Origin of the sequence: Shewanella septentrionalis, from assembly GCF_025370265.1 — a bacterium.
In the GTDB taxonomy this organism is placed as follows: domain Bacteria; phylum Pseudomonadota; class Gammaproteobacteria; order Enterobacterales; family Shewanellaceae; genus Shewanella; species Shewanella hafniensis.
The window spans coordinates 1-57,671 of the sequence record NZ_JAMTCC010000004.1 but is presented as its reverse complement, the minus strand read 5'-3'; the positions used below and the strand labels follow the sequence as shown (position 1 = coordinate 57,671).

At 47.6% G+C, this 57,671-nt stretch carries 53 protein-coding genes and 2 pseudogenes (1 of these 55 running past the window's edge); 17 read left to right on the top strand and 38 right to left on the bottom strand.

From position 1 onward, the window contains the following. The 6 genes and pseudogenes from NE536_RS03240 to NE536_RS03215 form a co-directional block, all read right to left on the bottom strand. On the bottom strand, positions 1-257 hold the 5' portion of the coding sequence (locus tag NE536_RS03240; protein ID WP_261271785.1) for an ArsJ-associated glyceraldehyde-3-phosphate dehydrogenase. Its footprint begins 757 nt before the window's first position; only the first 257 of its 1,014 coding nucleotides appear in the window; it begins with the start codon at positions 255-257; the stop codon falls past the left edge of the window. 189 nt (positions 258-446) lie between these two features. Next, the gene (locus NE536_RS03235; protein WP_055648658.1) at positions 447-683 is read right to left on the bottom strand and encodes a thioredoxin family protein; all 237 of its coding nucleotides are present in this window, start codon (positions 681-683) and stop codon (positions 447-449) included. Between the two features lie 9 nt (positions 684-692). Then, the gene (locus NE536_RS03230) at positions 693-1,688 is read right to left on the bottom strand and encodes a permease (RefSeq protein ID WP_261271784.1); all 996 of its coding nucleotides are present in this window, start codon (positions 1,686-1,688) and stop codon (positions 693-695) included. A 47-nt stretch (positions 1,689-1,735) separates the two neighbouring features. After that, positions 1,736-2,544, bottom strand: a pseudogene (locus tag NE536_RS03225) (arsenic resistance protein). Positions 2,545-2,599: 55 nt separating this feature from the next. Beyond that, positions 2,600-2,944 carry a metalloregulator ArsR/SmtB family transcription factor gene (locus NE536_RS03220; RefSeq protein ID WP_012090298.1) on the bottom strand — a complete coding sequence of 115 codons (345 nt, stop codon included), beginning with the start codon at positions 2,942-2,944 and terminating at the stop codon, positions 2,600-2,602. 484 nt (positions 2,945-3,428) lie between these two features. After that, positions 3,429-4,040, bottom strand: coding sequence for a LysE family translocator (locus NE536_RS03215; protein WP_261271783.1), 612 nt, complete (start codon positions 4,038-4,040; stop codon positions 3,429-3,431). Positions 4,041-4,139: 99 nt separating this feature from the next. On the opposite strand from NE536_RS03215, the gene NE536_RS03210 reads away from it, so the two are divergent. Beyond that, complete coding sequence (locus tag NE536_RS03210) at positions 4,140-5,006, top strand: LysR family transcriptional regulator (protein WP_261271782.1); 867 nt, start codon at positions 4,140-4,142, stop codon at positions 5,004-5,006. Between the two features lie 75 nt (positions 5,007-5,081). Here NE536_RS03210 and NE536_RS03205 read toward each other — a convergent pair whose 3' ends face one another. The 5 genes and pseudogenes from NE536_RS03205 to NE536_RS03185 form a co-directional block, all read right to left on the bottom strand. Further along, positions 5,082-5,969 carry a radical SAM protein gene (locus tag NE536_RS03205; RefSeq protein WP_261271781.1) on the bottom strand — a complete coding sequence of 296 codons (888 nt, stop codon included), beginning with the start codon at positions 5,967-5,969 and terminating at the stop codon, positions 5,082-5,084. A 28-nt stretch (positions 5,970-5,997) separates the two neighbouring features. Continuing rightward, a pseudogene (locus NE536_RS03200) lies at positions 5,998-6,324 on the bottom strand (putative quinol monooxygenase). Positions 6,325-6,423: 99 nt separating this feature from the next. Next, positions 6,424-6,879 carry a GNAT family N-acetyltransferase gene (locus NE536_RS03195; RefSeq protein WP_006084261.1) on the bottom strand — a complete coding sequence of 152 codons (456 nt, stop codon included), beginning with the start codon at positions 6,877-6,879 and terminating at the stop codon, positions 6,424-6,426. A gap of 163 nt (positions 6,880-7,042) precedes the next feature. Next, complete coding sequence (locus NE536_RS03190) at positions 7,043-8,671, bottom strand: DHA2 family efflux MFS transporter permease subunit (RefSeq protein WP_063883653.1); 1,629 nt, start codon at positions 8,669-8,671, stop codon at positions 7,043-7,045. 1 nt (position 8,672) lies between these two features. After that, a complete protein-coding gene (locus NE536_RS03185; protein ID WP_006079965.1) occupies positions 8,673-9,731 on the bottom strand; it encodes an HlyD family secretion protein in 1,059 nt (352 codons plus the stop codon). Positions 9,732-9,825: 94 nt separating this feature from the next. Between NE536_RS03185 and NE536_RS03180 the strand changes: the two genes are divergently transcribed. Both NE536_RS03180 and mscL read left to right on the top strand, forming a co-directional pair. After that, positions 9,826-10,770 (top strand): LysR family transcriptional regulator, encoded by a 945-nt coding sequence (locus NE536_RS03180; protein WP_261271780.1) that lies wholly within the window; start codon positions 9,826-9,828, stop codon positions 10,768-10,770. A gap of 217 nt (positions 10,771-10,987) precedes the next feature. Continuing rightward, positions 10,988-11,398, top strand: coding sequence for a large-conductance mechanosensitive channel protein MscL (gene mscL, locus NE536_RS03175; RefSeq protein WP_006084265.1), 411 nt, complete (start codon positions 10,988-10,990; stop codon positions 11,396-11,398). A 92-nt stretch (positions 11,399-11,490) separates the two neighbouring features. On the opposite strand, the gene NE536_RS03170 is transcribed toward mscL, so the two are convergent. The 7 genes from NE536_RS03170 to NE536_RS03140 form a co-directional block, all read right to left on the bottom strand. After that, on the bottom strand, positions 11,491-11,745 hold the full coding sequence (locus NE536_RS03170) for an antibiotic biosynthesis monooxygenase family protein (RefSeq protein WP_226058288.1): 255 nt from the start codon (positions 11,743-11,745) through the stop codon (positions 11,491-11,493). A gap of 502 nt (positions 11,746-12,247) precedes the next feature. Further along, positions 12,248-15,454 (bottom strand): efflux RND transporter permease subunit, encoded by a 3,207-nt coding sequence (locus NE536_RS03165; RefSeq protein WP_261271779.1) that lies wholly within the window; start codon positions 15,452-15,454, stop codon positions 12,248-12,250. Between the two features lie 30 nt (positions 15,455-15,484). Continuing rightward, complete coding sequence (locus NE536_RS03160; protein WP_261271778.1) at positions 15,485-16,792, bottom strand: efflux RND transporter periplasmic adaptor subunit; 1,308 nt, start codon at positions 16,790-16,792, stop codon at positions 15,485-15,487. Positions 16,793-16,802: 10 nt separating this feature from the next. Continuing rightward, positions 16,803-18,290 carry a TolC family protein gene (locus NE536_RS03155; protein ID WP_261271777.1) on the bottom strand — a complete coding sequence of 496 codons (1,488 nt, stop codon included), beginning with the start codon at positions 18,288-18,290 and terminating at the stop codon, positions 16,803-16,805. A gap of 371 nt (positions 18,291-18,661) precedes the next feature. Then, entirely contained in the window at positions 18,662-19,114 is a 453-nt protein-coding gene (locus tag NE536_RS03150; protein WP_071940016.1) for a hypothetical protein, read from the bottom strand. A gap of 195 nt (positions 19,115-19,309) precedes the next feature. After that, entirely contained in the window at positions 19,310-19,519 is a 210-nt protein-coding gene (locus NE536_RS03145) for a DUF3012 domain-containing protein (protein ID WP_006079957.1), read from the bottom strand. A gap of 36 nt (positions 19,520-19,555) precedes the next feature. Further along, positions 19,556-19,921 (bottom strand): SpoIIAA family protein, encoded by a 366-nt coding sequence (locus tag NE536_RS03140; RefSeq protein ID WP_011845671.1) that lies wholly within the window; start codon positions 19,919-19,921, stop codon positions 19,556-19,558. 136 nt (positions 19,922-20,057) lie between these two features. Here NE536_RS03140 and arfB point away from each other — a divergent pair, with 136 nt between their 5' ends. The 4 genes from arfB to NE536_RS03120 all read left to right on the top strand — a co-directional run bounded on the left by arfB (position 20,058) and on the right by NE536_RS03120 (position 22,420). Further along, on the top strand, positions 20,058-20,489 hold the full coding sequence (arfB, locus tag NE536_RS03135; RefSeq protein ID WP_261271776.1) for an alternative ribosome rescue aminoacyl-tRNA hydrolase ArfB: 432 nt from the start codon (positions 20,058-20,060) through the stop codon (positions 20,487-20,489). A gap of 246 nt (positions 20,490-20,735) precedes the next feature. Continuing rightward, positions 20,736-21,176, top strand: a complete 441-nt coding sequence (gene aroQ / locus NE536_RS03130) for a type II 3-dehydroquinate dehydratase (RefSeq protein ID WP_006084274.1) — start codon at positions 20,736-20,738, stop codon at positions 21,174-21,176. A gap of 35 nt (positions 21,177-21,211) precedes the next feature. Further along, on the top strand, positions 21,212-21,661 hold the full coding sequence (gene accB / locus NE536_RS03125) for an acetyl-CoA carboxylase biotin carboxyl carrier protein (RefSeq protein WP_107949395.1): 450 nt from the start codon (positions 21,212-21,214) through the stop codon (positions 21,659-21,661). Between the two features lie 81 nt (positions 21,662-21,742). Next, a complete protein-coding gene (locus NE536_RS03120; RefSeq protein ID WP_261271775.1) occupies positions 21,743-22,420 on the top strand; it encodes an SDR family NAD(P)-dependent oxidoreductase in 678 nt (225 codons plus the stop codon). Between the two features lie 54 nt (positions 22,421-22,474). Here NE536_RS03120 and NE536_RS03115 read toward each other — a convergent pair whose 3' ends face one another. Both NE536_RS03115 and NE536_RS03110 read right to left on the bottom strand, forming a co-directional pair. Continuing rightward, positions 22,475-23,710, bottom strand: a complete 1,236-nt coding sequence (locus NE536_RS03115) for an MFS transporter (protein ID WP_261271774.1) — start codon at positions 23,708-23,710, stop codon at positions 22,475-22,477. Between the two features lie 119 nt (positions 23,711-23,829). Then, positions 23,830-24,639, bottom strand: a complete 810-nt coding sequence (locus NE536_RS03110) for a hypothetical protein (RefSeq protein ID WP_261271773.1) — start codon at positions 24,637-24,639, stop codon at positions 23,830-23,832. A gap of 159 nt (positions 24,640-24,798) precedes the next feature. Between NE536_RS03110 and ubiD the strand changes: the two genes are divergently transcribed. The 3 genes from ubiD (at position 24,799) to NE536_RS03095 (ending at position 29,563) form a co-directional block, all read left to right on the top strand. Then, positions 24,799-26,280 carry a 4-hydroxy-3-polyprenylbenzoate decarboxylase gene (gene ubiD, locus NE536_RS03105; RefSeq protein WP_173247757.1) on the top strand — a complete coding sequence of 494 codons (1,482 nt, stop codon included), beginning with the start codon at positions 24,799-24,801 and terminating at the stop codon, positions 26,278-26,280. A gap of 114 nt (positions 26,281-26,394) precedes the next feature. Continuing rightward, positions 26,395-27,105: an NAD(P)H-flavin reductase gene (gene fre, locus NE536_RS03100; RefSeq protein WP_261271772.1), complete on the top strand. Its 711-nt coding sequence runs from the start codon at positions 26,395-26,397 to the stop codon at positions 27,103-27,105. Positions 27,106-27,871: 766 nt separating this feature from the next. After that, positions 27,872-29,563: an amidohydrolase gene (locus NE536_RS03095; protein ID WP_261271771.1), complete on the top strand. Its 1,692-nt coding sequence runs from the start codon at positions 27,872-27,874 to the stop codon at positions 29,561-29,563. A gap of 19 nt (positions 29,564-29,582) precedes the next feature. Here NE536_RS03095 and NE536_RS03090 read toward each other — a convergent pair whose 3' ends face one another. Then, positions 29,583-30,464: a LysR family transcriptional regulator gene (locus tag NE536_RS03090; protein WP_006084283.1), complete on the bottom strand. Its 882-nt coding sequence runs from the start codon at positions 30,462-30,464 to the stop codon at positions 29,583-29,585. Positions 30,465-30,693: 229 nt separating this feature from the next. After that, positions 30,694-31,323 carry a flavin reductase family protein gene (locus NE536_RS03085; RefSeq protein ID WP_261271770.1) on the bottom strand — a complete coding sequence of 210 codons (630 nt, stop codon included), beginning with the start codon at positions 31,321-31,323 and terminating at the stop codon, positions 30,694-30,696. 274 nt (positions 31,324-31,597) lie between these two features. On the opposite strand from NE536_RS03085, the gene NE536_RS03080 reads away from it, so the two are divergent. After that, a complete protein-coding gene (locus tag NE536_RS03080) occupies positions 31,598-33,991 on the top strand; it encodes a fatty acid cis/trans isomerase (protein ID WP_261271769.1) in 2,394 nt (797 codons plus the stop codon). A gap of 51 nt (positions 33,992-34,042) precedes the next feature. Here the strand turns inward: NE536_RS03080 and NE536_RS03075 are convergent, their stop codons facing one another. The 12 genes from NE536_RS03075 to sirA form a co-directional block, all read right to left on the bottom strand. Continuing rightward, entirely contained in the window at positions 34,043-36,157 is a 2,115-nt protein-coding gene (locus NE536_RS03075; protein ID WP_261271768.1) for a M13 family metallopeptidase, read from the bottom strand. A 233-nt stretch (positions 36,158-36,390) separates the two neighbouring features. After that, the gene (locus NE536_RS03070; protein WP_115333792.1) at positions 36,391-37,674 is read right to left on the bottom strand and encodes a winged helix-turn-helix domain-containing protein; all 1,284 of its coding nucleotides are present in this window, start codon (positions 37,672-37,674) and stop codon (positions 36,391-36,393) included. Between the two features lie 219 nt (positions 37,675-37,893). Next, on the bottom strand, positions 37,894-38,769 hold the full coding sequence (locus tag NE536_RS03065; RefSeq protein ID WP_261271767.1) for an ABC transporter permease subunit: 876 nt from the start codon (positions 38,767-38,769) through the stop codon (positions 37,894-37,896). Continuing rightward, positions 38,766-39,803, bottom strand: coding sequence for an ABC transporter ATP-binding protein (locus NE536_RS03060; protein WP_063883670.1), 1,038 nt, complete (start codon positions 39,801-39,803; stop codon positions 38,766-38,768). Before NE536_RS03060 ends, NE536_RS03065 begins: the two co-directional genes overlap by 4 nt. Continuing rightward, positions 39,800-41,086, bottom strand: coding sequence for a nitrous oxide reductase family maturation protein NosD (gene nosD, locus NE536_RS03055; protein ID WP_063883671.1), 1,287 nt, complete (start codon positions 41,084-41,086; stop codon positions 39,800-39,802). The genes NE536_RS03060 and nosD overlap by 4 nt, the downstream gene beginning before the upstream one ends. 10 nt (positions 41,087-41,096) lie before the next feature. Beyond that, complete coding sequence (locus NE536_RS03050) at positions 41,097-41,588, bottom strand: nitrous oxide reductase accessory protein NosL (protein WP_063883672.1); 492 nt, start codon at positions 41,586-41,588, stop codon at positions 41,097-41,099. 116 nt (positions 41,589-41,704) lie between these two features. Further along, positions 41,705-42,652: an NrfD/PsrC family molybdoenzyme membrane anchor subunit gene (nrfD, locus tag NE536_RS03045; RefSeq protein ID WP_063883673.1), complete on the bottom strand. Its 948-nt coding sequence runs from the start codon at positions 42,650-42,652 to the stop codon at positions 41,705-41,707. A gap of 2 nt (positions 42,653-42,654) precedes the next feature. After that, the gene (locus tag NE536_RS03040; protein WP_037427340.1) at positions 42,655-43,362 is read right to left on the bottom strand and encodes a 4Fe-4S dicluster domain-containing protein; all 708 of its coding nucleotides are present in this window, start codon (positions 43,360-43,362) and stop codon (positions 42,655-42,657) included. Positions 43,363-43,448: 86 nt separating this feature from the next. Further along, positions 43,449-44,123: a tetratricopeptide repeat protein gene (locus NE536_RS03035; protein WP_261271766.1), complete on the bottom strand. Its 675-nt coding sequence runs from the start codon at positions 44,121-44,123 to the stop codon at positions 43,449-43,451. A gap of 77 nt (positions 44,124-44,200) precedes the next feature. Then, positions 44,201-44,980: an FKBP-type peptidyl-prolyl cis-trans isomerase gene (locus tag NE536_RS03030; RefSeq protein ID WP_261271765.1), complete on the bottom strand. Its 780-nt coding sequence runs from the start codon at positions 44,978-44,980 to the stop codon at positions 44,201-44,203. A 93-nt stretch (positions 44,981-45,073) separates the two neighbouring features. Next, positions 45,074-45,517: a rhodanese-like domain-containing protein gene (locus NE536_RS03025; protein WP_012090330.1), complete on the bottom strand. Its 444-nt coding sequence runs from the start codon at positions 45,515-45,517 to the stop codon at positions 45,074-45,076. Between the two features lie 58 nt (positions 45,518-45,575). Continuing rightward, positions 45,576-47,705: a dissimilatory sulfite reductase SirA gene (gene sirA, locus NE536_RS03020; RefSeq protein ID WP_261271764.1), complete on the bottom strand. Its 2,130-nt coding sequence runs from the start codon at positions 47,703-47,705 to the stop codon at positions 45,576-45,578. 510 nt (positions 47,706-48,215) lie between these two features. Between sirA and NE536_RS03015 the strand changes: the two genes are divergently transcribed. The 4 genes from NE536_RS03015 (at position 48,216) to NE536_RS03000 (ending at position 52,088) form a co-directional block, all read left to right on the top strand. Next, the gene (locus tag NE536_RS03015) at positions 48,216-50,282 is read left to right on the top strand and encodes a heme lyase CcmF/NrfE family subunit (protein ID WP_261271763.1); all 2,067 of its coding nucleotides are present in this window, start codon (positions 48,216-48,218) and stop codon (positions 50,280-50,282) included. Further along, positions 50,282-50,695, top strand: coding sequence for a cytochrome c-type biogenesis protein (locus NE536_RS03010; RefSeq protein WP_261271762.1), 414 nt, complete (start codon positions 50,282-50,284; stop codon positions 50,693-50,695). Before NE536_RS03015 ends, NE536_RS03010 begins: the two co-directional genes overlap by 1 nt. Before the next feature lie 35 nt (positions 50,696-50,730). Beyond that, positions 50,731-51,315, top strand: coding sequence for a TlpA family protein disulfide reductase (locus NE536_RS03005; RefSeq protein WP_261271761.1), 585 nt, complete (start codon positions 50,731-50,733; stop codon positions 51,313-51,315). 194 nt (positions 51,316-51,509) lie between these two features. Further along, positions 51,510-52,088, top strand: coding sequence for a nucleoside triphosphate pyrophosphohydrolase family protein (locus NE536_RS03000; RefSeq protein WP_261271760.1), 579 nt, complete (start codon positions 51,510-51,512; stop codon positions 52,086-52,088). 58 nt (positions 52,089-52,146) lie between these two features. Here the strand turns inward: NE536_RS03000 and NE536_RS02995 are convergent, their stop codons facing one another. Together NE536_RS02995 and NE536_RS02990 are read right to left on the bottom strand one after the other, a co-directional pair. After that, entirely contained in the window at positions 52,147-52,374 is a 228-nt protein-coding gene (locus tag NE536_RS02995) for a helix-turn-helix domain-containing protein (protein ID WP_261271842.1), read from the bottom strand. A gap of 2 nt (positions 52,375-52,376) precedes the next feature. Further along, on the bottom strand, positions 52,377-52,715 hold the full coding sequence (locus NE536_RS02990; protein WP_342455069.1) for a DUF2975 domain-containing protein: 339 nt from the start codon (positions 52,713-52,715) through the stop codon (positions 52,377-52,379). A 337-nt stretch (positions 52,716-53,052) separates the two neighbouring features. On the opposite strand from NE536_RS02990, the gene NE536_RS02985 reads away from it, so the two are divergent. Then, on the top strand, positions 53,053-55,113 hold the full coding sequence (locus tag NE536_RS02985; RefSeq protein ID WP_261271758.1) for a S9 family peptidase: 2,061 nt from the start codon (positions 53,053-53,055) through the stop codon (positions 55,111-55,113). 78 nt (positions 55,114-55,191) lie between these two features. Then, positions 55,192-55,488 (top strand): helix-hairpin-helix domain-containing protein, encoded by a 297-nt coding sequence (locus NE536_RS02980; protein WP_261271757.1) that lies wholly within the window; start codon positions 55,192-55,194, stop codon positions 55,486-55,488. Here NE536_RS02980 and NE536_RS02975 read toward each other — a convergent pair. Then, the gene (locus NE536_RS02975; RefSeq protein WP_261271756.1) at positions 55,485-56,573 is read right to left on the bottom strand and encodes an AI-2E family transporter; all 1,089 of its coding nucleotides are present in this window, start codon (positions 56,571-56,573) and stop codon (positions 55,485-55,487) included. The two genes, NE536_RS02980 and NE536_RS02975, sit on opposite strands and share 4 nt — an antisense overlap. A 151-nt stretch (positions 56,574-56,724) precedes the next feature. Then, positions 56,725-57,671 (bottom strand): hypothetical protein (locus NE536_RS02970; protein ID WP_261271755.1); only part of this gene is annotated, 947 nt, incomplete at its 5' end.

Here is a 57,671-nt window from a genome sequence, read left to right as displayed (position 1 = left end):
CAATCGGTCTCGGCAATGGCTTTATTGCGTGTGGTGCGAATGGCTTTATCTTGGATCTGGATCGCATCGGCATTCGCCGTCACGGGATAACGCCAACGGCCATGGACAGAATCAAACTCGAGTAAATGTGCCAATGTATGGGCATCGCCTGCGGGATCGTTGATCTGCACAAACTCCACCTCATCCCAGTCCCATGCCGCGCGCAGTGCTAAACGCCCCATACGGCCGAAGCCATTAATGCCGATTTTGATTGCCATGATGATATCCCAATATGTTGATTTTAAATTTATATTGTTAATTTTTAATATGTTATGAATAAGACGGACTTTTTACTTAAGTGATAACATCGCCATTGCCAACCCTAGTGGATGACAATGGCGCATCTTGTTAACGACGATTATTGCTAGGCCAAAAGCAAGTCTTGCTCAACGATAATGGCGGCTAATTTACTCCCTTAGCCATCCTTCAATTTCATCTCGGGTCGGTACTGAGCCGCTGTGGATTAACTCACCATCGATCACGACTGCGGGGGTTTTCATTACGTTAAATTTCAACAGGGTTTGCGGATCTGTGTCCTTTTTCACAATCGCATCCACGCCCATTTCTTCTGATATGTCCGCAATCATCTCGGCGGTTTTACTACATTTAGCGCAACCACTACCTAATACTTTGACTTGTTTCATGTTATTTCCTTAAAGATACGGTGCTGCAAAATTAAAAATCCAACCTACTAACGTAAATGCCGTCAATAGCACAACCAACAGCAGCGCCAACAGGCGCCACTGCATCACTTGTTTCAGTAAAATAAACTCGGGGAAACTGGCAGCCACTGTGCTCATACAAAACGCCAGCGTTGTACCAATAGGCAGGCCGTTCGCCAGCAAACTTTCCATCACAGGAATAATGCCAGTCGCATTGGAATACAGGGGAATGCCGACTAATACGGCCGCAGGCACAGACCACCATTGGCCTTGGCCTAAATGGGTTTCAACCCAACCCTCAGGCACAAAACCGTGCAAGGCAGCGCCAAGACCCACGCCGATAATGACCCACTTCCAGACGCGGCCAAAAATCTCAACCGCCTCAGCTTTAGCAAATTCATGACGTTCAGATAAAGATAAGACCCGCTCAGTGGTAGAAACCTCATTCGATGCCGCCATCTGGCGTCCACGAACGAGGGCTTCGGCGGCGAAGGACTGCAACCAACGCTCGGCCTTAATCGCATCTAACAATAGTCCGCCGAGCATACCCACTGTCATGCCCACAGCCACATATAGCAAGGTAAATTTCCAGCCGAGTAAACTGATGAGCAGCAGCACGGCGACCTCGTTGATCAAAGGAGAAGTGATCAAGAAGGCCATAGTGATCCCAAGGGGGATCCCGGCCGAGGTAAAACCTAAAAAGACAGGGATACTCGAGCAAGAACAAAAAGGCGTAATGGCGCCAAAAATCGACCCCAGTAAATAACCTACCCCCTTATTCTTATCCGCTAAATAATCTCGAACTCGCTCAACATCTAAAGAAGCCCGCAGCAAGGCGATGAAATAAATCATCACCACCAGCAATACGAAAATTTTACTGACATCTTCAACAAAAAAATGCACAGCTCCGCCCAAGGCCGAACCCGCCTCTAGGCCAAACACGCCGTACACTAGCCAAGTCGCAAAATCAGTAAATATTTGGAACATATTGATCCTTAATGAAATATCGACTTACATCATGCTATTACTTAAGATTAAAACCAGTGCCGCGTACGATTAGCAAAATACACCAGCGACAACATCACAGGCACTTCAACCAACACCCCAACCACAGTCGCTAAGGCAGCTCCAGAGTGCAGACCAAATAATGAAATGGCTACGGCGACCGCCAGCTCAAAAAAGTTTGAAGAACCTATCATGCTCGCAGGTGCGGCACAGCACTCGCATCATGGCGAGCCTCTAGTCGCTTGCGAGTCGCGACACCCGCAATCAAAGGCAATAACACATAAAGTACAACGGAAAGTAGTAGGGTTTCCCACGGCACTTGGATATCACGCACACCTAACAATAATGCAGAGAGTGGCGCGAATAGAAACACCATAATGATATCGTTTACAGAGACTTGCACTAACGTGTAATTAGGATCACCTTTAGTCAATTGGCTCCACACAAACACCATAGCAGTACAAGGAGCTACTCCAAGCAGTATCATTCCCGCGATATATTCACTGGCAGTTTGAGGGTCAACTAAATCGACAAATACTAACTTGAAAAATAACCAGCCTAACAATGCCATAGTAAAAGGTTTGACTAACCAGTTGATGATGAGTGTTACCACCAGTCCTTTCGGTGCCTTACCGACATTTTTCACTGCGGAAAAATCAATTTGCACCATCATGGGATAAATCATGATCCAGATAAACAGGGCTATCACTAAGTTAACATGAGCAAATTCTAGCGCAGCAACGGCCGCAAATACGCTAGGTGCAACATTCCCTAATACAACTCCAGCAAGAATACTCAGCCCTACCCAAACACTTAAATAACGCTCAAAAATTCCCATAACTGCCTCAAATAACTCTTATCCTAATAGAAAATATCACACACCTATTTTCAACTTAGCAGCAAGCCTTAAGGCGATCGGGTCGACCGCCCATCTGACAAAGATTACGCACGTTCTCCTGCAAAAAGCTGTCGTTATCATCACAGGTTTGGCCAAGCACCTGCTGGCACCAAGGCGCGATCTCAGCATTGATCCGATAAAACACCCATTGACCTTGGCGTCTATCGACCAACAACCCAGCCTTTTTCAACTGAGCCAAGTGGCGCGAGACCTTAGGCTGACTCTCAGACAGCGCAGCCATCAGCTCACACACACATAATTCACCTTCACGCTGGATTAGCAGTAGGCATTTAAGCCGAGTCTCATCGGCAAGTGCCTTAAAAAATGCGACAGGTTGCATCGAGTGCTCCCAAAATGATCAGATTACATATGGAATAAAGCATATATGAAAAAACATATATGTTAAGTGATTTTTTGCAGTATTTAGATGGAGAGGACCGATTGAGCAGATCTTGAAGTGAAACTTTGTAGCCTGATAAAAAATTGGAGATATCACTTATAGTGCTTGGAGCAACAGCACTCTTATCTCAATCCCCCCTCCTTTTTAGCCCCACTGTTTCGCTAGCCCTTATTTTGCCGTCCATTGGTTGGCTAGGTTTTTTCCTTAACCTTTCCATTAACCTTGAGATAGCCAGCACAGTGGCATGAATTGGCTCAACATTCTGAGCAATCCATAATAGACATGTGATGCTGGCTTAAGGGAACCCTAACGAATATATCTTCCTCCACTGAGGCCATTCGAATTAACTGTGAGTTTAAGTCAACTTTAGACCGAGTTAAAAACTGGACTAAAACCTATCACCTCAGGGGGGAAGAAATCAGCTTCAAGCGTTAGTTGATAATATAGCACCAAAGGTTATAAGACCCACACCACAGGCCTGATTAATCCTATGACCAAAACGTTTCAATACTCGAGTGGCTTTGGCTGATGTCACTAAATATGCAACGATGCAGAACCAGATCCCGTGTAACACTGCGATATAAACACCATAGCTGATGACGAATCCTAAGCCGTCACTATGGGATGAAATCAGCTGGCTAAATACACTTAAAAAGAAAATCATCGTTTTAGGATTCAGTACATTACATAAAAATCCTTGCATAATGTACTTTCGATTTTCTACCGGTTTAACAAGCTGAGTCCCATAATCTAAGGTGAGCTTGGCAGTCAATAAACCTGTGATCCCAAGATAGATTAAATACGCTGCTCCCACATATTTCACTAGGCTAAATAATCCGGCATTGTTGGCAATTAACTGACTGATCCCAATGATTGAATAGCTAATATGGACACAAACTCCCGCGCCAATTCCAAGGGCCGTCAACATCCCCGCTTTTCTGCCATACATGGCACTATTTTTAAAGACCAACACAAAATCGGCACCTGGGCTAACCACAATCAGCAGCCCAAATATCACAATACTCAATAACTCCATTTCCGCTCCTAAGGGTTTATTAGCAAGCGGTAATTGTATCGAGTCGCTGGTAAGTTATAATCGAAAAGAAGGCACTAAAACCGTGAGAAAAAGTCACATATGAGACATTTAAAAGCATTCTATGTATTTCACATTACGGCCGAGTCCTCGAGTTACAGCCAGGCCGCAGAGAAATTGCATATCACTCACGGCGCGGTCAGTAAGCAAATAAAACTCTTGGAAAACCACTTATCGCAAATATTGTTTTATAAGCAAGGCCGAGGGATGTGTCTCACTCAAGAAGGAGAATTGCTCAAGCGCTACACAGATATAGCCTTTAACACCTTAGATAGTGGGGTAAAGCAGCTGACTCGGGAGAGCCATCATTATCTTGAGGTCTCCTGTGAACCCACACTCACCATGCGCTGGTTAATGCCGCGGCTAGCTAGTTTTTTCCAACTAACAGGCATAGACGTTCGGTTATCGACGGCTGGCGGGCCAGTCAAACTGGCAGAATCCGGATTATCTTTAGCCATTCGGCGAGACGATTTTCATATCCCCCCTGAATACAGCAAGCACAATTTAGTTAATGAGTGGGTTGGACCGGTGTTTTCGCCTGAATATTGGCGGCAAATTCAGCAAAACTGGGACGATATTGTCCTGCTGCATAGCGACTCTCGGCCCTCTGCATGGTCGGATTGGTCACAGCGTTCGGGGCACAACTTCTCAACCAACAAGTCGAAATCCTTCGAACATTTCTATTTCTGCCTGCAGGCAGCGGTTGATGGACTCGGAGGCGCCATAGGCTCGTATCCCCTGATTGTTGACGACCTAACAAGCGGCAGGCTCATCGCGCCATTTGGCTTTATCCCATCAGGGCATCATTATGTGTTGTTGAGTCATACGGAAAGGCTTGGCAACAATGAATTGGCGTTCTTCAACTGGTTAGAAGAGGCCCTCTCCTTATGCCAACCCGAAACCACCTAAGCCACGAAGCCCGAATAAAATGAGCTTACAATTCCGAGTGGAAGCTTAACGACTCATCACTCACGCATGACACAATCAGAGTCCGCGCTGCCATTCTTGCCTTAAGGGAATGCTTCGCGGCGCATTGATGGCGAGTGCAACCTGTGCCAGCAATTTGGCCTTGTCCTTACCTAATACTCCTTTTAGCACAAGGTAATTAGAGGCATGATCGGATCTAAATATCGTTTGCTCTAATTCCAAATGATCCAATAAGGTGTGCATTTCTTGGAACAAGCCCATTTGATCCGGCAACTGAAATTGCCCGCCAAATACCGCGTCCATTCGCTCCGTGCCTAGCGGTAAAGTGACTACCAATGTGGATAAATAATCGGGCTGGGCGGCATTCATTAACTTGGCCGAATTAACCGCATGTTGATGGGATAGCGCGACACCGCCTAAACCATTAAGGATCATCACAGATGACTTCATCCCCGCCGCGCGGATTTTAAGCAGTGCCGCTAAGGATGATTCGAAGGTTTCGCCCTTTTGGATTTTGGCGAGCACTTCGTCATCACCACTTTCGCAACCCACATAGAGTAAAGACAACCCGAGTTCGCGCAGACGTGCGAGTTGCTCTGGGGTTTTATTATTCAGATTGCGCGGCAAACAATAACTGCTGATGCGAGTCACCTGCGGCAAGTGGCGGCTGATCAGCTCACAAATCGCTTCGAGGCGCGCAAAGGGCAAACTCATGGCATCGCCATCGGCCAAAAATACCCGAGAAACGGGGGCGCCAGACTGCGCAACGGCCAAAATATCCTGCTCAACCTTGTCGAGCTTTTGTGCCCGAAAGGCTTTTTGCGGCTGAGTATACATGTCGCAAAAGCTGCACTGGTTCCAACTGCAACCATTAGTCACTTGCAGTATCAATGACTTCCATTCGGATGGCGGTCTAAATACTGGCTCGATATAGTTAATCAACACTGCAAGCTCCTAATGATTGGTCTCACGGTTAAACAATGATTTGGTGATAGGTTTCCACATGGAACGACTCAACCAATTCGGGCATCACTTGGTGGAAATAATGTTGAATGGCGTCTTTAGCACAGTGCTCATCGAAGGCGGCAATATCGACAAACTTTTCTACAAACGTCACACGGCGTGGTTCATCACGGCTCACATTGAGCTCGTAACGAATACAACCCGCTTCGCGGCGGGTATCAGGAATAAGGCTCGCGAGCGCCGCGATCAACGCTTCGGTTTTGCCCTATTTAGCCAGAAAACTCGCCACGCAGGCAATTTGTTGTTGATTGATTTTATAGTCCGTAGAAGTCGACATCTCGGTTCCTTATTGGCTTAATGTTAAATGCTTATGTGCCTAGCTTTTGTTGATCGCTTATGCTGATAATTGATGTAGATAACTCATATTGATAGCCGCTTATGCTGAATGGTAGCGCATATCTAAATGGGGAATACCATCTTCTAAATACATCTCAGAGCAGGCGACAAAGCCAAGCTTTTGATAAAAGGCTTTAAGGTAATCTTGGGCGCCAATTTGGATCCCCGCATCGGGCCAAGTCGTCAATGCCGATTCGATGGCGTGCTGCATTAAAGGCATAGCTAGCCCTTTGCCTCGACCCGCTGGTGATACCACCACGCGGCCGATACTCGCCTCTGGATAACTCAGCCCCGGCGGTAAAATACGCGCGTAGGCAAGCAGTTCTCCGTCTGGCGATAAGCCAATTAAATGCTGGGTTTCTGGGTGCCTATCCTTATCGTCAAGCTCAGGATAAGCACAGGCCTGCTCGACCACAAACACATCGACTCTTAACTTCAATATGTCGTATAGGGTATTGGCATTTAATTGATTAAATGTAAGATTTTGCCACTGCAAACGATTATCCCTCTGCAAATCATCGAAAAAGAGCTTTGAGTCTACCACAGCATAAAGACCATAAAAAAGCGCCTTAATCCGCGAGGACTAAGGCGCAAAACTGTTGCGCAAACCAATAGTTCTGGGGAAATCTATGGCAACAACAGGATAACGAAAAACGTTATTACTCAACCATGGCATCGTGGGCCACAGGCCCAGTCGGTTTACGGATCAACAGCACGGCAAATACAGCGATGAGTAGCAGAGCACCCATGATGTAAAACACATCGTTATAGGCCTGAATATAGGCTTGCTGACTCATGGTTTTGCCCAGCAAAGCTTTCGCCTGCGCGGCGGCGGTATAGGGATCTGAACCTCCCGCCTGCAACATGCTTGCGCTTTGGGCTAAATAGTCCTGCGCTTGCGTGCTCACTGCGGGTAAGGATTCCTTAATATGAGCCAAATGTCCGCGCGCCAGCGTGTCTGATAGGGTCGCGACCAGCGCAATACCAAAGGCGCCGCCTAAGTTACGCATTACGTTTAATACCGTCGACGCCGAGGCATTTTCATGGGGTTTCAAATGCATGGTCGCAAGCATACCAATAGGCACCAGAATAAACGGCTGACCTAAGGCCCGCACCACTTGCGAGGCGATCATCTGCGGTCCGGCGTAATCTGCGGTCATCTGGCTATTCATGTAATAGCTAATGGCGAACATTAAAAAACCAAAGGCGGCGAGATAACGACTATCGAAGCGCTCCATTAATTTTGGCACTAAGGGCAAGACTAATAGCTGCGGAAATCCCATCCACATAATCACGCCACCAATCTCTAACGGTGTGTAATCATGGACTTGCGATAGATAAAGCGGGATCAAATAAATCGCGCCGAATAGTGCCATCCCCAGTAAAAAGTACGCAACTGTTGAGAGCACAAAATCACGCTTACCGAGCAGGCGCAAATTCACTAACGGTTCTTTACGCCTTAACTGGATCCAAACAAACAACACCAGATTGACTACGGCAATAATGGCCAGATTACGAATGAGTTCCGAGCCAAACCAGTCCTTGCGGTTACCTTCTTCCAGCACCACTTCAAGGCAACCCATACCCAACGCCATAGTGACTATACCCGCCAGATCGACATTCTTCAGCTTATCCCAAACGACCGACTGTTTTTCTAAACCGTAGGCCAACATCGCCATCACCAACAAGCCCGGTGGCACGTTGATATAAAACAGATAATGCCAGCTAAATTGCTCGGTCAACCAACCGCCTAAGGTCGGGCCGATTGAAGGCGCAAAGGTCGCCGTCACGCCAAATAACGCCATGCCGACGGCACGCTTGTTATCGGGTAAAAACTCAAGGATAAGCCTAAAGGCCAGCGGAATCAGCGCACCGCCAAAGAAGCCCTGTAGCGCCCGAAAGGCGATCATGGCCTCTAAGTTCCACGCCATAGAACAAAGTACGGAAGCAAAGATAAAAGCAGCCGTGGTCCATAACAGATAACGCCTGACCGACAATCCAGTGCTAAGCCAACCAGAGAGCGGAATAGCGATCATCTCGGCAACCAGATACGCGGTTGAAATCCAGCTGCCTTCTTCGAGCGTTGCCCCAAGACTGCCTTGAATCTCCTTCATCGATGCATTGGTGATTTGAATATCGAGGATCGCCATAAAGGCGCCGATCAACCCACCAAATACGGCGATCCATGAGCGGCGACTGCCACGCTCATAATCGCTAGGCTTGTTAGGTGCACTGATGCCCTGCGCCTCCATACCAGCAGACGCAGTGATAGAGCCAGTTGCGCTCATACTAACGACCTGTATTTGCAGCGATTGCCGATGTAGCTGGACCCGACGCCGTATCCACTTTCACGACCGCACTTAAGCCCGGTAGCATGTGTGCTTCTTCCTCAGACAAATCTAAGCGAATACGCACGGGAATACGTTGGACGATTTTAGTGAAGTTACCTGTAGCATTTTCCGCCGGCAGTAAACTGAATTTGGCTCCGGACGCCGGTGACAGACTATCGATAACACCTATAAAGGTTTTGTCGGGAAACGCATCGAGACTGACCTGCACCGACTGTCCTGGTTGCATGTGTTGGATCTGGGTCTCTTTAAAGTTCGCCGTGATCCACACTGCCCCATCCGGAACCAAACTGTAGAGTGCTTGGCCGGGTTGCACGTACTGCCCCACCATAGCGCCACGTTTACCAATCACCCCAGAAAAAGGTGCGGTCACACGGGTATCATTTAATTGAATTTTCGCCAATTCTAAGGTCGCATCGGCCTGTTCTACCACAGAACCTGCCTGATCTAATTGGGCATTAAAAACCGCTAACTCGCGTTGCTTTGCCACTAACACGGCTTTGGCTTCATCGAGGCGGGCGGCGGCAGAATCGAATCCCGCTTGCAGTTGATCGACATCATCTTGAGAGCTGTAATTACTGACTTTAAGCTTTTTCGAGCGGCTCAATTGTTGCTGTGCACGTATTTTATCTGACTCAGCCGCCACAACACCGGCACTGGCTTGGGTGATTAACGCCCGTTGTAACTCCACCTTAGCGGCTAAGGTTTGCAAGTCCGCCTTCGAACTTGCCAGTGAGGCTTCGGCTTGACTCACTTTGGCGCTAAATTGGTTATCTTCGAGCTGAGCTAATAACTCTCCCTTTTGCACATGCTGGTTATCGGTCACATCGCTTAACACGACGTAGCCGGGCACTTTAACGCTGATATGGGAAATATCGGCCTCAACATAAGCGTTATCAGTGGTTTCGATAAAACGTACCTGTGTCCACCAGTAATAACCGCCTCCCGCAACCGCAGCGAGTAACAGTGGAACGGCGATAATGAGTTTACTTTTGGACATGAATGACTCCTTGATTAGTGATATCTAGTGTACTACTGTCTCACTAAGTTTATTAGCCAGTAAAAAATCAACCCACTGTTTCACAGGTGTAACAATGATGGATCTCAATCGCGTGCAAATTTTCGCTCAAGTGGTCGAACAAGGCAGCTTTACTGGCGCCGCCAAAGCCCTTGGGATCACTAAGGCAACCGTCAGTCGCAAGATAGCCGAACTCGAAGCCGATACTGGCACACAACTGTTATTTCGCACCACCAGAGCCCTAAAACTCACCGAAGCAGGATCAAGTTATTACAACAGGATCAATAAGATCCTCAGCGATCTGCAGAGCGCCGAAAATCAGCTCAGCGCCCAGCAGCAATTGATCAAAGGCAATCTAAAAATTGTCTGCCCAATTGAATTAGGCCAATTGTTTTTAGGGCCGATTTTCGCTCAGTTTTTAACGCTTTACCCCGATATCACCATAGAGGCTGAACTCACCAATCGTAAGGTCGATGTCATAGAAGAAGGTATCGATCTGTTATTTCAAATTGCCGATTCTGGCGACACTCGCTTGCAAAGCTATGCCTTAGTCAACGCCCATAAATCGTTAATGGCAAGCCCTGCTTATTTGGCCGAGCACGGCACCCCAAAAGTGCCACAGGATTTAGCCAAACATAAAGCGATCCGCTTACAGTCGGCGCATATTGAAGGAGCATGGAAGTTATTCGATGGCAAAACTTGGATTGTCGCCGAGCCCATGACTCAACTGACAGTAAACAATGTCACTTTAGCCCGCGAGGCCGCCATTGCGGGGCTTGGGATCACAGCGGTGCCCTCCATCATTGCCCAAGTAGCATTAGAAAAAGGCTACTTAATCCCGCTGCTTGATGACTATCCTATGGTCCAAACTAAGGTCGTGCTCAGTTATCCACAGCGTGCCTACTTACCCCGAAAATACCGCGTCTTTATCGAGTTCATCTATTCCGCATTATTTAAACGTTGGGGATCGCAAGTATTGGAAGTGCCCGATTTTATCGGCCAAGCCGATCAGGGCGAATAAACAAAATCGAACAAATAAAACGATCAAAACAGTAACAACTATAACTTTGTAAAGCTTAAATCGCAGCCATAGGGATAAATCCGCTATGTCATAATTGCCTTAATCCTTAAGCCTCTATAAGCTTGGCAAGGTAACAGGCAGCAAAAGACCTTAGGTTTTCCTGATACAGTTTGCATAATAAAATTTAACATTTAATCTCAATTTTGGAGGAAACCTAATGAGCTTAATTAAAGAGTTCAAGGCTTTTGCGTCCCGTGGCAATGTGATCGACATGGCCGTTGGTATCATCATAGGTGCCGCATTCGGCAAGATAGTCTCGTCCTTCGTGGCCGATATCATAATGCCACCGATTGGTATCATTTTAGGCGGAGTGAATTTTAGTGATTTGAGCATAGTGCTGCAGGCAGCTCAAGGCGATGCACCTTCTGTCGTCATTGCTTATGGTAAATTCATTCAAACCATTATCGACTTTACGATTATCGCCTTCGCTATTTTTATGGGCGTCAAAGCAATCAATCGCTTAAAGCGCAAAGAAGAAGTCGCGCCTAAAGCCCCCGCTGCACCGACTAAAGATCAAGAACTGCTGTCTGAGATCCGCGATCTACTGAAAGCTCAGCAAGAAAAATAAGCCTAATCTAAAGCGCAGATCATAAAAAACCCATCGAACTCGATGGGTTTTGTTTTTATATCGGCGATGTTTCACATCAAGCAGATAAGCGATTACTCAGCTTCAATGTGCACAGTTTCACTGTAATCTTGCACCACTTCAGCCACTCGAATGCGATAAGAGTTAAACAAACACGGCACTATGCCCGTTTGCTCAGCAATGCTGTGGGCCATCTGATTGCGCCATTGGGTGATAGAAGCTTGGTCTTCCCAAAACGACAGGCTCAGCACTTTGCCATCGTCGGTTAAACTCTGAAAACGTTCGATCGAAATTAATCCCTTACGACCAAGATACCCAAACAACCTCAAGATGCAGGATTCAGCGGGAATTTAACGCACTTTAGGCAAGGCGGCTATTTGCAGACCTAGTGGGCTAAGTTAAAAATAGTCAACACAGCATAAAGTGCGTTAAAACCCGCCGGGACGGAGCACCCAGGGCACTCCACTTCTGTGTTGCATCAATTCAAAAGGTAGCCGACATTCTGTCATTGATGCGCCTTGAATTGGAGCACCCTGGACGCTCTGAAACTCGTATCTAGAGATTATTTGGGTATCAATATTGGCGCATCTCAGCCGCCACGTGCAGATACTCTTCCTTCCCTTCTTGTGTCGGGATGACTTCAAAAATTACAGCGATCATAACGCTCTCCAGAAATTAACGTCCTTAAATGTCGACTTTAAGATTAGCCCAACCAGGGCGCGATAGCTCGCTGATTTTTAGACTTTTAGTCAATCTGATAATTCTGTCTACAATGTGGGCAATAACCCGAAATATAACAAGTTATTGCCCACGATAACGGCTTATCTGAGGTTAATCGAGTTCATCGATGTGCTTGTCGCCGCGATATAACCAGCGATATAAGGTCGGCAACACTAGCAAGGTCAGCGCCGTCGAGCTAAACAAGCCGCCGATAATCACCACTGCCAGCGGCTTTTGGATCTCACTGCCAACCCCCGATGACAATAGGATCGGGATCAAGCCTAAGGCCGAGGTCAATGCCGTCATCAACACGGGGCGCAAACGCCCCACAGTGCCCTCATAAACACAATCATAGAGTGCTTCGCCGCTTTGCCTGCGCTGATTAATCGAATCCACCAGCACCACACCGTTGAGCACAGCCACGCCAAATAAGGTGATAAAACCAATTGAGCTAGGCACTGACAAATAAGTGCCACTGACATACAGGGCCACTATGCCGCCAATCAAGGCTAAGGGCACGTTCGCCATGATGAGTAACACTTGCTTGAATGACCCAAAGGAGAAGTACAACAGCAAAGCAATCAAGGCGATAGAAATTGGCACCACTAGCATCAGCTTTTGCTGCGCTCGCTGCTGATTCTCATACTGGCCGCCAATGATCACTGTATATCCTGCGGGTAAATCAGCCTGTGGCACTAAAGCATAAATGTCTTTCACCACAGAGCCCATATCACGCCCCGCCACGTTGGCCTGCACTACCACTCGGCGCTGCACGTCGTCACGGCGAATATTTGGCGGCGCCATTTCCACTTCGACGCTGGCGACTTCGCCTAAGCGCACAGTGGCGCCATTCGTGCCGCTGAGTAATAAGTCCTTAATGGCATCCGGACTAGTGCGAAACTCGGCCGCGAGACGCACATTGATGTCGTATCTGGCGTTGCCGTCGATCACTTGACCTGCACTCGCGCCGCCAATGCCTTGGCTGACAAGGCTCATCACTTGATCGACACTAATCCCGTAGCGCGCCAATAACTCGCGCTTTGGCCGCACAACCAATTGCGCTTCTCCACTCACTTGCTCTAATGACACATCGACGGCACCGGGGATTTTCGCGACAAGATCGGTGAGCGCTTGGCCTCTCTCCGATAACACGGCTAAATCTGGGCCGAAAATTTTGATCGCTAACTGGGCTTTTACCCCCGAGAGTAATTCATCTACCCGAGTTGCGATCGGCTGCGAGAAAGTCAGCAAGAGTCCGGGGAACACACTGAGTTTTTCCTCCATCAGGCGTTGCAGCGCTAAGCGCGAGCTTGCCGATTGCCATTCAGATATTGGCTTAAGTCCAATATAAACCTCGATATTACTCACAGGCTCAGGATCGCCGCCAAGCTCAGGCGCACCAATGCGGCTCAGGGCATATTCCACCTCGGGAAACTCCAGCAAGATAGCTTCAAGCTTGGGCGCGACCGCCAAAGACGTGCCCAAACTCGCGGTTGGTGCCAGCGTGACCCTGAGGTTAATCGTACCTTCCTCCAGCTCAGGCACAAATTCGGTACCCAGCCTTGGTAGCAATAAGAGGCTCAAAGCAAACATCAATAAGGCACTGAGCATCACTACCTTTGGCCTAGCAAGCGTTGCCGTCAGTAGCTTGCGATAAGCCGCATCCAGCGGCGCTAAGACCACGCTTTGTTTGAGTACCACACCCCGCTTAAACAGATACACAGCAAGGGCTGGCACGGCAATCAAGGCCACCAGCAGCGCCGATATCATTGCCAGAATGATACTGACCGCCATCGGCTGGAACAGCTTGCCTTCAACGCCTTCGAGGGCAAACAAGGGTGCAAATACCACTATGATGATCGCCGTCGCAAAGAAGATTGGGCTACACACCTCTTTGGCCGCGAGCATGATGCGCACAGCCATATTGGCCTGCTGACCACCGTCCTCATCACTATGATATGGGTCTGCCTCACCATCGGCGCGCGTTCTCGCCTCCAGCAAATGTCGACGATCGGGCTGAGTTAAGTGTTTGAAAATATTCTCCACCATCACCACGGAACCATCGACTAACATACCAATCGCCACCGCTAAACCGCCCAGCGACATCAGGTTTGCCGACAATCCATAGTAGGACATCACCATGAGCGCGAGCCCGATAGACACAGGAATAGACAAGAGCACCAGCAAGGTCGCACGGATATTGACGAGGAACAGCGCCAAAATCACTACGATAAACACAAAGGCCATTAACAGCGCATCGCGCACTGTCGTCACGGCCTTATCGACCAGTTCGGCTTGATCGTAAAACACTTCAAAAGACACGCCATCGGGCAAGGCCTGCTCGATAAGACTCACCCGCGCGCCGATATCATCGATAGTCGCTTTGGTGTTGGCGCCCATGCGTTTAAGCACGACCCCCGCCACCACTTCGCCGAGGTTTTGTACTTTGCCAGCCTCATCGCGGCGCGTCATAGTCACAGCGCCAACACGGATTTCACTGCCAAAATTCACCTGAGCGATATCGCCCACCCGCACGGGCGTGCCTTTATCCTCCGTAAGCGGGATCTGTGCGATCGCCGCTAAGCCTTGTTCTCCTGCGGGCAACATGCCGTAGCCGCGTACCACAAGTTGCTCTTGGCCTTGGTCCATAAACCAACCGCCAGCGTTGCGGTTATTGCTCTCTAATGCCTCGGTGACTTGCGCCATCGACAAGCCATAGGCGCGCAATTTATTCGGGTCGACCTGTACCTGGTATTGGCGCACATCACCACCAAAGGACAAGACTTCCGTCACGCCGCCGACGGGCATCATGATGAGTTTTACAAGGTAATCATTCAAACTGCGCAGCTCGGCGGCATCGATACCTGAGCTAGGTTCGGCGCGCAGAATGTACTGATAAATCTGTCCTAATCCCGAAGTATTCGGGCCGATCTCGGGCACACCGACGCCGCTTGGGATCATCTCCCGCGCCGCTTGCAACTGCTCAAACACTTGCTGACGGGCGAAGTAAATATCCGTCCCTTCGGCAAATACCACAGTCACAATCGACAAGCCGGTACGCGACAAGGAACGTACCTCTGTCACCGCCGGCAAGGCGTACATGGCCGATTCCACCGGATAACTAATGAGCTTTTCCACCTCTTCTGCGGCTAACCCTTCGGCCGCAGTATTGATAGTCACTTGCACGTTAGTCACATCGGGAAAGGCATCGAGATTCAATTTAGGCAGCATCACCACGCTTGCCATTATCATGGCGAGCAAGGCCAACACCACTAACAGCCGATTTCTAATCGCGGCTTCGATCACTTTTTGCAACATAGAAAATTCCTCAAGCGTTCAGTGGCGACATTAATGGTTATGGATATCAAAGCCTGCTTTCGCCTGCTCGGACGCCAAGAAGAACGCGCCAGCCACCACGACCTTGAGCTTTGCCTGCTGGGCTTTTTCAAGCTCAGGTCCACGTACTAGACTCAAGCCGCGCTGACGCTGCACCACTTCTACCTCAATGGACTCGAAGCCATCCTCATCTTGAATAAAAATCTGCCAGTCGCCATCGCCGCCACGGGTCAGCGCCGCATCGGGCAGCACGATTCCACCTGCCTTATCAGCAGAGTTGGCGACAGTATTGGCAAAGTAGAGTTCGGCAAATTGCCCCGCATGCAGCACATGATCAGGATTGTACATACTCACCAGCACTTGCTCGGTGCGAGTCACGCTATCGAGTTCATGGGAGCGACCTATGATCTTGCCCGCCAGTGTTTTATCCCCCACTTGCACTAAGGCCGCACTGCCGACAGTGATATGCGCGGTTTGGGTGGGCGTTAACTGCGCCTCAACCCACAGATAGGACTCATCGGTCAGCTGCATTAACGGCGTGCCCGCACTAAATACTTGGCCTAACATGGCGATATCTTGCTGCACTCGTCCGTCAATCGGCGCTAAAAGTTGATAACTGCCGATGGCTTCGGGCGTCGATTCCAGAGCGCGAATTTGCGCGGGCGTCATCTTAATCGCCTCTAAAATTGCCCGTTTAAGTTCGGCATCCACCTGAGCCTGCATCCGCCGACTAACGCTAACCGCACCTTCACTCATGCGCTTAACTCGGCTCCATTCAGCAGCAGCATTGATGTAGTCCGCCTGTGCCTGCGCAACGGCTGAGCCACCCAAGGTAAGTAAAGGCTCACCTTTTTTGACTTCTTGCCCCGGCACCACATGGCGCGCCAACACACGCACATCGAGCTGCGGCGCAAGGGTCGCGGTGCGATCGCGATCCACCACTAAGGTCGCCGTCGCCCTGATATCCAGATTCAAATTGGCGATATTCAAGCTATCGCTCGACAGGGGTAACAAGCTAATGCCCGCCAATGCTTGCTGCACTTGGGTCAATTTCAGGGCCTGTGCACCGTGTTCATCCGCTTGCTCAGTTTGAGTAGCTGAACCGTGATCGTCCCCTGCCCATGAAGGTTGGGCGGTGAAAAGCACAGCAGAGCCGAGCACACATAATGCGAGGGCGAGTGTCGACAGCGTGAACTGCCGCTTTGCAGGTACTGTGATTTCAGGTGCAGTGATTTGAGACGCAATGATGTCAGGCGCAGCAGTTTCTGACATTACAACTGGATAAGACTCGATAGCGTTAAAGTGGTTATGTGAATTCATTTGGGTTACCTCATTGGTTTACTGTGCGCGCGGCGGCATTTGGCATGTGTGAAGGTGCTTGGCTGATCTGTTCAGCCGTACCATTCAAAAAGGGCATAAGCTGACCGCTTTCGCCCATCCACGTTAACCAGCTCTGATAAATGGCCGTTTCTAGATTCAAGCCCACCAAATAACTGGCGGCCAACTGACGGCGACTCTGCAAGTACTCGCTGGTACTCACATCGCCCGCTTGCCATTGTTGGCTTAAGGATTTAGCGGCTTTGGCACCGGACACTTGTACTAACTCGCGCCAGTCTTGGTAACGCTCAAGTAAACGCGGTAACGCGTAGAGGACGTGTTTCTGCTTGGCGGTAAGTACTCGCTCACGGGCAAGATAGCCTTGCTCGGCGATCGCGATACCCTTATCGGCCACTGCTTGTAACTCACTGTAGTTATTGCGAACTTGCAGAGGAATCGATACACCGACCCCGAGCTTATTGTCCGTGCCCTCCTTTTCTGCGCCTAGGCTAATGGTCGGGTCCGCTGACGTATCAGCCTTGACTTGCATGGCATTGACTCGCGCCAACAGCACTTGTTGGTAAGCGCTCGCCAGTGCTGGCAAAGTTGATTTGTAGGTGCTCAACTCGGGCGCTGGCGCTTGCTTAGCCTGAGCCACGAAGACATGGATCTCCTTGATGAACTCACTAAAGGCGAGATTATTATCCCCAAGCAACTCAATCACTTTGCCGTCAGCCACTAAAGCTACCTGCTCGGCTAAGGCATAATCGGCGGTATTGGTTGCTAATTCGAGTTGCATCAATTGCAACTCAACGTTAGACAAATCCCCCGCCGCCAACCGCTGCTTGGCAATGCCGAGCTGCGCCTTAGTAAACCTGAGTTGCTGCTCGACAAAGGTCAGCGCTTTACGACTTTGTGCCTGTTCTGCCAACGCCAGTAAGCGTTCGGCCAACATTTGGTTACGCTCTAAACCTATGTCAGCGAACAGGATTTGGGCTTCAAGCTCGGCACGTTTTGTCGCCACGCCGCGCTTATCTCCCCAATCTAATGTTTGACTCAGGCCTAAGCTGTAGGAATCTGTGTCGGCATTTTGATAGTTAAGCCCAAGCTCAGGGTTATACACGGCGCGATCCGCCGCCTGAATGGCAAGCTCTGCTTGCTGCTGCCGTGTAAGCTGCGCCTGCACTTCAGGTAACTGATTGAACTGTGTGAGTAACGCGGGCAACCATTGGCCAAAGGCGACATATGGCGTGTCGGTTTCTTTGGCGGGTAAGCCCAGGGATTGAGCTTTAAATACCTCGGCTTCAGGGGCTTTGGTTTCAAGCGCATTGGTTTCCAAGGGATTGGTTTCAAGGGCTTTGGTTTCAAGGAAGACTTCAAGAGTGTCATTTTCTGCCGCGAGGGCAAAGGCTAGCAATCCGGCAGCCAATACTAATCCGCAGCTCAGCAAGCCCGATCGAAACAGGCAAGCCAAGGTACGGGCGAGAGTCGTTTTGTTCATCGCAAATCCTAACAATATCGAATGTGGATCGGCTGACTTTTGCGCCCAATGTAAGACAGCTAGATTTGAGCTTCATTTGAAATAGCTCAATACAAAGCAATCCTATCGTTCTGAGCATGGCAAATAAGCGCCGATCGAATCATCCCGCCAAGCAATACATAGCTAACACTATGCGTAACTTAAGCTATGCATAACCAACACATCGCATGGCTAAAAGGCCGATGCCTGGCACAACAACTCACGCTGCTGAGCATCAGTTAAATCGCATTTGCGGGATGAATATAAATGGCTTATCGCACGGCGAAATAGATTGAGATTCAATAGAATGAATCAAGATCCTTAGACCGAGGAATAAGCTGGATATTGGGGGATTAAGCTATTGGAGGACGGTACTTAGGTAAATTATCGGGCTGGAAATAGGATACATTAGCAGCGAGAAAGACGCTTTCTAACGCTTGCACAGGCTGGCTTAGCCCAGGAGATAACAGCGCCACATGGCCGCCATGGCATTGGCAATCGAGGCACAGGTCAAAATCTTGTAATTCAGTGGTTTTCACTAAGTGGGAATGCAATTCACTGGCATGATTTTCACCCGCGTTATTGCCTAGCACATCAATACTTGCACCAATATCGGCAAAGCCAAGGGCTTGCTCGCTTGGGCAAACGCAATCGACACATTGGGCCAAAGTCGTCACTTGGGCGCTAAATTGCAGATGGGGATGATTATCGGCTTCTTCCGCGCCATTGCCCGCATGTAACTGATGCGCACCCAAATTCGCGCCAGCAAATTGCAGCACGATAATGGCTATCAGTAAGGTCACCATTCGAGTAAAAAATGGCTTAGCGGTAGAATTCAAATATCACCTATAGCAAATAACGGATAACGGATAACGGATAACGGAACATCTGACCCGTATGATAAACATAAGTTCACAGCTCGCAAGCAAAGTCTTTCAAGCTGTGATCTCTAAAGGCTAACGCTGACTAAAATACTCAGTGCTTATTTAAACACGCATCACTTATTTAAATACGCAGTGCTTAGCGTAATCGGCGGCTTCATTAGCAGTCCAATCGCCAGACGGCTTATCTTTCATCTGCTTACACCAAGCATCACTACCGACTTCTGGCGCGCAGGCACTCAGACCAGCGGTAAACGCCAGCACCAACGCAATAGCACTGATTTTTGAAACATTTTGCTTAGAAAAAGCGCGCGATTTAAATAAAGACATACTTCATTCCTTGTAAATACGGTCTACATAAGACCATTAGATATTCGAACGCTTAGTGATCCAAGCAATCGCTTTGGTTTTCTGTTCTAGGGGAAACCATGCCACTTCGCCCTGCATAAAAGGCCCGAGTAAGCGCACCGCATTTCCCACCCAATCAGGACCGCCCACAAATACTAAGGCTTCAAAATTAGGTAATTGGACTTCACCACTGCCGGTGAGTGACTCAAATTCCCAGCCCTCGAGTAACACGTCCGCCTCAATATACAGGCAAACTTGGCCCCAATCCTTACGATAACTCTTAATCGCCGGCTGTAAACGGGTCCGATAATCGGTGGAGGATAGTCGGCCACTGGCAAAAAGACTGATAACACCCTTAGCAATATCGGGGATTTGGCATAACATAGAGGCACTCCGAATCGAGAACACTTTTGCAAGCAATGGCCTTGGCCAATGCTGTGGCAAAGAATGCGCCCGATGATAACAAATCTATTGAAAAGCCATAAGTGATTATTGATGGCTTCTCAATCCATGCTGAAAAATGCCTAAGTTTGCCATGATAAAAATCTCAAACCGTGTGGAACTTCAGGAAAATGAAATCGAGTGGCAATTTATCCGTTCGAGTGGCGCAGGCGGTCAGCACTTAAATAAAGTGTCCACCGCTGCGCAGCTAATTTTCGATATTAAAAGCTCATCATTACCCGAATATTACAAAGAACGCTTGCTCAACAAGGCCGATCACCGCATCACTAAAAGCGGCAAAATCATCATCAAATGCCAAGCGAGTCGCAGCCAAGATGCCAACCGCCAAACGGCGTTGGAGCAATTTATCGCCTTAGTCGCCAGTGTCGGTGAAGTGCAGAAAAAACGCATCCCTACCCGCGCCACCAAAGGCAGCCAAACGCGGCGATTAGAGTCCAAGAAACAAAAAGGCGCCACTAAAGCCATGCGTCAGCAAAATACTGACTATTAGCTTTAATAATTAGTCGCGCTACTAGCTTAGATAGAAGTTAGGCCGCAGTTGAAACTGGCCAACAATGGCGCTGGATTTCAATGGTATAGTCGGCTCGCACATGTTCAGCTCACACACAATCGACTAACGGATAATGCAAAATCGATTTGAACAGGTTAAGTTAGTGGCCTATGTAAAAAACTGAAATAAATTTTTCCAACTTTAATCCCAGCATTAATCCCAAGGCATGTCGTAAAGGAAAGCGCAATGAGTCACAAAATTTTGCTCGTCAATGGCCCCAATCTCAACCTCTTAGGTCGCCGCGAGCCCAGCGTTTATGGTCATCAAACCTTGGCCGACATAGTGGCGGAGTTAAATCAGCAGGCAAAGTTAGCGGAAGTTGAGCTTGAGCATATTCAGTCCAACGCCGAGTTTGAGTTGATCAACGCGATTCATGCGACTGATGCGCAGATGATTATTATCAACCCCGCCGCCTTTACCCATACTAGCGTTGCGCTGCGTGATGCCTTGCTTGGCGTCGCAATTCCGTTCTTTGAAGTGCATTTATCCAATGTGCACGCCCGTGAAGCCTTCCGTCACCATTCCTATTTTTCCGATAAGGCGATAGGCGTGATTTGCGGTTTCGGTTCTCAGGGGTATGAGTTTGCACTGGCAGCGGCCATTAAGCGACTCAACCAGCCACAGTAATCCCATTCAATAGCGTGCTTTGCAAGGGCAGATAAATGGCAATGGATCTTCGTAAAATTAAAAAACTCATTGAGTTAGTGCAAGAATCTGACATAGCAGAACTGGCGATCACCGAAGGTGAAGAATCAATTCGCATCACCCGCTACAGCCCTATGCCAGCCAATGTGCAGTCATCGCAAACGCCAGCCACAGCACGCGTCGCACCTTTAAATACACAGGCAAAGCAAACCGCCGTTTCGCCAAGTGCGGAAGGTTTTGTGCAAGTCTCGCCTATGGTCGGCACTTTTTACGCGGCGGCAGAACTCGATGATGTGCCGCTGGTTAAAGTCGGCCAAAAGGTGAGCCAAGGTGAAGTTGTCTGCATTATCGAAGCGATGAGAATGATGAATCCCATCCAAGCCGAGCGCGATGGCGTGATCAGCGCTATTTGGGCCAAAGACGGCGATGAAGTGGCATTCGATCAACCACTATTTACCTTAATCTAACCGCTCGCCTTATCATGAATTGAAGCGCACTTGAGTTTAAGCTGCGGTTTTCAAGCAAAGGCAGCATTAACCGAGGTCACTATGATATTAATTACCGGCGCCAGCAGTGGTTTAGGCGCGGCGCTAGCATCGCTCTACGCCAAAGAAAATGAACCGCTAACACTCACAGGCCGCAATGCCGAGCGTCTACAAACCGTCGCCAATGCATTAACGCCCTTCTCCAACAAGCCTATCGCCGCGATCACCGCCGATCTCGCCAGTGAATCGAGTCTCGAAGCCCTGTTCGATGGCCTGACGCAAGCCCCTAAAACCGTGATCCACTGTGCGGGCAGCGGCTACTTTGGTGCAATTGAAACCCAAGGGGCGAGCGATATCCAAAGCCTGCTCAATAACAATGTCACTTCGACGATTCTGTTAGTGCGGGAATTAGTGAAACGCTATAAAGATCAAGCAGTCACTGTGGTTGTGGTCATGTCCACCGCAGCACTGGCCGCCAAGGCGGGAGAATCCACTTACTGCGCGGCAAAATGGGCGGTGCGGGGATTTATCGAGTCGGTGCGATTAGAGCTTAAACAAAGCCCAATGAAGTTGATTGCCGTGTATCCCGGCGGCATGGACACAGGCTTTTGGCCCAGTAGCGGTAAGGCTTTAGATACCTCAAGCTTTATGTCCGCCGATGAAGCGGCAGGCATGCTCAAACAAGCCTTAGTTGCCACAGAGCATGGTTATATCGCCGATATCACCATACAAAGGGGCTAAATGTGCGGATTCGAGACGCAGAATATGACCACTACGTCTCTTCCTTAGCACTCGCTAGTCGGCGCAGTTCGCTGTGTTTAGAGTAACGACGCGACGGCTTTCTCTGTGGGTCAGCCACCACATCAGCAGTCCTCCCAATGACAACAAAGACGCCGCATAACCTGTCGCGGCAATGCCTTGTCCTGACAGGATCACTAAACTGCCCACCCAAGGGCCAATTGCATTGGCAAGATTAAAGGCGCATTGCACTAAAGCGCCTGTCATGGCCTGTCCATCGGGCGCCACATCCATCAATCTGGCTTGCACAATAGTGGCGAGCCCCAACCCACAACCGACAAAAAATACCACGGGCATCAGCGCCCAGTAATGTCCGGTCAAACTCGGGTAAATAGCCAACACCACAGTGCTTAACACTAACGACCAAAATGCCGCTGCTAAGGCCGACTTATCCGCCGCCCAGCCACACACTAGCGTGCCCAATGTTGCGCCAATACCAAATACCGCCATCATGATTGGGATCTTAAACGGCTCGACTTGTGTCACTTGGATTAAGGTTTCGGCCAGATAGGTATACACGCAGAAGATACCGCCAAAGCCAATGGCCGCGATGCCGAGCGTCAGCCAGACCTCACGATTTTTAAGGGTTTGTAGCTCTTTTTTGGGACTCGCATCAGCAGGCACGGCTTGATTAGGTGCTAAAAAATACACCATTATCGCGGTAATGGTTGCCAGAATCGCCACTATACCAATACCCGAGCGCCAGCCCACAGTTTGCCCCATCCAAGTCGCAAACGGCACACCGATAATCGTCGCCAGCGTAAGACCAATAATTACCCGCGATACGGCGCGGGCCTTCATTTCTGGTGGCACTAAAGAGGCAGCGAGCAACATAGCCACGCCGAAATAAGCGCCGTGGGGCAAGCCGCTGAGAAAACGAAAAAAGATTAGCCAATTCAATGATGGCGCTAACGCACTTAAGCCATTGGCCACCGCCATTAACCCGGCTAAAGCAATCAAGAGTGTTCGCCGTCTGACCCTAACGGCCAGCACCATGATAATTGGCGAACCGACCACAACCCCCAGCGCATAGGCACTAATGGCATAACTCACATGTGCAACCTCTACCCCTAAATCGCTCGCGATATAAGGCACTAAGGTCATGGAAGCAAATTCTGTAGTGCCTAAAGCGAATGTTCCGAGTGCTAAAGCAAGTAACACCCATAATGTACTGGCGCCCTTATGCTGATTTTGGGCAGATGGATTTTGAACCTGATGTTGAACGGTTTTCAAACGTTTTCTCCGCTATGCTATAAAACGACAACTAGCTGATAACTAAATAATAAAAGATGATAAATAAATTGGAGCCCACTAAGGGGCTCCAATTTCTCAGTCATTTACGTAATGTAAATCTATCTGACTAACTGTTCTTGATAGGTTTGACTGTTCCAGTCGTAAGCGTAAAGCGTGCCTTGCCACTCGTAAAGTGTACGACCATCCTGCTGCACAACCCTAGCATTGCTCGGCAAGCGAGACACACTGTGCGGTGCGCGTGGACGCGGAGTCGCAGCTGTTTTGCCTGTGCCGTTACTAGTTTGCGACACCAGTTGCCCAGTCGTTTGTCCGGCCATATTTACAGGCATACTCGACACCATACGGCCTTCACTCGCAGAATACTGCATACTGGTTGTTACCCGTACAGGTGCAGAAATGGCCACAGGTTCATCGTCGTAGCGCATAGGAATCGACAAACCTATGCCCGAATAGGGCGAGTTCCAGTAATTTCGAGCGTAGGCGTCACGCGATGTATTCCAACCCCAATCATTGTTCCAATGGGTGTTCACACCATAACCGACATTCCAACCCGATCCCCACCCCGTAGCGAGCCCTAAACCCAGTCCTAAACCCCAAGGGTAATAAGGTCGATAATAGGGACGATAATGGCGATTATCTTTGCGCACATGGCGGTTGTCGTAATAATTGTCATAACGATTGTTGTAATGACTGTCGCCACGACTGTGGCTATCACGATGACCATGACGTTCGTCTTGATCCGAATAGCCTCTATTTCCGGCCACCGCCACAGTCGGCACACTGAGCGCCCCCAAAAGTGAGATCCCCACGGCAAGCGATAAAACCAAGCACTTTAGCGACCGCTTATGCGCGCCATGTGATTGACTTTGAACACACTTTTCTTGAGCAAACCATACAGGAATATTCATATAAACCTCGAAATAAAGGGCGTAAGCGAGATCTATCGCGACTTACTGGTAGCCATTTTACGCTTCCTAAGCTTGAAGATCACTGAATTGGTTAACCCTAAAACAGAAAAATGCTATAGTGCGCGCCACACGGATTTTCACCGCAGAGGCTATTTCCACATGAGTTTTAAGGATTTACGCAGCTTTATTGATCACTTAGAAGCCAATGGCGAACTCAAACGCATTAGCTACCCAGTTGATCCTCATTTAGAAATGACAGAGATCGCCGATCGCGTATTACGCGCTCAAGGCCCTGCGCTATTATTTGAAAATCCCAAAAATCATCACATGCCCGTGTTGGTAAACCTGTTCGGTACGCCAAAACGTGTGGCCATGGCACTCGGCAAAGACGACCCATTAGCCCTGCGCGAAGTGGGCGAACTGTTAGCCTTTTTAAAAGAACCCGAGCCACCTCGGGGTTTTAAAGACGCGATCGCTAAGATCCCTATGTTCAAGCAAGCCTTGAATATGCCGCCAAAGACAGTGCGTAATCCGCCTTGCCAACAAATCATCAAAACCGGCGATGAGGTCGACTTAACCCAATTGCCTATTCAGCATTGCTGGCCGGGCGATGTCGCACCACTAGTGACCTGGGGCTTAACCATCACCAAAGGCCCGCGCAAGAGTCGTCAGAATTTAGGCATTTATCGCCAACAATTACTGGGTAAAAACAAGCTGATTATGCGCTGGTTGTCCCACCGTGGCGGCGCGTTAGATTTTGCTGATTTTAAACAACAATTCCCCGGTGAGCGTTATCCGGTTGTGGTCGCACTCGGCGCCGACCCTGTGACCATTCTAGGTGCCGTCACCCCAGTCCCCGATTCCATGAGCGAATACGCTTTTGCCGGTTTACTGCGCGGTGAACGTACCGAAGTCTGTAAGGCATTAAGCTGCGACTTAGAAGTGCCCGCCACCAGTGAAATCATCCTCGAAGGCTATATCGATCCTGAGGAACTGGCGGAAGAAGGCCCCTACGGCGATCACACGGGTTACTACAACGAAACCGATAAGTTTCCAGTATTTACCGTTACCCACATCACTCAGCGTAAAGATGCCATCTACCACAGCACTTACACTGGCCGTCCACCGGATGAGCCCGCCATGCTGGGGGTTGCATTAAACGAAGTGTTTGTGCCGATTTTGCGTAAGCAATATCCTGAGATCGTTGATTTTTATCTGCCACCTGAGGGCTGTTCGTACCGCATGGCAGTGATCTCCATTCGCAAACAATATCCGGGACATGCCAAACGAGTGATGATGGGCGCTTGGTCTTTCCTGCGCCAATTTATGTACACTAAGTTTATTGTCATAGTGGATGAAGATGTGAACTGCCGTGACTGGCAGGATGTGATCTGGGCGATCACCACCCGTATGGACCCTAAACGCGATACTGTGATGATCGAAAACACCCCTATCGACTACCTCGATTTTGCTTCACCCGTTGCGGGCTTAGGCTCAAAAATGGGACTCGATGCTACCAATAAGTGGGAAGGTGAAACCAACCGCGAATGGGGCACGCCAATCGTGATGGATCCAAAAGTAAAACAAAAGATCGACTCAATCTGGGATGAGTTAGGCATAGACGACAGCCCAACCCTATAATTCAGCTTAAGCCATTACTCAAGTATCGGCTTAAGCCAAGAGAATAGGCCAATAACAGGCCTCTAAAGCGACACCTAGACACATACTGTTGAAGAAAGGTGCAAAGGAAGTTTGATGAAAACCATACGTTGTAAGATAGAGAAAGTTAACCCATTTAACGATGCCGTATATCAAGTATTGTTAAGGCCTGAAACCGCCTTCGATTTCCAAGCGGGGCAATACTTATGTGTTGTCATGGGTGAAAAAGATAAACGCCCCTTCTCTATCGCATCAGCGCCAAACGCCGAGCTGATCGAATTACACATTGGCGCCGCTGTAAGTGAAAGCTACCCAATGCAAGTGGTCGAGCGCCTGAAAGCCTGCGCCATTGATGGCAGCACTATCGATATCGAAGCACCAGGCGGCGAAGCCCACCTGCGCCACGAAAGCCAACGCCCTCGCCTCTTAATCGCCGGCGGCACTGGTTTCTCTTACATTAAAAGTATCGTCGAGCACCAAATCGCCATTGGCCAACAGGTTAAAACCACCCTGTATTGGGGTTGTCGCACCCAAGATGCCATGTATTTTGAAACCATCGCCCGCGAGTGGCACGACGCTCACCCTTGGTTACACTTCGTCCCCGTCATCGAAGAAGCTCCCGCAAATTGGCAAGGCAAAACCGCCAATCTGTTAGCGCAAATCAAACAAGATTTTGTCAGCCTAAATGGCTACGACATCTATATCGCCGGCCGTTTCGATATGGTAGGTGCCGCACGGGAAATCTTCCGCGAGATTGGTGTAGAGGAAGCGCATCTCTATGGTGATGCGTTCGCGTTTATCAAATAACGCGATAATTTGTATGCTTGGCTGGCTAACCTTTGCCAGCATAGGCTTAAATAATAAACCCCAGTTTTTACTGGGGTTTTGTTTTATACGTCACGCCGTATTTCACTTTTTGTGGATACATCCACTCAGTAAATTTGCTTATCCAAAGATTATTTGCTGCTTAAGCAAAAGATTAAAGTCGTGGGTCTTCAACCCACACCCGACCAAGGAGGACTGCTCGTCCTATCAAAAACGTCCATGTTAAAAATAGCCAGCTCGATATCCCTATCTCGCGCTCAAAGCGGCCGTAGGCCTTCGCCCTTGGATTCTCCAAGACGCCCCTAGCGAAGTTACATGCATTAGTGACTGGCTTCGTGCTTATTCGAAAATAGTTAACGCTTCCGATGGGGCGTCCCTTCCCCCCGAAAGCGACGCAGACGTCCTGTCTGCGTCACGCTATTTTCTTCAACGCCCTTCAGCAACTTCGCAGGGGAAGGTGAACTACTGTAATCTCGGTGTCGACTGTTTATCCCAAAAGAGTTTTTTCCTGTCCTATCTTTTTACTTTCGCAGGGAAATTGGCGTAACCTTTAGCATAAAATGTATGCCTGTCCGCTCTTTCTTTTTCACAAAAAACCATAGTAACCAGTCACAATGTACCAACAAAAATATGGCTTATCAGTCTTTTCCCATGGGTATCTCATTTTCTTGATAGTCACTAACTTTCACTATTGTGGAATTATCCCATAATGAGTCAATAGCTGACGCAACATGGGATTCAAGTACAAATGAAACAGACTAAGACGCCACACAAACTCGTTAAATGCTTAGCCTTAACGGGATTATTCACCCTATCTGCCTGTGCAAACGACGAACTTGCAGATACTTTACTCACCAATACCCACGTCTATGGCCATGATCAAGCGACTAGTTTAGCCATTAAGGATGGCAAAATTGTCTACATTGGGAATAGCATTAACGCCATGGATCACGTGAGCAATCAAACCAAAGTCATCGATTTAAAAGGTCATTACTTATTACCTGGTTTCATTGATAACCATAATCATGTGTTTGAAGCCGCGAGTGAAATAGGTAGCGACTGTTTACTGGATGATGAAACTAATCTCAACGGCTATATCCGCACATTAACCTCCTGTAAAAATCAGTTGGAAACGGGAGAGTGGTTACTCGGCTATGGCCATCAACTCAGTGTAGTAATGCAAGAGAATGGCCCCACTCCTTTGGCAATATTAGACAAAATCTTCCCCGATAATCCTGTCGTTATTATGGAGCAAACATCCCATTCTATGTGGGTCAACTCCCTTGCATTAGCCAAAGCTAAGATAAGCGCTCATACAGCCGATCCGCAAGGCGGCAAGATCCTCAAAGATGAAGAGAGCGGTAAACTTCTCGGTATTTTATTCGATAATGCTGGCGATCTTGTGATGGAACAAGCATGGAAATCACAACCCAATCTACAACAAGCCAATTATCAAGGTTTATTAAATGGTCTGGCAGCTGCTGCCGAGCACGGGATAACGACTATCGGTGATGGACGACTCTATTGGAAACGTGACTGGTTAGAAACATGGCTAGCCGTCGAAAGTCATGATGAATTAACCGCCAGAGTCAGTCTACGCCCTTGGATTTATCCTGCCGATGAACCCCAAGCACAGCTTGATTTCTTTAAAAAAATTCATTCTGATGATAAACAACGTCTGCTGCTCATCAATCAGGTCAAAATCTACAGTGATGGCATCATCATAAACGGTACTGCCAGTACATTAGCCCCCTATGATTGGAGCTACACCCCCGAACTTCCTAGGGGACTCGAGTATGTTCCTGCCAGTAAAATGGCGTGGTGGCTTACTGAACTCAACAAAATTGGATACGGGGCACATATTCATGCCATAGGTGATGCAGGGGTACGCAACACCTTAGATGCTATTGAAACTTTACGATCTCAGGGAGCTACTCGCCCTTATGCCATGACGCATTTAGAAATGGTATCTCCCCAAGATATCAAACGCTTTGCCTCACTAAAAGTCGATGCCGATTTCCAATTGGGTAGCGATTACATTGCTGCGCAAGATCATGAGTGGGCGATCCCTTTTATCGGTAAGCAACGAGCTCATGCTTTATTACCTATTAACCCTATTTTCAAGACTGGCGCGAATGTAACTTTAAGTAGTGACTGGAATGTGAATGATATCAATCCACTCGTTGGTATTGCTAACGCAGTCTATCTGCAAAATGCAGGCATCACCGATATTCACAGTGCTATTGCAGCCTATACAATAAATCCCGCTAACGCCTTGGGCATAAGTGACATTACTGGTTCTATCGTGCTAGGGAAATCTGCCGATTTTGTTGTATTAGAGCGAGACATTACCCAAGCTACAGCAAAACAAATTGCTGACACTCAAATTTTAATGACGTGGTTAGAGGGGGAGCTAGTGTTCGATCTCAATGATCAATAGCAATCCCGTATCAATCTAATTATTTGCTGAGTTGCTCTTTTATTAACGTCAGCAAAGAAGACCCTAAGGTGCTGGCCTCAAACCCATGATGCCAGCGCATTTCGAGCCGCCGCTTCATAGGCGCAAATTCACTACTCAATTGGACAACTTTTAATCTTCCACTGTCGATTTCTGTCTGCGCTAAAGATAACGGCAAAAAACTATATCCATCCCCTTCGGCAAGTAAGGACTTTAACAAAGCAAGATCGGGGATTTGGCAATAATGGCCACTAAATCCGACTTCGAGATCATCACTTTCAGTCTGCCCTCCTGCCCAAATATATTCACGATAGGGCGCTAATTGTGCGGGGTCGATTACCTGCTGTGAAGCTAATGCATGCTGTCCAGATATCAACATTACCTCTTGATATTCGCCAAGGCGGCAGTAACCCGATTGAGATTGATGTAATTCAACCGTTTCATGTAACAGTAAAAGGTCGATATCATTGGATAAAAAAGCGCTGTGTAAAGCATCGAAAGTATCCACTTTTAAGACAAAATCCAGCGTTGGAAACTGCATTAAATAGCGCTGAATCGTCGAACGTAAGACTTCTAAAGGAATATAATTTTCAACCCCCAACACTAACCGACCTTTACCAAGCTCAGCATAATGGGTCGCCGATTGAGTAAATTGTTCCCATTGGGCCAAGGCTAAAATAGCCTTAGGTAGTAAATGCTCACCTCCCGCAGTGAGTGCCACTTGATTTGCACTACGCTCAAATAAATCCACACCGATGTCGACTTCTAGATCGGCAATCCACTGACTCACTTGCGGCTGACGTTTTCCCAGAGCGCGAGCGGCGGCTGAAACTGAGCCTAGTTGAGTCGTCAATACAAATGCTTTAACTCGTTGAATATTCAAATGTGCTCTACTATTTTATAAGCGCGTTGTGCACTTGACTTTAATACCCGTCAGACGGAATCACAATGTTAACTTACCTATGCAAGACACTTTGTTAAAAATCAGATGTGAAGCCCCACGACTTAGATTTAGATTTTGATTTAAAAAGTTAAAAGTTAAAAGTTAAACTAATGCCCAAAACTCAAACGAAGTTTGAACACCCACAGCCCTGCGGCGAATGAGCAACCCCTTACACTTGTGGTCTATGTAGATCGAAACGTAACGCTTCGGTGATCCCATAATAGGCCGATGGGCCGCCGGCACGTAATACGGGTTCGGCGAGGGCGGTTTGATAAATCCCCTCGGCATTGAGTAAATGCTTAGCAATATGCACGGCCACCACTTCACCTAACACCAACCAAGTATCAATCTTGTCGCCATTGGCGGCGGTGAGTTGAATACATTGGGACAACTTACATTCAAAATTCACTGGGCTTTCAGCCACTAAATCGGCCTTAACAATGGTGCCTGCTTTAGCCGTGAGTCCGGCAAAGCTAAACTCATCTTGACCGCGTGGCAGCATGGCGGAGGTTTGATTCATCTGCTCGGCTAAGCCGCGTGTGGTGAGGTTCCACACAAATTCGCCGGTTTCGACAATATTGGCCACACTGTCTTTCCAGCCCGTGCTGGCAAAGCCGATGATGGGCGGTTTGTAGTTGAAACAATTGAAAAAGCTGTAAGGGGCGAGATTGCGTTGCCCCTCGGCATTGCGTGATGAAATCCAGCCGATCGGTCGAGGCCCCACAATTGCATTTAAAGGATCGTGTGCAAGGCCATGGCCTTTGCTCGGTTCGTAAAAATAGCGGTTATCAGCGGTCATACTTGATCCTTTTGTTATTGCCACATTGTGATTGCCAAATGGGTATTACCACAACCATGACTTGAGCGATTAACACTGCTAGCACAGGCACTTTTATGGTCGCTATCTTACCTAAGTTCTGTGGCCGACAGCAAAACTCGGCGGCATAAGTTAGGCACGTCCTAGGATAAAATCAGGCTGCAAATTTCAAATCCAATATACTCTTCTGTTAAAGTGATGCAGATCAGTGGGCTAAATTGCTAACTCTGCTGGGTGGCAAATAAAGGAGTGGTGAATGGACGCGATAAAAAGAGTATGGAAGAGGCTGTTATTGGCCACAGTGCTGTTAGCAACAGGTTGTGCCAGTGTGGCGCAAATCGATTTCAATGCTCTGTTTGGCACTAGCTCACCGCAAAAACGCGTAGAGAATGCACTGCTTAACGACCAATTTGTTCAACAGGCCGAATTTGTGCACAAAGAAGTTGAGCCAATCCTTAATAGCCGCTGTGTGGTGTGCCATGCCTGCTACGATGCTCCCTGCCAGCTCAAAATGACCTCAAGCGAAGGCATAGAACGCGGGGCGAGTAAGGAAAAAGTTTACCAAGGCACACGCTTAGTTGCCGCCACACCTAATCGCTTATTTGTCGATGCCTTTACCCCAGAAACTTGGCGTCAACGTGGGTTTTATCCCATGTTGAACGAGCGCAATCAAACCCCAGAAGCCAATACCCAAGCCTCAGTATTGGCCAGAATGCTCACGCTTAAGCAAATGCATCCCCTGCCCGAAGACAAGATTTTAGATAAGCGTTTTGATTTCAGTCTCGACAGAGTTCAGCAATGCGCTAGCCTAGAGGAAATGGACAAATACGAGCAAAGCCAACCGTTTGCCGGTATGCCCTATGGCTTACCAGCGTTGAATGCGAATGAACATCAAGTGTTGATGCATTGGCTCGAACAAGGTGCGCCATTGCCGTTCGCGCCATCGCTAGCCCCTGAATTTATAACGGAAATCACTCATTGGGAGCAATTCTTAAACGGCGACAGCTTAAAAAGCCAATTAAGCGCACGCTACATCTACGAGCATTTGTTTGCCTTCCACTTATATTTTGAATCTTTAAATCAGCCGAACGCCCAGCCTCTGTTTTTCGAGTTAGTGCGTTCGAGGACGCCGCCGGGGCAAGCACTGGATATTATCGCCTCCCGTCGTCCCTTCGACGATCCTAAGGTGGAACGTGTCTATTACCGTTTTCGACCTTATCGGGCGACCATAGTCGATAAAACTCATATCCCCTACGCCTTGAATACCGGCTTGCTGCACGACTGGCAGCAATGGTTTATCGATGCAGATTACTCAGTGACTCAGCTGCCGAGCTACCAGCCGAGCATTGCGGCCAATCCCTTCGAAGCCTTTATTCAAATTCCTGCCGGTGCGCGCTATCGCTTTATGCTGACCCGCGCCCAAGACACCATTATGGGCTTTATTAAAGGCCCAGTGTGCCGTGGTCAGGTGGCGCTCAATGTGATTAACGACAGATTCTGGGTGTACTTTGTTACCCCAGATTATATGGACGACACGGATTTTAGGACCTTCTACCATTCCCAGATTGAAAACCTACGTATGCCTGCGGAGGAAGAAAGCACTACACTCGCCGTAACTTGGGTGAAATATGCCGCCAAGCAAGGCAAGTACATGCGGGCGCGTAATCAGTTCTTGAATGAGAAGTTTAAAAACGGCCAACACCTCACCATAGACGGGCTCTGGGATGGCGACGACAACAATGATAATGCTAGCCTGACAGTGTTTCGCCACTTTGATAATGCCACTGTAGTCAAAGGTTTAGTTGGCGAGCCGCCCAAAACCGCTTGGATTATCGATTATGCCTTACTGGAGCGTATTCACTATTTGCTAGTCGCAGGTTTCGATGTGTATGGTAACTACGGCCACCAGCTTTTAACTCGCTTATACATGGATTTTTTACGTATGGAAGGGGAATCAAATTTCCTAACTTTGTTACCGCAGGAGGAAAGGCGCAAACAGTTTGGTGATTGGTATCAAGGGGCTGGCACTCAGCTCACGGCGTTTATCGCGGGGGATATCAACACCTTTAATCAGCCAACGGGCGTACTTTACTATAGCGATGACCTCAAGGGCGAACTGTATCAAAAACTTGGGCAGAAGGTCGCTAAGGTTCAGCCGACTCGATATCAAATAGAAAACAGTCACTTGCAAGCTAACAGCAAGGCGCTGTTGCAGGCATTAGGTCGATTAAAAGGCACCCAAGCGACCCTGTTGCCTGAACTAACCATGATCATGTTCGAGCCCGAAAAAGCGGGTAAAGCTGAGGTCTTTACCTTAGTTCGCAATAGTGCCCATCGGAATATTTCGAGCCTGTTTAATGAGGCCAGCAACCGCGAACCCGCAAAGGATGATGTCACCTTAGTGCATGGTTTATTGGGCAGTTACCCAGAGGCCTTCTGGCTGGTGAAAGAACAGGACTTGCCTAAAATCGTGGCGGCGGTAGAGCAAATGCAAACCGAGAAAGACTATGAGGCACTGCTCGATATTGCGGGTGTACGCCGTAGCGATCCCACCTTTTGGGCCTTTAGTGACAAACTCAATCAGATATTTTTCGACAATCACCCGATAGAAAGCGGTTGGCTGGATTACAACCGCCTGCAAAATCGTTAATAAAAAGGGGAACGCTAGCGTTCCCCTTGCTTTCAAATCAACCCAGTAAACTTACCAGATCTTAACGCGATCCTCTGGCGCTAAATACAGCTTGTCGCCGGGTTTAACATCGAACGCTGTGTACCAAGCGTCTAAGTTACGCACTGTCAGCGCGCGGTACATGCCGGGTGCATGGCCATCGGTGGCGACGCGAGCCCGCAGCGCTTCATCACGCATCTTAGTGGCCCAAGTTTGCGCAAAGCCGATAAAGAAGCGTTGATCGCCCGTAAAGCCTTCAATCACAGGGGCTTCTTTACCGTTAAGCGAGGCATGGTACGCATCGAGTGCCGCGGCTAAACCCGCCACGTCGGCAATGTTTTCACCTAAGGTCAGCTTGCCATTCAGGTGTAAATCTGGGAATGGTGCATAGGTATCAAACTGCTGAGCTAAGGCATCGCCTTGCTTAGCAAACTGGGCAAAGTCAGCTGGCGTCCACCAGTTACGCATAGCGCCTGTCGAGTCGAATGCCGCACCATTGTTATCAAAGCTATGGCTGATTTCATGGCCAATCACAGCGCCAATCGCACCATAGTTATAGGCGGCATCGGCCTTAGCATCGAAGAATGGTGGCTGTAAAATACCCGCAGGGAAGTTAAGCGCATTTTGCACGGGCAGGTTCACCGCATTCACCACTTGCGGCGTCATCCACCACTCGCCTTTATCCATTGGTTTGCCAATCTTGGCGAGTTGATGGCTGTACTCTACTTTTTCACCATTGATGGCATTCGCGTAGGCATTAGTCGCCGTTACAGCATAGCTGTCGTAATTGCGCCATTTGTCGGGATAACCCACGCCCACCGCCATAGTCGCCACTTTTGCTAGGGCTTCTTTCTTAGTGGAAGGGTCCATCCAATCGAGTTTTTCCACTCGCTGACCGAAGGCGGCCACTATGTTATCCACCATAGCGCTGACTTCTGCTTTGGCCGAAGCAGGGAAATATTGCTCGGCATAGGCATGGCCTACGGCATCACCTAAATATTGGTCGAGTGCCGCTAAGGCACGTTTATCACGGCTGCGCTGCTCTGGCGTGCCAGAAAGCTTAGTGCCATTAAAAGCAAACGAAGCGTTGTCGATAGCCGATGGCAACACATCAGCATGGCTGTTGATATGGTGAAACACGAGCCAATCTTTCCATGCTTCTAAAGGCTCAGAGGCCACAAGCGCAGAAAGTCCTGTAATTGCCGTCGCATGGTAGGCTGCAAATTTGGGCTGATTGACCAGTTGCGCCGCCGCGAGGAAAGCAGTCCAGTCGATACCCGGTGCTTTAGCATCAAAGTCAGCACGGCTCCACACGCCCGAAGACTTAGCGAAATCTTCGCTATCTTCACGGCTGGCGTGGGCTGCGGCAATCTTGTTTTCAAGGGTAAAAATACGCTCTGCACGGACAGCGACATCGCTCACACCCGCATCTTTGAGCAAGGTTTCAATGTAAGCGCGGTAAGCGGTGCGAATGTCGACCATTTTAGGATCGGCAGACAGGTAATATTCACGCTCAGGTAAGCCTAAACCGCCCTGTAAAAAGTAAGGTAAGACTTCGCCCGGCGTGGCTAAACCTTGGGTGACGAAGATCCCAAATAGGTTTTCGGTATAAAAATCGGTCGCGTTGAGAGGGTCGACATCGGCGCGCAGATTTCCGCCTAACGCCGCAGATAAATCCTGCTTGCTCGCAATGGCCTCATAACGGGCAATATCCGCCTCGGCAGGCTTCATTCCTGCGGCATCAATAGCGGCGGTATCTGTGTAAGCCTTGTAGAAATCGGCGATACGCGATTCGTCGCTCCCCGCCGCATGTTGCGCTTTCACCAGTTCGGCAATCAAACTGGTTTTATGCTTTTCGGTTGCTTCAAAGGCAACGAGGAAAGCGCCAGTGCTAGAGCGATCGGCTGGGATCATCGTCGTTTTCATCCATTCGCCATTGGCGTAGGTATAAAAATCATCCCCTGGTTTTACCGTTGGCGTCATAGCCGCGACATTAATGCCAATCGGCATTTGAGCCGCAACGTCTTGACTTTTTGGCGCGTTTTCACTGGTTTTTACGGTGTTTTCTGTGGTGTTATCACTGCAAGCAGTGAGCCCAGCCAGTACTGAAGTTGACAGTAACAGCACGGGAATAAGACGGTCCGACATGAATGACTCCTCTTTCTTTTATTATTGTATTTATCTTGTGATGATTAAGTTTTGCAGTGTAACTGGCACTGAATGAAGAAGTAAAACAAAGCCACTTTTTATGATAAAAAGTTAATGCACACATTTTGAGCCGCAGCGTCTCAACCAATCACTTAATGCCATCAAAAACTCCCTCATTGCAGACACAAAAAAGCCGACTTTATGTCGGCTTAATCAAGTGTGGTTTAAGGTTACTATAACTTGAGCTGATTGTACTGAGTCCATGCAAGCACTTGTCCCATTTGAGGAATAATCCATACCGCCGTATGCTCATTTTGATAAACACGATAATAGAATAATTCTTCATCGCGGATATCATGCTTACGAATTTCACGATAAAACTGCATGGCAGAATTGCTCACTTCATCCGGTTTTGTCAGCTCTTTTTGTAACACTTTAACGTAGAAAACATCGACTTTAAGATCATTAATCTCAGTTTGGTACTGTTCAAACTCACCGCGGATCGTGTACTTAATCGGTGTCGTTAAGCAATCTTGATCTGTTATACAAGAGGTTGAATAGAAATTTCCCCGATTCTCCCCTTCATACACCAGAGACATGCTGAGATCGTTCCGAACTAAGAGTTCACCCGCGACAGGAAAATAGATATCCGCATGGTAATTATGCTCAACTAACTCCCCCTTACCCTTGTCATCCGCTGGGAGAACAATGCGGTTATAACGAATCCGCTGCTCCATCTTTTGACTCAGCGGAATAAATTCCGTCATATTTAAGCCTGCAGGTTTCGCATCTATTGCGGTGATATTAATCATACCGCGACCATTACAAGCCTCTGCGTCTAGCTCTGGACAAATTGCCATGGAATAGTTTTTACCATCCGTGGCTGCAAAAGCACTGAAATGCTTAATACTGCTGATATGATTTCCCTCTGGCGCCAAATGTTTTTGCCACCAAGAGGGATGTAAATGCTCCTCATCGCCAATATAGAAAGTTTGCGCCGTTCCCAGAGTCCCACCGATATTGAGGCTGATGTATTTATCTGCATGCCACTTAGCCACTTGTTTAACCACCGCATGGTGATCACTCATATACCAGAAGATCGCCAAGATCAGGCCCAAGAAAGCAATACCTGCAAATTTGGTCCAAGCCGATACCCCAACTAAAGCATCACGGATTGCATCTGCATCGTTTATAGCCAACATCTTTACATGGGATTGCTCAGCGATATGCAATTGATAACCGCGGCGCGCCACGGTTTTGAGCTGTACTTCAGTATAAGGCTCGAGTTTTTTTCTTAGGGTGCTGATGCACTGTGTTAGTGAAGTCGGTGCCACGACGCGATCTGGCCAACCCACCTGCAACAAGGCTTCTTTCGTCAATATGGCGTTGGGGGAAGATAACAAGCGTACCAATATAGCCGCTTCAGAAAAAGTCAGGTCTATGGATGTGCCATGCACTTGATCGACTAGTTTTTTAGCCTGTTCATCTAAAAATAAATATGAAGTGATTTTATGCATGTTAAACGCCCGAAAACTCAGCAAAAGCAGATAAGGTATGATTGCGCTAACGGCGGGCAGGCAGATTGGGACCATGTTTTCCCAAAAGCACTGTGACTTGCAGCCACCTATCTAAGATGGTTTATTTTACTTTTTAACAACATAAAATACTGTGACTGCATGCTCAGTTTAGTTATTGTTTAATAAGCACAAAATTAGGCTAATACAGGATTTGCTAAACTAAATTTCTTGACGTTTGAAGACCCAAGAGCACCCCAATAATAGAACAATAATCCAGCCGCCTAACAAACCATACATCATGGGTAATCCCAATCCCGTTTGCGCGATTAAGGAAAGGCTACTTTTAGCTGCTAGTGTATCCGAAGGTGCGGCAAGCAAATTTAAGGCACGGAACAAGTCAGTAGGATTCAGTAAAATGAGTAGATTAAATAGATTGCGATTAAGCATTTCACTCATTCCAACCAAAACACTGAGCAAAATAAGGTCATAAACCAGCACAAGCACAAACCATAAAATAAGTAACGTTCCCAGTGCCTTGGCTTTTTCTCGCACACACAGGCTAACCCAATAGCCCAATAGAACAAACACTAATGACAACAAAATACTGCTTATTATCAAATGGGTAAATCCGATAATTATCGCGAGTTGAGCCTGAGCATCGCCAACGAGTAGCAGTAATAATCCTGTCACACCAAAACCTAAGATACAGGCGATAGTCATTACGCACGCATGGCCCAAAAACTTGCCGCAGACAAGATGCCAACGCTCCAATGGATAGGTCAGTAATAACAATAAGGTGCCAGATTCTTTCTCACCGACAAAGCTGTCATAGCTCAACAAAATCGCGCCTAATGGCAGCATAAATACCGATAAAGTCACAAGACCAGAAAGGATCTGCGCAGGCTCAAATACTACTAAGCTGCCCGATATTACGCTCCCCATAAAACTCACACTAAGGGAGAGCAGCAACAATACACCCGCCATCATCCATAGCCATCGATTGCGCAAATTGTCCTTAAACTCCTTGGCAGCTATGGTACTCACTATATTTAGAGCACTTAAATGACCACACTGCAAAACCTCTGATTGACTCATACGGCGGCCTCCCACTTAACGCCTTGAGCCATATCTGTTACTTGAGTGGTATCTGCAGATACAACCTGGGGCAGAGAATGACAAACGGTTTCCATATAGTGATGAAACACAGACTGCAAACTCGGAGGCTCAACAGAAAAATCCCCTGCCGGCACTTTTTGCAATAGATGATGTAAAACGCCTGACTTTTGCCCCTGCGGTACAGTCAGTTTTAATCCCTGCGGCGAACTCATCTCAACACAGCTGGCTAAAATAGGATCTGCGAGCACCTCTAGCCTTTGAGTGTGAGACAAGGAATGCAAAAAAAACTGGTTTGGCAACCGAGTTGCTGATCTAAGGGCGGTTAAAGTTCCCGAAGCTAACATTCGTCCTCGGCCTAAAATCAAAGCCCGATCCATTTGGTCTTGAACTAATCCTAACTCATGGGTACTGATGATAATTGCGCAGCCTTTCGCCTTAAGTTGGGCTATTTTTTGATACAGAAAAGCCGATGCTAAGGGATCTAGACCGACAGTCGGCTCATCAAGTAACAATATCTGAGGATCAGCCAATATTGCCTGAGCGAGCCCAAGGCGCTGCCGCATTCCCTTGGAAAATGTACTCAGACGTTTATCTTTAGCGGCTTCTAAACCAAATTCGGCAAGTAATTCATGTACTTTTGCAAGAGCGACGCCTTTAAGTTTAGCGAAATAGCCGAGTAATTCGAGAGCGGTCATGTTGTCATAAAAGCTCACATTTTCAGGTAAATAACCTAAAGATAAACTCAACCTGACATTCATAGATCCCACATTGTGCCCTTGAACTTGGATCTGGCCACGTGTAGGAGTTAGCAATCCTAAAATAAGCTTAAGTAACGTAGACTTACCTGCTCCATTATGACCAAGGAGAGCAACAACTTGGCCCTTTAGAACCTCAAAATTCACGTCTTCCAATGCCTTAAAGTTGTTATAAAATTTACTGACATTTATCGCTTTAACGGCAATATCAGCACTGGCCACAGGCTTATTCGTCGAGAATGTGAAAGTCTGATTCATTGCGTACCTCCATCAATAAGTGCGGGCGAGACCGATTGCATTAAGGGAAAACTATCGCTAATTCCCGTCGTCATTCGGGGCTGAAATTGGCGTTCAACCCAACGCAGCAGTAAAACAACTGGACTTTCCATTAACAGTTTTGCCTCAGGATAAAGCCAAAATAGTTTGTCTAAGCTGTCATTGGGCCTATGGGCCAAATCACCTATCCCATCTAGATCCAGATCCCAGCCTTGGTATTCTGACCAATAATTGCCTTGTCCTTGATAACTCCACTCTAACTGTGTGTCGCCGACATATTTCACTTGGTTTTGATTCGCAATGATTCGATTATGCCAAAGACGGTTTTCCTCTCCGCCCATGGCCATACTGATCCCAGTATCGCTATGACTAAACTCGTTATCTTGAATACGGTTATTTTGAGCAGCGTAAATAAAAATGCCTTTGCCTTCGTTACCCAGCTCCACCGAACCTTGGGGATGCTTAACGTCTGTGGCGGTATTGGCCTGAATATGGGACTCGTTGGTGATATTGAGCAGAATACCAAAGTCCCGCGCTTGGCTAACGTGATTATGGTGCAGGTAGATTTGCTTTGAGCTCATCAGGGCATAACCGCCATCGACGTTGATAGCTTGATTGTGCGCGGCTTCATCGCCTCGGGTGTACATGTAATGGATGGCGTATTGCAACTTAGCGAATTGATTATGGTGAATTTGGCTGTCCGTCACCGACTCGAGATACACGCCATCGCGGACAAAAATAAAATGGTTATCTTGCACTTGGGGCGCACTCACATGCTTGAGAAAGACACCGTCACCCCGATCCAACACATAAATGGCGCCATTGCCGCTGATATTGTTTTCAATGATGCGCGGCGCAGCAAGTTGCTCGCCATAAATCCCAAAGCCATCCCCGACAAGACGATTGCCCTTGATAAGCACCTCGTCTGCCCCCGGTAATAGCAGGATCCCCGCATCATGGTAATAAAGATCCCGTCCCCAATGGCGGATATTAAGCCCTTCAACAATCACCTTGGGTGCAGTAATGGTGAGGGCGCTACCTTGGCGCAGGGCATCGAGGGCCGCGCCCGCTTCGCCCTTGATATGAATGGAACGGGTAACATTAAAATTGCCTTCAAACACGGCGGTATCAAGTACGAGCGTGTCACCATCCTGCGCCTGCGCTAATGCTTGGGTTAAAGAGACGGTATCTTTAACCCTTAGCTCCTGCGCTACCCCGATAAAGGATAAGGTGCAGAGCCAACAGATAAGCAATAAACGCAGCATGAGCAATCGCCTACTTATCGCCAGCGAGCAATTCGAGGGTGATATCGTTAAAGGTTAATACGCGTCCACCGTATTCCTTTGCAAAGGCTTCGGCGGCGGCTTTAGTGCTAAAAGGTGCGACTGCTGGCCCCATCACGGCCTTTTTACTGGTGCCGTAAACATAAAATGCGCTGGCGGCATCGATAAAGGCGCCATCATCAGGCTGTTCCCAATCGGTTATCGCGGCGTCATGCACCATCATGTAAGCAATTTGTCTTTTATTTTCAGGCTGTAAGGCAAAGTTAAACATATCGCGGCTAGAGCAAAACTTAGGTACCATCTTCTCGGCCTTAAGATGTACTTGCCCCTTTGGTCCAGGATATTTAGTGATCACCATACCGCACAGATGGCAACGATCGTGCTCGTGGATCATCTCGGCTTTATGTTGGTGATCGGTCGCTTCACTCTTATTGCAGCCTAATAACAAAGGAGCGAGTAGTAACAACCCAAAGAACTTTTTCATGCTGTTAATCCTTTGAAAAATATCAACGCCTCGCCAAGGCACCTTGCAGGGACAGACCTCTTGCGACGAGGGTTGATAAAAAATGGTTCATCAAAGGCCGAGGCCTTAGTACATAGTTAAATCGCGTAGTTTTGACCCGCTAACAGGATGAAGAGTCGTAGACACATCATGCCCACCACCGCAGACATTCCCGACATATAAAACGCTTTGGCCGAATGGCTAAAATGTTTACCCGTCGCAAAGTTCAGTAGCAGTGGCGCACCAAAGCCGATACCCACAACACCAATCCAGAATACGCTCGCCCACACACCTTCATGGAAAGCGGCAAAAGCAAATTGACCACCGGCATTACCCGTTAATAGTGCTGTCGCGATCATGAAAATAAACATGGCTTCGGCGAACATAATCGGCCACTCGGCGCCGTGTAGGATCTTCATTTCGCCGCTGTGCAGGGGTTCTTTAAATAACCACACCGCCAGCATTTTGGCCGAGGCGCCACCCGCGGATAAACCCGAGGCAATAAACAGTGCTGGGAGTACCGAGGTGTTGATCAGTGGGAAGCGGATCAGCGCAGAAATCAAGAAGCCTGTGTAAGCACATACTGATAACGCCAGTATTAAAACGAGCGCTTCCATTGGGCGTCTAAAGCCTTTTAACTTGGCAATAATTGGCGCTAAAAACTTCAATTGTGGGATGACCATCAGCTCTTTTTCGAGGGCTAAAAGCGCTACCACTGCCACTAACGGGATATACACCGACAGCGCAATAACACCAATCGACATCACAGAATTTAAGTTATAGAACACCAAAATTCGCCAAAAGAATAAGGGGTTAGTCAAGTCGAGTACCAGACATAACATCCCTAAGCTAATGGTGACAAAGGACAGCAAGGTCGCGGCTTTTAAGAAGGCGGTGTTTTCAACCTGGCCTAGGTAAAAACGCAGCGCCAGCGCAATGGTTAACGCCCCGCCCGAAATCCCCGCGAAAAATAAATACACTGCAATCGGCCAAGGCCAAGCAACGCCTTGGGATAAGCCGAGGGTAAATTCCATACTGGTATCCATATTTACACTCCCAGTTTGACGATTGGTATGTAACGTAAGCTCGGCTCAGTACCAAACTGCGGCTTAATCCGCACTGAGTCTTTTACCGCCAATAACTTACTCACATAGGACTGAGGATCATTGGCATCACCAAAGATCAGCGCGTCGTACTTACAGCTCTGTACGCAGGCGGGTAGCTCGCCCTTAGACAGCTTGCTATGCAAACAGAAGTCACAGTTATCCGCCACATCCGTCTCTTTGTTGATGTAACGTGCATTGTAAGGACATGCGCCAATACAATATTTGCAGCCCGCGCATTTACTTGCATCCATAGTCACAATGCCGGTTTTGGCGTCGCGGTGCGCGGCGCCCGTTGGGCAAACAGTGACACAGGGGGCGTTTTTACACTGCTGACAGGAAACCCGCACAAACTTACGCTCACAGTCGCAACTCATCTTGCCACAGTGAGGGCAGGCTTGACCTTCAACACGACCACTTTGCTGCTCAAGGATCACCCGAGAAACACCCGCGGGTAAGTTGTTTGCTTGGTTACAGGCGGTTTTACAATCACCACAACCGACACATTTATTTTGGTCAAAGACCATGACGTAATGGGACTTATGGGCGCTGTCAGCATCTTCTTTGACCGAACACCCGGCTAAAGGCGTTAACATCAAAGAGCACATGCCAGCGCTTTTAAGGAACCTCCGTCTCTCTATATTTTCACTCACAACATCCTCCATCTATCGGTTTTATACCGACGTTTTTATTTATATCGTTATCGTTCCTACATGCCTGAAAATGGCTAGCGACTTGATTAATATCCACTTTCATTCAATTTGCTTTGGGCCTTGCCAATGGCGTTTAACAGGGCCTCATGATTAATCTCTGCCGTTGGCTGTGACAGTAATGCCTGCCAATGGTCTATCGCCTCTTGGTAACGCCCATGCAGATACGCATCGGTGGCCTGTAACATTCGGGTCTGTGGCTCAAAGGGCGCAATGACTAAGGTTTGAGCTATCACAGCTTGGGTCTGTGGTGTAATTTGGCGCGCATCGCGGTAATACAGGGCATTGGCCTTAGCGCCGAGCACCTCGGCGTCCTCACCCACTAGCGCAAGCAACTTGTCTAAAGTCTGCACCGCATCGCTATATAAACCACCCGCGCTGTAAGCCTGGGCAAGCGCCTGTAATGCCAACGGGTTTTGCGGTTGTTCATCCACGAGACGCAGGGCTTTGGTGATGTCGGCAGCGACTAAGTAGTCAATATGTTCATTGACTATGCCCTTATCCCAATCCTGATAACGCCCCGTTTGGCTGTAGATGGCTAGCGTTATGACAAGCAATACACCACTGCACAGCACTGGCAACCCATGGGAGGCTAGAGGCAAGCTCGCCACGGTTTGCAGTTGGTTTAAGCGTGCGTGTTGCCAAAAAATCCAAGCAACAAATCCGCTTAATAGGAGTGCGATGGTGAACCCTAAACTTGCCATACCTAACCTCTTTGTTTGCCGCTCCAAGCTTATGACTGAGCGAACAAAACTAAACGCTCAGTCCCCGATGTTTGCTCTTAGTGAGCAGGCATCATGCCCATCATGCGGGCTTCTTTTTTCTCACTTGGCTTTTCGATATTTTTCAGTTCGATTTCAAAGATCAAGGTAGATTGCGGTGGAATTTCACCCACAAATTCATTGCCATAGGCTAAGTTTGCGGGGATGACAAAGCGGTATTTAGAGCCCATAGGCATCAGTTTTAAGCCCTCTTCCCAACCGGGGATCACTGTCATTAAGGCAAAACGCGTAGGGTCTTTGCGGCCAACGGTGTTTTCAAATTCAGTGCCATCGATAAGCTTGCCGACGTATTCAACGGTCACCACATCTTCTGGATTAGGCTTTTTGCCTTCGCCCGTAACCAGCACTTCATATTGCAGACCAGAATCAGTCACTTTGACGCCAGACTTCTTTTTGTTTTCAGCAAGAAAGGCTTCACCCGCTTTGATATTTTTAGCAGCTAATTTTTCAGCATTGGCTTTTCTCACTTGATTTAATTCTTCGGCGCGTTGATTGAGGTATGTCAGTACTTCTTCATCGGTTAATTGCTGTTGTTTTTTCAGCGCGTCCACAAAACCTTGAACAACTAAGTCCACATTCACTTCTGCGCCCAGTTCTACTTGGTTATAAACCTGGCCAGAAATGTAGTTACCAACGGATGCACCGATACTGTAAGACGCTTTTTCTGCATCGGTTTTAAGGCTTGGGGCGGCAAAGCTCGCCATAGATACAAACAGTGCGGCGCAGGTCGCCACTGTGATGGTTTTTGGGATAAAAGACGTTGGCATAGATGTTTTCATTTTATATTCTCTTCTATTTAGCCCTTGGGCTTAGTGCGTTAGCCGAAAACGTATGGGCATTACCCATAACCGATTAAAATATTTATTTGATTACTATGGTTTTTCTGTTGCTCTTCCGGACATACGCCAACCGAAAATACCGTCTGCCATATGGCGAACTCCGGTGTAACCTAGCTTCATGGTCTCCCGAGCGGCCATGTTGCTAGCGGTACAAAGGCGATTAGCGCAATAGAACACCATCACCGCATCTTTATTCTTTGGAAGTAACTCTCTCCAATTTTGAACATTGAAAAAAACCGCTCCGGGGACAAAACCTTCCGCCCAGATTTCCAGCGTGTTTACGTCGAAAAAATAAACCTCTTGCTTGCCGACTAAGGTTTCAGCTTCCCGCATGGAAATAGGATTTAACTGAATTTCGTTATAGGGCGCTTCAGAGATATCAGAACCTCCCCCTGCGATGGCGGGTAGGCTAATGCCCCCTAAGCTCAGAGCCATTAAGCCGCCGATAAGGCTTTGTCGGATCACGTTATTCATCATTTGGCCTCGTATATTCCCCGGCACGGGTGTGCCGGGGACAAGTTAGACTCGAGTCGAACTACATTTTCTGTGCGCTCAGACCTTTACCATCGATAATAGCTTGGGCTTGAGTCACATAGGTTAAGGCAGCATCAAGACGTTTCAGTGAGTAACTTGGGCCGTGCGCACCCCATGAACCGTCAGCCTTAATCAGGCGAACAACATCTTGGGCTTTGTCGGTCAACATCAACACTTGCGTCTTGTCTTCAACCGACAGCTTGGTGACTTCTAACAGCTTGTCGATACGGGCAAGGGCTTGTTCTACTTGGGCAAAAGTTTCTTTAACTGGTTTTTGCCACTTTTGAACTTCGCCATAGATTTCCATCTGGTCTTCAAAGTGCAGACCCACTTCAAGTTCAGATTGGAACTGGCTATGACAACCTTTGTTTTCAGTAACGTCGTGGTCAGAAGCCGAAGTACGGGCACAGGTCCACATCAAGTCGAGGTAGTTGTAGCCGTTTTCGTCCTTCGCCACAGTCCAACCTTTGGTGGTCGCATCGCGAGACTTACCTTCAGGTGGGTTAAGAGTCTTACGCAGAGGATCGACGTCAATCTTCCACATATGTGACTTACGCACGTTGTCGAAGCCCGCCATATCTGGGAATTGGATCGCAGTGAAGTTTTCACAGCTTCCCATGTTTGGCATGTGACAGCTTTGGCAAGTTTGGTTGCTGTGGGTGTTGGTGTTCTTGGCGATCTCGGCTTGAGCCGTATGACAGTCAGTACACTCTTTGATGATTTTTGGCTTGGTAGTACCAGATTTCCAATCACCATCAGTCACTTCGTGTGGATCGTGACAGGTTGAACAACGCATGCCTTTGTCATAGTGTGCAGAGGCAAACATTTGCGAACCTTCAGTACCGCAAGATGGGCAAGAAGATTTCATCTTCACGTTGAAGGCATATTCCAGTTTCTCTTTACCCTGTGGCGTTTCAGCTAGCTCTTCAACAAAATTGAAGCGTTGGTGACAACGTTCACAGTTAGATGGCATACCGCCACCAATACCGCCGTCTAAGTGGCCGCCTGCGCCATGACACTCTTCACAGGTAATCCCTTTAGAAATCGTGTGTTTTTGCAGCTCTTTTGGGTTACCTAAGGCAGCGAAGAATTCATCTTTAGTTTGGAAGTCAAACTTAAAGCTGTGGCACATTTCGCAATAGGAGCTAGCTGGTTGGAATAGGAATTCCTTCTCGTACTTAGCACCGTATGAGCTCATGCCCCATTGGTGTGAACCGCTGGTACCAAAATCTTCCATTTTGACCGGGAAACTTGGGATAGCTTTGTTAATTTTTGCAGCCATTTCAGGGGTTAACCACTCAGCCCAACCGCGGGAGAATTGGTTACCACCGGCGACCATAGTACCAGTGCCATCTTTCAGCAGACCGTCTTTCACGTGGTAAGTACCGCGCACCAGATAGGCGTCGATAAAACCATATTTGGTACGTGGCGTCCCCACAGTTGCATAGATAGCGTCTGGCGTAATACCCGATGGCAGAATCGAGGTATCTTTGGTTGTATACATGGTTTTTTTCAGGTCGTTATCGACTTCTGGATGTTCGCCAGGGAAGCGAATCGTCTTAGAGTGACGTGAACGTCTCCATTTTTCGTATTGCGGACCATGACACTCACCGCATTTTTCGGGGCCAACAAACTTGTTAGGGAAATCTAAAATCGATTTTGCCCCTAAACGATATTGCAGTGCTTTTGGACGTTGACCATCGTTATAGGCACTATAACGTACAGCGGTGCCATCAGTTGAGTTCACTTCTTTACTGTGTTTACTGTAAGCAACACTGTCACCACCGTGTAAATATTCTTCACCGCGGTCACTGACTTTATAAGTGCCCTTTAATCGACCTTCCGCGTCATATTTAAAAACGGGGTGATTTTCAAATAAAAAATCAAATAATTCTTGCTCTTGAACAATATAATCCTGCAGTGTTTTAACACCACGGGATTTCTCCATTAAATTGTCATTTAAATTGGGATTAGCCAAAATATCTTGAGTATAGTGGGATTGCTGTTTATTACCCACTCCAGGGACCACTTTACCATCCGATTTAGCATCGGATGCGATTGTGGTAGCGCTTACGGCAGAACCTAAACAAAACAGCACGCCTAAGGCTGTTTTGATTTTCCATCGCTTCATCATTCACTCCTAATTTATCATTAGTTTTATATTCTCCACTGAACCTAACTGTTCACTGAACGACATAAACAATTGACCAGTGGCTGCATGATGACGGAGTGGAAAAACAAAAAATCTGCGCTAGAGCACATTAAATTCTAATTCAGAAATCAAGAGGAGCCAAAATAATTAAATCATAACAAATCAACATCTTAAACAATTAAAAACAGTAGTTAATTAGATCTAAAAGATGTTTTTTGAACTCTAAAAAAATCTAAAAATGGCTTTGATTTTTCAAAAATAAACAAAGTCATAAATGACCATTTTAATGCCGAGACAGATCACATTCCTTCCACAAAAACTCAGCTACCCTGCGAGTCAATCGTTAAATGGTTAAAGACTCAATATCCAATTTAGCCAGGCAACAATAAAAATAAATAAGTTAGTAGCGATTAACCGCTAAAAAAGTTAACCCATTATTAATTCCAGAATTAATGCAATTCGACAACCAATGCTATGCAGGAAATATCTATGACAAATATGATTCCAGAGCTAGGGCACATATTGCTGATCATGAGTACTGTGTTGGCATTATTGTCGGCTAGTCATCATTTAATCGGTAGCTACCGGAATAACTTTTACCTAATCAGCTTTGGCAATAAATTATTCTACGCTCTCTTTTTTACCTTACTGGCAGCATTATTTAGCTTAATTTTTAGCTTTATTACCGATAACTTTTCAGTCGCCTATGTTGCCAATCATTCTAATAGTCAGCTCGCCCTCGGTTATAAAATCGCGGCGGTGTGGGGCAGCCACGAAGGCTCAATGTTATTTTGGGTGTTCGCCATTGCCCTGTGGGGTGCGGTGATCAATTGGCGTCAAGCGACGCATAACGCCAAGCTCGCCAATTTACAGGCTGATAGGGCTTACTTTGGCAGAGTTCTCGCTATTTTGGCCTTAGTGATCCTCGGCTTTAATTTGTTTTTACTCTTTACCTCCAATCCCTTTGCCCGCTTACTCCCAAACATTCCAGTCGAAGGACGCGACCTTAACCCCATATTGCAGGACATTGGCTTAATACTGCATCCACCAATGCTGTTTTTAGGTTATGTCGGGCTAACGGTTTGCTTTGCCGCAGCACTGGCATCACTCATTGGGGGCAAATTACCTGCTCGCCACCTCGATTACCTTCGCCCTTGGGTGTTACTGGCGTGGATTTTCCTTACAGGTGGCAATGCCTTTGGTTCTTGGTGGGCCTATAACGAACTGGGCTGGGGCGGATGGTGGTTTTGGGACCCTGTAGAAAACGCCTCATTTATCCCTTGGCTTGTCGCTACAGCATTAGTCCATTCCATTGTTCTGACGAAACGCACTAATGGCTTTCAAATCACAACATTGCTGCTGTGCCTATTAGCTTTCTCACTCAGTTTGCTGGGCAGTTTTTTGGTACGTTCCGGCATAGTGCAATCGGTGCATGCCTTTGCCGCTGATCCTACCCGTGGTATGTCAATCCTCTGTTTATTAATACTTTTTGTTAGCGTAGCTCTGCTCACCTTTGCACTTAAAGCCAATAACTTCAGACACTCAGTTCGGCATAGCATTTTCAGTAAAGAAACGCTGTTGCTACTCGGTATTGTAATATTAGTCGTAGCGGCATTTTCCGTTCTACTCGGTACCTTCTATCCCTTGCTCTATGAATTACTTGGTTTAGGTACACTTTCTGTCGGTGCCCCTTATTTTAATGCGATCTTTGTACCTCTGACCTTCTTACTCGTACTCTTGATGGGTGTCGCCCCTTTAGCTGGTAGGCAAAAAGCATCCAAAGCTCAAGTTAAGCCTTTGATCATACCCGGTACACTGATCTTAACTGCAGCTCTGTGGATAAGCTTACAGGCAGCAACTGGCAACAATTTATTTCTATTACTTGGCACTGCAGCAGCGCTTTGGTTACTCGTTTGCTTATTATTAACATTGATAGCAGCATTAGGATTAAAAAATAAAAATCACCAAAATAAACAGCCTGTTAAAGAAAATATAAATACAGCTAAGCCTCTCCCTAAACGACGTCTCATGGCCATGCTGCTCGCTCATTTAGGCGTGGCTGTAACTATAATAGGTGCGACGGCCGTCTCTTTCTTTGAACAAGAAGCCCTGCTAAGAATAGGCCCAGGCCAAGGTAAGCCGTTAGCGGGTTATGTCTTAGTTTATGAAAGTACCGAGAATATCGAGACCAAGAGTTTTACTGCGATTCAAGCCAATATCAGTATCCGTGATGCAGCCCAAGATGAGCTGGTACTAGGCTATATCACCCCACAACGACAAACCTTCAAAAGCAATGCCATGGAAATGTCCCATGCCGGTATTGATCACGGCCTATGGCGGGATATTTATGTCTCGATGGGATTGCAACTTAGTGATAACGAATACCTGATCCGCATCAGCTATAAACCCCTTGCCAGTTGGATCTGGCTTGGGGCACTGCTAATGATGTTAGGTGGAACTGTCGCCGCTTGGCCTACTCGCAGCCTGAGTTATTACCCGAAACCAGCAGCCTTACCTAACTCATCCCATTCATTGCAAAGGGAAATGCTTGCCTAATGAATCCATTATTTCGCTCACCTTACCTCAGTACTTTTATCTGGTTGCTTTTTACCACGCTGTTTCTAGGCGGGACTGCATTCCTCGCTATGGTGCAAGAGCAACCTGTCTCTAACACTGCTCATCAACAACAAGCTATGGATATCAGTAAACTGCTTCGCTGTCCTATGGCAACAAATCTAAGCTTGTTTGAATCACAAGCCCCTATCGCACATGAGCTTAAAGCTCAAATTTTTTCCATGTTGGAACAAGGAGATAGCCAAGATGAAATCATTCTTTTTATGGTACAGCGCTATGGTGAAAAAATTCGTTATCAACCCGAACTGAAAGGCTCTACGGTCGCACTTTGGTTTGGCCCGCTACTCTTGCTATTACTCGGTGTAGGTATTTGCCTTGGACTCATTAAGCGCTGAGCACTGAGTTCCCTATCTCAAATTAAGGATTCACCATGAAACTATGCTCTATGCGACTCATTCTGCTATGCAGTTTTGTCCTGTTAAACAACGCAGTCCAAGCCCATTCATTACAGAATAAGCTTTACGACACTGGCGAAGCGATTCCTAAACCTAGGATAATGAGAGGCTTCGTTGAAATGCAGCACGCACGCGGCGTACCGGATGTGCCTTTCATTGATGAAGCGGGAAAAACTCAAACCCTAAAACAACATCAAGGTAAACTGGTTCTCGTTAATCTTTGGGCAACTTGGTGCGCCCCCTGCCTGCGTGAAATCCCAGAGCTTCAACATCTTAAACAAGAATATCAAGGGAAAAATATCGCCATAGTCCCAATCTCCATTGATGAGGAACCTAAGGATGTGCGACCTTTCCTCACTCAACATAATTTTAGCGACTACCAAACTTGGTTCGATCCAACACAAAACATAGAACAGATCATTCCTGCAAACGTCGTTCCTGCGACGTATTTTTTTGATGCTAAAGGTAATCTTGTTGGTTTCGTACGCGGATATCTCGATTGGGGCGATAAAGACGTCATCCCTTATCTTGATAAATTAATCACAAAATACGGCCAGTAATCATTTTGTACTAAAAAGCCAGTTTACATCTCCGTTCGGTAGCCCACCCTACATTTGCCGAAACCCGCTGCACCCGAATTTGCAGCGGGTATTTTTTACACTTAAGAGCAAATACCTGAACTTTGTATTCTACGGCGCATTTCTTTAAAATTGCCGTCAACTACTTATTGTTTATTGATCCCAAGGCAATCCAAATGAAACTCACCCGCTTAACTCAACCTATTTATGACCACTTATATCGTGATATCAGTGAGTTTCGCAGCACCTTCGACTTGCCCGTTAATGATGTTGATTCCTTAGATGACAAGGCCGACACTTTACATACTTCGCTGATTATTGAAGAGTTAACTGAACTTGCCGAAGCCGATAGCCGTATCGAGCAGGCCGATGCCATTGTCGATTCTGTGTATGTATTAATGGGGCGTTTAGTACATTTAGGCGCGGCCCAAGTGAGTGACCGCCTAGAGATCAGCTACCTTATCGACTTACTGCTGTGTGTGGCTAAAAACCGTGAAATTGACTTTATCGCCTGCTGGGACGAAGTGCATTCGAGTAACATGAGCAAAGTGTGCCGTAATGAGCAGGAACTTGCTGAAACAATTGCTTTTTATGCCGAGCAAGGTGTTGAAATTGTCGGCAGCAAAAAAGGCGACTTCATCATAGCCAAATGCGCCAAAGATGTAGAAATGGCGGGTAAAGTGGTGCGCCAAGGCAAGGTATTAAAGTCGGTTTACTACCGCCCTGCGGATTTAACTCAGCTAGTAAAAGCGTAAAACCGCAAACCTAGGCTGCGCAGCATGTCGAAACAGCATGCAGCCTAGGCATCTTCCTTTAATCCGACGCGTCTTGCTCGGCATTCTTGCGGTATTCCAAAATATCTCCCGGCTGACAAGTTAAGTATTCACAGATACTCGCCAAGGTATCAAAACGCACCCCTTTGACTTTACCCCGTTTTAACAGGGACAAGTTGGCCTCGGTAATGCCCACCGCTTTGGCAAGTTCCTTAGAACTCACCTTCCGTATCGCCATCATGACGTCTAAATTAACGATAATATTCAAAATCACACAAACTCTTGGTTTTCCGCCTCATAATCGCGGGCGGCTTTAAGCAAATACACTATGAGCAACATCAATAAAATCGTGGTGATGTTGCCAAAATCGAGTACTAATTCGATGCGGCCATCCTCAAAAAATGACTGATGATAGTAGCCAATGCCTAAGGTTTGCAGCATCTCGAACACTAAGGCCGCCACTTTTAACCACACTAGCCACAGATAACATTTCATACTCTCATCACTGAAAAACAGGCCGCGCTGATAGCAGGATAAGAGCCGTTGCAGCCAATATACTCCTAATAAAAATGTGATAAATAAAGGGGTTAGAATTGCAAGCAACAACATTCTGTTAGCGCTTGCGAGGTGCCATAACTCGAGTAACTGGGTGTTTCTACTATTGAAGCGGATATCGTCGTAGGCCCAATAGCAATAAATCAGGTAGCCGACAATGGCCACCGCAGAAAAGAGCACCAGCCAGCGACAAAATTCACTGATTTTTATTAATTTTTCAAAATTTTGATTCATCCACTCACCCAGACATCAACCCAAACCGTTCATAGCGAACGAGCGCCAGTATAAACCTTCAACAAAAAATATTACAAAGAAATATAAAATTATTGTTTTACGATAATTAATTTTCGTATTAGCATGTTTATAATTTCAACAGGCCAAGGTTATAACAATGCAAAAATTTCCGTTCGCTAGTCAGTTATGCAGTGCTGCCATTGCCGCCGCACTGCTACTTACGGGTTGCAGCACTGCTGATACCCCAAATGCACAACCTCAAATTGCCGAAACGCAGCAAACCGAAGCGCCGTTAATTCCCATCGAAAACTTCTTTAACGAGCAAAGCATTCGCCATCTGAAAATGTCCGATGATGGCAAATGGCTCGCCTTTGTAAAGGAGTATCAAGGGGCCAGCAATATCTTCCTGATGGCGGATAAGGCCGACCTTGCCAGCGCTACGCCACTCACCACCTCCGCCGAACCTATTCGCGACTTCGAATGGTCAGCCAAGGGCAATGACCTGTTCTTTATGAAGGACAAAGGCGGTAATGAAAACACCCAGATTTATAAGCTGAGTTTTGAGGAAAATGCCGGCAAAATCACCGCCAAAGAGCAGCGCTTAACCCATAAGGACGATGTGCAATACAGCGTGCTCGAGCAGGTAAAAGACAATCCCGATTTGTTGGTTGTTCAAGCCAACCACGACGATTCGAGCCGTATGGATATTTATCTGCTCAACATCCACGATGGCAAGTTAACCCCAATCCTGAAGAATGAGCTGAGCTTTACTCAAGTGAGGTTTAACAAGCTGGGTAAATCTGTGATTGCCAGCAGCAGTAATCTTGATAACACCAATGCCTTGTATGTGCTGATCGACGGCAACTGGCGCAAGATAATTCAAAGCGCCAAGGGCGAGAGCATCGATATTCTTAAAGTAAACGATGCCAAAAAACTCGCCTATATCAGCGCCAATATCGGTGATCGCGATAAGCAGGAATTGCTGAAAGTCGACCTGATGACGGGTAAATATGAAACCCTACACAAGGATCCCGACAACGAGGCCGACGTCTATTCGGTGCAATTTAACGATGCGGGCGAGCCATTAGCTGTGGCTTACTACGGTGGTCGCTTACGGGTTTATCCCTTAGATGCCGAGTTTGCCCGCCATTGGGATATGATTAATCGTCATTTTAATCAAGATGTTGAAATCACGATTGGCGAGATGAACGAGAAAACCCATCTGTGGCAAATCCATGTCGCCAGCGACAGAGCCGCAGGCGCGGACTATCAATACAATGCCGCCACTGGGAATATCCATCTGTTAGCGGACATTCCAGCCAGCATTCCTGCGGATCAACTCTCGCCACGCCAATCGATTGTGTATACCGCGCGGGACGGCGTAAAAATCCAAGCCTATTTAACGCTGCCTAAGGATAAACAGACTAAGCTGCCGACCATTATCTTGCCCCATGGCGGCCCTTGGGCACGGGATTTTTGGACGCTCGACTCGGGCTACTTCCACGCGATTGCCCAGTTCTATGCCAACCGTGGTTATGCGGTGTTGCAACCTAACTTCCGCGCCTCAACGGGGTTCGGTAAGCAATTCTTAAACCTAGGTAACCGTAACTGGGGCATTGGCAGCATGCAGCACGATCTCACCGATGGTGCCAATTACTTAGTCGAACAAGGCATTGCCGATAAACAGCGTTTAGGGATCTTCGGTGCCTCCTACGGTGGTTATGCAGCGCTGTCTGGCGCAACCTTTACACCCGACTTGTACCAAGCAGTGATTTCCTATGTGGGGCCATCGAGCCTAGTAACGCTAATGAATTCCTTCCCCGACTATTGGCGCCCCTACTTAGGCCAATGGTTTGAGTCGGTGGGTGATCCGCAAATTGCCGAGCAGAAACAAGATATGGAAAAACGCTCGCCAATTAACTATGTCGATAACATCAAGGCGCCATTGATGCTGATCCAAGGGGCAAATGACCCACGCGTCACCCAAATTGAATCGGACAATATTGCCAAGAAAATGTACCAAAAATCTTTACCCGTTAAGTACGTATTGGCAAAAGACGAAGGACATGGATTCAGTAAACGCGCCAACAAGCTGGCATCGATTGTCGCCACTGAACAGTTTTTTGCTGAGCATTTAGGCGGGCGTGTCGATACTAATGTGAACCCTGAAATTCTAAAACACTTAGACAGCTTGAACGTCGATATCAGTAAACTCTAAGCTTTTGCCGTCTTCACCAAGGAAGGTAAAGGCGGCAAACTAGCCTAGATTTTATATTTCATTTGCTTAGGGATAAAAATGAATCCTGCGAAAGTAGTGCGTGCCGAGGTGAAGCAATTAACTGATTTGCCGAATATTGGCAAAGCCTGTGCGGCGGATTTACGTTTGCTCGGCATAGATAAACCTGAGCAACTGCTGGGGCAAAATCCCTACGACCTGTATCAAGCGCTCAATCATTTGACCGGAAAAACACACGACCCTTGCATGATCGAAGTGTTTATCTCCATCACCCGTTTTATGGCGGGCGAAGATGCTAAACCTTGGTGGTTTTACACCGATGAGCGCAAAAATGCCTTAGGGCAGACTAAACCTTAACTTTTAGCTCCCGCCTGTTTATCACTTTGTATTATTTCAGGTTCTTCCCTTAACCACTCACGCCAGATAGCAACTAACAGCGCCATCAACACGGGGCCGACAAACAAACCGACAAATCCCATGGTTTTCACGCCGCCGATCAACCCGAAAAAAGTCGGTAAGAAAGGCAATTTAATCGGCCCACCGACAAGATTAGGCCTTAAGGTTTTATCGACAATAAACAGCTCTATGCTGCCCCAAAGGAACAAGCCGACGCCCGCCGTCATATCGCCAGTGCCAACAAGATAGAGTGAAATCAAGGTAAACATGGTTGGCGCGCCGCCGGGAACCAAGGCCATAAAGGCGGTTAACACCCCAAAAGCCACGGCCGATGGCACACCCGCAATCCAATAGGCAATCCCCAGCACTATGCCCTCACCAATCGCGATAAGCGTCATGCCGATCACCGTCGAACTGACCGTAGCTGGCACCACACGGGAGAAGCTATGCCAGCGGGCGGGCAATACTCGCTCGCCGACAATATCTAACTGTTTGGCCACTTGCTCGCCATCTTTATAGAGGAAAAACAACGTGATCAACATAAAAAGTAAGGTCAGTAGCAGGCCTAGTGTGTTCCAGCCCAATTGCAGCACCCAACGGGAAATGCCACTCAGGTTCTGACCACTGATGGCACTGATGATTTTGCCTAGCTCGTGGGGTTCACCGATAAATTGCTGCCATTGCAGGGTTAACCATTCACCCATCCAAGGTAAATCTTTGATCCACAAGGGCACGGGCGAACCATGTTGGTTAGTAAACACCAACCAATCAACCCAAGTTCTAATTTCTTGTAACGCATAGGAAAATACAAACACCAGCGGGATAATCAGCCCGAGCACAATACAACATAGGGCAATGGTTGCCGCCAACGCCGAACGACCACCGCATTTTGCCAATAGTTTTTGATAAAGAGGCCAACTCGAAAAACACACAATCAATGCAGCTAAGGCGGGCACTAAAAAATCGATAAAAAAGAATACGCCAGCACACAAGAGCAAAACCAACAAACTACGACCAATAGCGGCATTACTGAAAATCGGCGTCATAGTGGTACAGCTCCCAAAAACTTAGATAATTAAACAATAGGCTATACGACATTGAGCGCGCAAATACACTCTTATAAACGCTAAGCAGACTAACTCAGATTGGTCGATAAATCATCTAATTAGCATGTGATTTCATGGTTATAAATCTATTCTAAGAAACTTTTTTGTAATTTTGGAGTATGCCCAATGCATCAGCTAACACTTGGGGTTCATCCACTACTAAATTGATCACAGTTAACGGCTCAGGCAATTGTCCCATGCCGCCATAATAAGTTTGGGGCCGCTTAAAAATCAGCTGCACATTCGCGGTATCACCGCGGCCTATCGTCAATATTTCTGTTGCATTGATTGCAGTTGAATCACCTACCGATTTCCCCCCCATTTGCTGTGGTTGTACATGAGTCAAAAATGTTCCCAATTTCAGTTCACTTATCTGGGTTAAATCAATCGCCATAAAACCCCAGATACCATTATTGATAATGAGCTTACCTTCCCTTTGATACAGGGAGTAATAACGACTGATTCGGTAATTGGCTGCGATTAATACCACTGAATATAAGATCAAACCAGAAACGAATACGGCAGCAATTTGACTCACATCATCGAGTAGTATGTAACTCAGTGTGGAGGCCGCGATTAAACACATTATGATGACTAAAGCATGCCAAGGTTGGGCACTCAGTAACTTAAGCGGTGTGATCGATGCTGGGTGGCGACGGGAAAAATAAGGGATAGCGTAATACCAACTCGCGGGTTCGGTAGCGAGTATTAAACCTAAGGTCAGCTTCTCATCGTCAGGCATTTGATTCTTTGGCATATCAGTGTTTGATGCGCCCTCAATATTAAGCGTTCTAAGTTCATTTACCCCATTACCCAGCTCTTGCTCCACAGTGGCAGCATATTGAGCAATGATCGCTAATCTTGGATCGCCTGAAGCCTTCCTCGCCTGCCACAATCCCTTAATAATACTCACCATCAAGTACAATTCGATGAGCAGTAATACCGCGATAATAGGGAAACGCAGCCAAGCGATAAACTCGAAATACTCTGCAATTTGAGGAGGGTAGCTGAGGCGAGCCATGAGGCTACTCAAACTGA

What these genes read in the sequence shown, in the direction of transcription:
- NE536_RS03235 (WP_055648658.1), bottom strand. Translation starts at nt 683, where the DNA reads ATGAAACAAGTCAAAGTATTAGGTAGTGGTTGCGCTAAATGTAGTAAA.
- NE536_RS03230 (WP_261271784.1), bottom strand. Translation starts at nt 1,688, where the DNA reads ATGTTCCAAATATTTACTGATTTTGCGACTTGGCTAGTGTACGGCGTG.
- NE536_RS03220 (WP_012090298.1), bottom strand. Translation starts at nt 2,944, where the DNA reads ATGCAACCTGTCGCATTTTTTAAGGCACTTGCCGATGAGACTCGGCTT.
- NE536_RS03215 (WP_261271783.1), bottom strand. Translation starts at nt 4,040, where the DNA reads ATGGAGTTATTGAGTATTGTGATATTTGGGCTGCTGATTGTGGTTAGC.
- NE536_RS03210 (WP_261271782.1), top strand. Translation starts at nt 4,140, where the DNA reads ATGAGACATTTAAAAGCATTCTATGTATTTCACATTACGGCCGAGTCC.
- NE536_RS03190 (WP_063883653.1), bottom strand. Translation starts at nt 8,671, where the DNA reads ATGAGCGCAACTGGCTCTATCACTGCGTCTGCTGGTATGGAGGCGCAG.
- NE536_RS03185 (WP_006079965.1), bottom strand. Translation starts at nt 9,731, where the DNA reads ATGTCCAAAAGTAAACTCATTATCGCCGTTCCACTGTTACTCGCTGCG.
- NE536_RS03180 (WP_261271780.1), top strand. Translation starts at nt 9,826, where the DNA reads ATGATGGATCTCAATCGCGTGCAAATTTTCGCTCAAGTGGTCGAACAA.
- mscL (WP_006084265.1), top strand. Translation starts at nt 10,988, where the DNA reads ATGAGCTTAATTAAAGAGTTCAAGGCTTTTGCGTCCCGTGGCAATGTG.
- NE536_RS03165 (WP_261271779.1), bottom strand. Translation starts at nt 15,454, where the DNA reads ATGTTGCAAAAAGTGATCGAAGCCGCGATTAGAAATCGGCTGTTAGTG.
- NE536_RS03160 (WP_261271778.1), bottom strand. Translation starts at nt 16,792, where the DNA reads ATGAATTCACATAACCACTTTAACGCTATCGAGTCTTATCCAGTTGTA.
- NE536_RS03155 (WP_261271777.1), bottom strand. Translation starts at nt 18,290, where the DNA reads ATGAACAAAACGACTCTCGCCCGTACCTTGGCTTGCCTGTTTCGATCG.
- NE536_RS03150 (WP_071940016.1), bottom strand. Translation starts at nt 19,114, where the DNA reads ATGGTGACCTTACTGATAGCCATTATCGTGCTGCAATTTGCTGGCGCG.
- NE536_RS03145 (WP_006079957.1), bottom strand. Translation starts at nt 19,519, where the DNA reads ATGTCTTTATTTAAATCGCGCGCTTTTTCTAAGCAAAATGTTTCAAAA.
- NE536_RS03140 (WP_011845671.1), bottom strand. Translation starts at nt 19,921, where the DNA reads ATGTTATGCCAAATCCCCGATATTGCTAAGGGTGTTATCAGTCTTTTT.
- arfB (WP_261271776.1), top strand. Translation starts at nt 20,058, where the DNA reads ATGCCTAAGTTTGCCATGATAAAAATCTCAAACCGTGTGGAACTTCAG.
- aroQ (WP_006084274.1), top strand. Translation starts at nt 20,736, where the DNA reads ATGAGTCACAAAATTTTGCTCGTCAATGGCCCCAATCTCAACCTCTTA.
- accB (WP_107949395.1), top strand. Translation starts at nt 21,212, where the DNA reads ATGGCAATGGATCTTCGTAAAATTAAAAAACTCATTGAGTTAGTGCAA.
- NE536_RS03120 (WP_261271775.1), top strand. Translation starts at nt 21,743, where the DNA reads ATGATATTAATTACCGGCGCCAGCAGTGGTTTAGGCGCGGCGCTAGCA.
- NE536_RS03110 (WP_261271773.1), bottom strand. Translation starts at nt 24,639, where the DNA reads ATGAATATTCCTGTATGGTTTGCTCAAGAAAAGTGTGTTCAAAGTCAA.
- ubiD (WP_173247757.1), top strand. Translation starts at nt 24,799, where the DNA reads ATGAGTTTTAAGGATTTACGCAGCTTTATTGATCACTTAGAAGCCAAT.
- fre (WP_261271772.1), top strand. Translation starts at nt 26,395, where the DNA reads ATGAAAACCATACGTTGTAAGATAGAGAAAGTTAACCCATTTAACGAT.
- NE536_RS03095 (WP_261271771.1), top strand. Translation starts at nt 27,872, where the DNA reads ATGAAACAGACTAAGACGCCACACAAACTCGTTAAATGCTTAGCCTTA.
- NE536_RS03085 (WP_261271770.1), bottom strand. Translation starts at nt 31,323, where the DNA reads ATGACCGCTGATAACCGCTATTTTTACGAACCGAGCAAAGGCCATGGC.
- NE536_RS03080 (WP_261271769.1), top strand. Translation starts at nt 31,598, where the DNA reads ATGGACGCGATAAAAAGAGTATGGAAGAGGCTGTTATTGGCCACAGTG.
- NE536_RS03075 (WP_261271768.1), bottom strand. Translation starts at nt 36,157, where the DNA reads ATGTCGGACCGTCTTATTCCCGTGCTGTTACTGTCAACTTCAGTACTG.
- NE536_RS03070 (WP_115333792.1), bottom strand. Translation starts at nt 37,674, where the DNA reads ATGCATAAAATCACTTCATATTTATTTTTAGATGAACAGGCTAAAAAA.
- NE536_RS03065 (WP_261271767.1), bottom strand. Translation starts at nt 38,769, where the DNA reads ATGAGTCAATCAGAGGTTTTGCAGTGTGGTCATTTAAGTGCTCTAAAT.
- NE536_RS03060 (WP_063883670.1), bottom strand. Translation starts at nt 39,803, where the DNA reads ATGAATCAGACTTTCACATTCTCGACGAATAAGCCTGTGGCCAGTGCT.
- nosD (WP_063883671.1), bottom strand. Translation starts at nt 41,086, where the DNA reads ATGCTGCGTTTATTGCTTATCTGTTGGCTCTGCACCTTATCCTTTATC.
- NE536_RS03050 (WP_063883672.1), bottom strand. Translation starts at nt 41,588, where the DNA reads ATGAAAAAGTTCTTTGGGTTGTTACTACTCGCTCCTTTGTTATTAGGC.
- nrfD (WP_063883673.1), bottom strand. Translation starts at nt 42,652, where the DNA reads ATGGATACCAGTATGGAATTTACCCTCGGCTTATCCCAAGGCGTTGCT.
- NE536_RS03035 (WP_261271766.1), bottom strand. Translation starts at nt 44,123, where the DNA reads ATGGCAAGTTTAGGGTTCACCATCGCACTCCTATTAAGCGGATTTGTT.
- NE536_RS03030 (WP_261271765.1), bottom strand. Translation starts at nt 44,980, where the DNA reads ATGAAAACATCTATGCCAACGTCTTTTATCCCAAAAACCATCACAGTG.
- NE536_RS03025 (WP_012090330.1), bottom strand. Translation starts at nt 45,517, where the DNA reads ATGATGAATAACGTGATCCGACAAAGCCTTATCGGCGGCTTAATGGCT.
- sirA (WP_261271764.1), bottom strand. Translation starts at nt 47,705, where the DNA reads ATGAAGCGATGGAAAATCAAAACAGCCTTAGGCGTGCTGTTTTGTTTA.
- NE536_RS03015 (WP_261271763.1), top strand. Translation starts at nt 48,216, where the DNA reads ATGACAAATATGATTCCAGAGCTAGGGCACATATTGCTGATCATGAGT.
- NE536_RS03010 (WP_261271762.1), top strand. Translation starts at nt 50,282, where the DNA reads ATGAATCCATTATTTCGCTCACCTTACCTCAGTACTTTTATCTGGTTG.
- NE536_RS03005 (WP_261271761.1), top strand. Translation starts at nt 50,731, where the DNA reads ATGAAACTATGCTCTATGCGACTCATTCTGCTATGCAGTTTTGTCCTG.
- NE536_RS03000 (WP_261271760.1), top strand. Translation starts at nt 51,510, where the DNA reads ATGAAACTCACCCGCTTAACTCAACCTATTTATGACCACTTATATCGT.
- NE536_RS02990 (WP_342455069.1), bottom strand. Translation starts at nt 52,715, where the DNA reads ATGTTGTTGCTTGCAATTCTAACCCCTTTATTTATCACATTTTTATTA.
- NE536_RS02985 (WP_261271758.1), top strand. Translation starts at nt 53,053, where the DNA reads ATGCAAAAATTTCCGTTCGCTAGTCAGTTATGCAGTGCTGCCATTGCC.
- NE536_RS02980 (WP_261271757.1), top strand. Translation starts at nt 55,192, where the DNA reads ATGAATCCTGCGAAAGTAGTGCGTGCCGAGGTGAAGCAATTAACTGAT.
- NE536_RS02975 (WP_261271756.1), bottom strand. Translation starts at nt 56,573, where the DNA reads ATGACGCCGATTTTCAGTAATGCCGCTATTGGTCGTAGTTTGTTGGTT.